General features: G+C 27.8%; 53 protein-coding genes, 2 pseudogenes and 2 riboswitches (1 of these 57 only partly in view). Of the genes and pseudogenes, 9 read left to right on the top strand and 46 right to left on the bottom strand.

Features of this window, described 5'->3' with window-relative positions; genetic code table 11:
• Window positions 1–369 precede the first annotated feature (369 nt).
• Both IC218_RS21900 and trxA read right to left on the bottom strand, forming a co-directional pair.
• Window positions 370–495, bottom strand: coding sequence for a hypothetical protein (locus tag IC218_RS21900; protein ID WP_255606358.1), 126 nt, complete (start codon window positions 493–495; stop codon window positions 370–372).
• 129 nt (window positions 496–624) lie between these two features.
• Window positions 625–942: a thioredoxin gene (gene trxA / locus IC218_RS10650; protein WP_227824382.1), complete on the bottom strand. Its 318-nt coding sequence runs from the start codon at window positions 940–942 to the stop codon at window positions 625–627.
• A gap of 369 nt (window positions 943–1,311) precedes the next feature.
• Here trxA and IC218_RS10655 point away from each other — a divergent pair, with 369 nt between their 5' ends.
• A complete protein-coding gene (locus tag IC218_RS10655) occupies window positions 1,312–2,058 on the top strand; it encodes a TrmB family transcriptional regulator (protein WP_227824383.1) in 747 nt (248 codons plus the stop codon).
• Window positions 2,051–2,932: a PhzF family phenazine biosynthesis protein gene (locus IC218_RS10660; protein ID WP_227481982.1), complete on the top strand. Its 882-nt coding sequence runs from the start codon at window positions 2,051–2,053 to the stop codon at window positions 2,930–2,932. Before IC218_RS10655 ends, IC218_RS10660 begins: the two co-directional genes overlap by 8 nt.
• A gap of 204 nt (window positions 2,933–3,136) precedes the next feature.
• On the opposite strand, the gene IC218_RS10665 is transcribed toward IC218_RS10660, so the two are convergent.
• The 6 genes from IC218_RS10665 to pepI all read right to left on the bottom strand — a co-directional run bounded on the left by IC218_RS10665 (window position 3,137) and on the right by pepI (window position 12,265).
• Window positions 3,137–4,492 (bottom strand): peptide MFS transporter, encoded by a 1,356-nt coding sequence (locus IC218_RS10665; RefSeq protein ID WP_227824384.1) that lies wholly within the window; start codon window positions 4,490–4,492, stop codon window positions 3,137–3,139.
• Between the two features lie 2,404 nt (window positions 4,493–6,896).
• Window positions 6,897–7,394: a CarD family transcriptional regulator gene (locus IC218_RS10670; RefSeq protein WP_227433891.1), complete on the bottom strand. Its 498-nt coding sequence runs from the start codon at window positions 7,392–7,394 to the stop codon at window positions 6,897–6,899.
• A 232-nt stretch (window positions 7,395–7,626) separates the two neighbouring features.
• The gene (locus IC218_RS10675) at window positions 7,627–9,036 is read right to left on the bottom strand and encodes a VWA-like domain-containing protein (protein ID WP_227824385.1); all 1,410 of its coding nucleotides are present in this window, start codon (window positions 9,034–9,036) and stop codon (window positions 7,627–7,629) included.
• Window positions 9,037–9,039: 3 nt separating this feature from the next.
• Window positions 9,040–10,170, bottom strand: a complete 1,131-nt coding sequence (locus IC218_RS10680) for an AAA family ATPase (RefSeq protein ID WP_227824386.1) — start codon at window positions 10,168–10,170, stop codon at window positions 9,040–9,042.
• Between the two features lie 12 nt (window positions 10,171–10,182).
• Window positions 10,183–10,986, bottom strand: coding sequence for a hypothetical protein (locus IC218_RS10685; protein ID WP_227481979.1), 804 nt, complete (start codon window positions 10,984–10,986; stop codon window positions 10,183–10,185).
• A gap of 397 nt (window positions 10,987–11,383) precedes the next feature.
• Window positions 11,384–12,265 (bottom strand): proline iminopeptidase, encoded by an 882-nt coding sequence (gene pepI, locus IC218_RS10690; protein WP_227433887.1) that lies wholly within the window; start codon window positions 12,263–12,265, stop codon window positions 11,384–11,386.
• A 656-nt stretch (window positions 12,266–12,921) separates the two neighbouring features.
• Here pepI and IC218_RS10695 point away from each other — a divergent pair.
• A complete protein-coding gene (locus tag IC218_RS10695) occupies window positions 12,922–13,896 on the top strand; it encodes an aromatic acid exporter family protein (protein ID WP_227481978.1) in 975 nt (324 codons plus the stop codon).
• A gap of 129 nt (window positions 13,897–14,025) precedes the next feature.
• Here the strand turns inward: IC218_RS10695 and IC218_RS10700 are convergent, their stop codons facing one another.
• The 7 genes from IC218_RS10700 to IC218_RS10730 form a co-directional block, all read right to left on the bottom strand.
• Complete coding sequence (locus IC218_RS10700) at window positions 14,026–15,045, bottom strand: sensor histidine kinase (RefSeq protein WP_227824387.1); 1,020 nt, start codon at window positions 15,043–15,045, stop codon at window positions 14,026–14,028.
• Complete coding sequence (locus tag IC218_RS10705) at window positions 15,045–15,719, bottom strand: response regulator transcription factor (RefSeq protein WP_227433884.1); 675 nt, start codon at window positions 15,717–15,719, stop codon at window positions 15,045–15,047. The genes IC218_RS10700 and IC218_RS10705 overlap by 1 nt, the downstream gene beginning before the upstream one ends.
• Before the next feature lie 151 nt (window positions 15,720–15,870).
• Complete coding sequence (locus tag IC218_RS10710; RefSeq protein WP_227824388.1) at window positions 15,871–17,778, bottom strand: ABC transporter permease; 1,908 nt, start codon at window positions 17,776–17,778, stop codon at window positions 15,871–15,873.
• Entirely contained in the window at window positions 17,779–18,531 is a 753-nt protein-coding gene (locus IC218_RS10715; protein ID WP_227433882.1) for an ABC transporter ATP-binding protein, read from the bottom strand. It abuts the gene before it with no gap.
• 280 nt (window positions 18,532–18,811) lie between these two features.
• Entirely contained in the window at window positions 18,812–19,168 is a 357-nt protein-coding gene (locus IC218_RS10720; protein ID WP_227824389.1) for a DUF4180 domain-containing protein, read from the bottom strand.
• Window positions 19,169–19,188: 20 nt separating this feature from the next.
• Complete coding sequence (locus IC218_RS10725) at window positions 19,189–19,650, bottom strand: helix-turn-helix domain-containing protein (RefSeq protein ID WP_227481975.1); 462 nt, start codon at window positions 19,648–19,650, stop codon at window positions 19,189–19,191.
• 321 nt (window positions 19,651–19,971) lie between these two features.
• Window positions 19,972–21,171: a S41 family peptidase gene (locus tag IC218_RS10730; protein WP_227824390.1), complete on the bottom strand. Its 1,200-nt coding sequence runs from the start codon at window positions 21,169–21,171 to the stop codon at window positions 19,972–19,974.
• Window positions 21,172–21,776: 605 nt separating this feature from the next.
• Here IC218_RS10730 and IC218_RS10735 point away from each other — a divergent pair.
• The 3 genes from IC218_RS10735 to IC218_RS10745 all read left to right on the top strand — a co-directional run bounded on the left by IC218_RS10735 (window position 21,777) and on the right by IC218_RS10745 (window position 24,642).
• Window positions 21,777–22,550 (top strand): sulfite exporter TauE/SafE family protein, encoded by a 774-nt coding sequence (locus tag IC218_RS10735; RefSeq protein WP_227824391.1) that lies wholly within the window; start codon window positions 21,777–21,779, stop codon window positions 22,548–22,550.
• A gap of 14 nt (window positions 22,551–22,564) precedes the next feature.
• Window positions 22,565–22,825 carry a DUF1254 domain-containing protein gene (locus tag IC218_RS10740; protein WP_227433877.1) on the top strand — a complete coding sequence of 87 codons (261 nt, stop codon included), beginning with the start codon at window positions 22,565–22,567 and terminating at the stop codon, window positions 22,823–22,825.
• 86 nt (window positions 22,826–22,911) lie between these two features.
• The gene (locus IC218_RS10745; RefSeq protein ID WP_227824392.1) at window positions 22,912–24,642 is read left to right on the top strand and encodes an alkyl sulfatase dimerization domain-containing protein; all 1,731 of its coding nucleotides are present in this window, start codon (window positions 22,912–22,914) and stop codon (window positions 24,640–24,642) included.
• Window positions 24,643–24,825: 183 nt separating this feature from the next.
• Here the strand turns inward: IC218_RS10745 and IC218_RS10750 are convergent, their stop codons facing one another.
• The 4 genes and pseudogenes from IC218_RS10750 to IC218_RS10765 all read right to left on the bottom strand — a co-directional run bounded on the left by IC218_RS10750 (window position 24,826) and on the right by IC218_RS10765 (window position 26,957).
• Window positions 24,826–25,161, bottom strand: coding sequence for a hypothetical protein (locus IC218_RS10750; RefSeq protein ID WP_227433875.1), 336 nt, complete (start codon window positions 25,159–25,161; stop codon window positions 24,826–24,828).
• Window positions 25,145–25,345 (bottom strand): hypothetical protein, encoded by a 201-nt coding sequence (locus IC218_RS10755; protein WP_227433874.1) that lies wholly within the window; start codon window positions 25,343–25,345, stop codon window positions 25,145–25,147. The genes IC218_RS10750 and IC218_RS10755 overlap by 17 nt, the downstream gene beginning before the upstream one ends.
• An 8-nt stretch (window positions 25,346–25,353) precedes the next feature.
• A pseudogene (locus tag IC218_RS10760) lies at window positions 25,354–26,003 on the bottom strand (ABC transporter ATP-binding protein).
• 432 nt (window positions 26,004–26,435) lie between these two features.
• On the bottom strand, window positions 26,436–26,957 hold the full coding sequence (locus tag IC218_RS10765; protein WP_227824393.1) for a CD3072 family TudS-related putative desulfidase: 522 nt from the start codon (window positions 26,955–26,957) through the stop codon (window positions 26,436–26,438).
• Window positions 26,958–27,122: 165 nt separating this feature from the next.
• On the opposite strand from IC218_RS10765, the pseudogene IC218_RS22210 reads away from it, so the two are divergent.
• Window positions 27,123–27,688, top strand: a pseudogene (locus tag IC218_RS22210) (CD3073 family putative ECF transporter S component).
• Between the two features lie 204 nt (window positions 27,689–27,892).
• Here the strand turns inward: IC218_RS22210 and gatY are convergent.
• From gatY to IC218_RS10800, 5 genes are all read right to left on the bottom strand, one after another.
• Entirely contained in the window at window positions 27,893–28,762 is an 870-nt protein-coding gene (gene gatY / locus IC218_RS10780; RefSeq protein WP_227824395.1) for a tagatose-bisphosphate aldolase subunit GatY, read from the bottom strand.
• Between the two features lie 19 nt (window positions 28,763–28,781).
• Complete coding sequence (locus IC218_RS10785) at window positions 28,782–30,710, bottom strand: PTS fructose transporter subunit IIABC (protein WP_227824396.1); 1,929 nt, start codon at window positions 30,708–30,710, stop codon at window positions 28,782–28,784.
• Window positions 30,711–30,712: 2 nt separating this feature from the next.
• Complete coding sequence (locus IC218_RS10790; RefSeq protein ID WP_227824397.1) at window positions 30,713–31,633, bottom strand: 1-phosphofructokinase family hexose kinase; 921 nt, start codon at window positions 31,631–31,633, stop codon at window positions 30,713–30,715.
• A gap of 102 nt (window positions 31,634–31,735) precedes the next feature.
• Window positions 31,736–32,488, bottom strand: coding sequence for a MurR/RpiR family transcriptional regulator (locus tag IC218_RS10795; protein ID WP_227433867.1), 753 nt, complete (start codon window positions 32,486–32,488; stop codon window positions 31,736–31,738).
• A 337-nt stretch (window positions 32,489–32,825) separates the two neighbouring features.
• On the bottom strand, window positions 32,826–33,974 hold the full coding sequence (locus tag IC218_RS10800; protein ID WP_227824398.1) for a glycerate kinase: 1,149 nt from the start codon (window positions 33,972–33,974) through the stop codon (window positions 32,826–32,828).
• 179 nt (window positions 33,975–34,153) lie between these two features.
• On the opposite strand from IC218_RS10800, the gene IC218_RS10805 reads away from it, so the two are divergent.
• Window positions 34,154–34,909 (top strand): class I SAM-dependent methyltransferase, encoded by a 756-nt coding sequence (locus IC218_RS10805; RefSeq protein ID WP_227824399.1) that lies wholly within the window; start codon window positions 34,154–34,156, stop codon window positions 34,907–34,909.
• Window positions 34,910–35,127: 218 nt separating this feature from the next.
• Here IC218_RS10805 and IC218_RS10810 read toward each other — a convergent pair whose 3' ends face one another.
• From IC218_RS10810 to IC218_RS10910, 22 genes are all read right to left on the bottom strand, one after another.
• Window positions 35,128–36,447 (bottom strand): APC family permease, encoded by a 1,320-nt coding sequence (locus IC218_RS10810; protein WP_227433864.1) that lies wholly within the window; start codon window positions 36,445–36,447, stop codon window positions 35,128–35,130.
• A gap of 38 nt (window positions 36,448–36,485) precedes the next feature.
• Entirely contained in the window at window positions 36,486–37,238 is a 753-nt protein-coding gene (locus IC218_RS10815; RefSeq protein WP_255606356.1) for a gamma-glutamyl-gamma-aminobutyrate hydrolase family protein, read from the bottom strand.
• A 245-nt stretch (window positions 37,239–37,483) separates the two neighbouring features.
• Window positions 37,484–39,493: a sigma-54 interaction domain-containing protein gene (locus tag IC218_RS10820; protein ID WP_227433862.1), complete on the bottom strand. Its 2,010-nt coding sequence runs from the start codon at window positions 39,491–39,493 to the stop codon at window positions 37,484–37,486.
• 276 nt (window positions 39,494–39,769) lie between these two features.
• Window positions 39,770–40,957 carry a M20 family metallopeptidase gene (locus IC218_RS10825; RefSeq protein WP_227433861.1) on the bottom strand — a complete coding sequence of 396 codons (1,188 nt, stop codon included), beginning with the start codon at window positions 40,955–40,957 and terminating at the stop codon, window positions 39,770–39,772.
• Between the two features lie 13 nt (window positions 40,958–40,970).
• Window positions 40,971–42,362 (bottom strand): YfcC family protein, encoded by a 1,392-nt coding sequence (locus IC218_RS10830; RefSeq protein WP_227433860.1) that lies wholly within the window; start codon window positions 42,360–42,362, stop codon window positions 40,971–40,973.
• 148 nt (window positions 42,363–42,510) lie between these two features.
• A riboswitch (Lysine riboswitch) is annotated at window positions 42,511–42,690 on the bottom strand.
• A 119-nt stretch (window positions 42,691–42,809) separates the two neighbouring features.
• The gene (locus IC218_RS10835; protein ID WP_227824400.1) at window positions 42,810–43,631 is read right to left on the bottom strand and encodes a class I SAM-dependent methyltransferase; all 822 of its coding nucleotides are present in this window, start codon (window positions 43,629–43,631) and stop codon (window positions 42,810–42,812) included.
• Between the two features lie 111 nt (window positions 43,632–43,742).
• Window positions 43,743–44,507 (bottom strand): ABC transporter ATP-binding protein, encoded by a 765-nt coding sequence (locus IC218_RS10840; RefSeq protein WP_227824401.1) that lies wholly within the window; start codon window positions 44,505–44,507, stop codon window positions 43,743–43,745.
• Window positions 44,491–45,441 carry an ABC transporter ATP-binding protein gene (locus IC218_RS10845; protein WP_227824402.1) on the bottom strand — a complete coding sequence of 317 codons (951 nt, stop codon included), beginning with the start codon at window positions 45,439–45,441 and terminating at the stop codon, window positions 44,491–44,493. The genes IC218_RS10840 and IC218_RS10845 overlap by 17 nt, the downstream gene beginning before the upstream one ends.
• A gap of 14 nt (window positions 45,442–45,455) precedes the next feature.
• The gene (locus tag IC218_RS10850; protein ID WP_227433856.1) at window positions 45,456–46,292 is read right to left on the bottom strand and encodes an ABC transporter permease; all 837 of its coding nucleotides are present in this window, start codon (window positions 46,290–46,292) and stop codon (window positions 45,456–45,458) included.
• A 1-nt stretch (window position 46,293) separates the two neighbouring features.
• Window positions 46,294–47,241: an ABC transporter permease gene (locus IC218_RS22215; RefSeq protein WP_227824403.1), complete on the bottom strand. Its 948-nt coding sequence runs from the start codon at window positions 47,239–47,241 to the stop codon at window positions 46,294–46,296.
• Window positions 47,241–48,821 (bottom strand): ABC transporter substrate-binding protein, encoded by a 1,581-nt coding sequence (locus IC218_RS10860; protein ID WP_227481949.1) that lies wholly within the window; start codon window positions 48,819–48,821, stop codon window positions 47,241–47,243. Before IC218_RS10860 ends, IC218_RS22215 begins: the two co-directional genes overlap by 1 nt.
• 161 nt (window positions 48,822–48,982) lie before the next feature.
• Window positions 48,983–49,120, bottom strand: a riboswitch (cobalamin riboswitch).
• Between the two features lie 88 nt (window positions 49,121–49,208).
• Window positions 49,209–49,907: a methyltransferase gene (locus tag IC218_RS10865; RefSeq protein WP_227433853.1), complete on the bottom strand. Its 699-nt coding sequence runs from the start codon at window positions 49,905–49,907 to the stop codon at window positions 49,209–49,211.
• Between the two features lie 2 nt (window positions 49,908–49,909).
• Window positions 49,910–50,683 (bottom strand): Rossmann-like domain-containing protein, encoded by a 774-nt coding sequence (locus IC218_RS10870; protein WP_227481948.1) that lies wholly within the window; start codon window positions 50,681–50,683, stop codon window positions 49,910–49,912.
• Complete coding sequence (locus IC218_RS10875; RefSeq protein ID WP_227824404.1) at window positions 50,661–51,716, bottom strand: ATP-binding cassette domain-containing protein; 1,056 nt, start codon at window positions 51,714–51,716, stop codon at window positions 50,661–50,663. Before IC218_RS10875 ends, IC218_RS10870 begins: the two co-directional genes overlap by 23 nt.
• On the bottom strand, window positions 51,706–52,401 hold the full coding sequence (locus tag IC218_RS10880; RefSeq protein WP_227433850.1) for a GTP-binding protein: 696 nt from the start codon (window positions 52,399–52,401) through the stop codon (window positions 51,706–51,708). The genes IC218_RS10875 and IC218_RS10880 overlap by 11 nt, the downstream gene beginning before the upstream one ends.
• Before the next feature lie 118 nt (window positions 52,402–52,519).
• Window positions 52,520–53,608, bottom strand: a complete 1,089-nt coding sequence (locus IC218_RS10885) for an ABC transporter substrate-binding protein (RefSeq protein ID WP_227824405.1) — start codon at window positions 53,606–53,608, stop codon at window positions 52,520–52,522.
• Between the two features lie 19 nt (window positions 53,609–53,627).
• Window positions 53,628–54,407, bottom strand: a complete 780-nt coding sequence (locus IC218_RS10890; protein ID WP_227433848.1) for an ABC transporter ATP-binding protein — start codon at window positions 54,405–54,407, stop codon at window positions 53,628–53,630.
• A 1-nt stretch (window position 54,408) separates the two neighbouring features.
• The gene (locus IC218_RS10895; RefSeq protein WP_413927141.1) at window positions 54,409–55,419 is read right to left on the bottom strand and encodes a FecCD family ABC transporter permease; all 1,011 of its coding nucleotides are present in this window, start codon (window positions 55,417–55,419) and stop codon (window positions 54,409–54,411) included.
• Window positions 55,420–55,423: 4 nt separating this feature from the next.
• Window positions 55,424–56,158: an enolase N-terminal-like fold-containing protein gene (locus IC218_RS10900; RefSeq protein ID WP_227481945.1), complete on the bottom strand. Its 735-nt coding sequence runs from the start codon at window positions 56,156–56,158 to the stop codon at window positions 55,424–55,426.
• A 280-nt stretch (window positions 56,159–56,438) separates the two neighbouring features.
• Window positions 56,439–56,666, bottom strand: coding sequence for a PTS transporter subunit EIIB (locus IC218_RS22220; protein WP_227824610.1), 228 nt, complete (start codon window positions 56,664–56,666; stop codon window positions 56,439–56,441).
• 87 nt (window positions 56,667–56,753) lie between these two features.
• Window positions 56,754–56,885 (bottom strand): hypothetical protein, encoded by a 132-nt coding sequence (locus tag IC218_RS21915; protein ID WP_255613126.1) that lies wholly within the window; start codon window positions 56,883–56,885, stop codon window positions 56,754–56,756.
• A 62-nt stretch (window positions 56,886–56,947) separates the two neighbouring features.
• On the bottom strand, window positions 56,948–57,085 hold the full coding sequence (locus tag IC218_RS10910) for a hypothetical protein (RefSeq protein WP_227824406.1): 138 nt from the start codon (window positions 57,083–57,085) through the stop codon (window positions 56,948–56,950).
• Window positions 57,086–57,229: 144 nt separating this feature from the next.
• Here IC218_RS10910 and IC218_RS10915 point away from each other — a divergent pair, with 144 nt between their 5' ends.
• Window positions 57,230–57,671, top strand: the 5' end (the start) of a protein-coding gene (locus tag IC218_RS10915) for a hypothetical protein (RefSeq protein ID WP_227481943.1). The gene runs 884 nt beyond the window's last position; 442 of the gene's 1,326 nt are visible here — the first part of the coding sequence; it begins with the start codon at window positions 57,230–57,232; the stop codon falls past the right edge of the window.

The raw sequence follows: 57,671 nt of genomic DNA on the forward strand, positions 1-57,671 counted from the left end.
CTAAAAAGACAATTTTATTGCACAATTAAAAAGGGTATGTCTTACAATATTCTTAAATTATAAATGAGATACCCTTTTTATTTACATATAGACTATTCAACACTTTACAAAAAAAGTGGACTCATCTGATAAAGTCCACTTTTTTCCGTAGTCAAATCTTTATTTTGAAATAATTTCTTTTGGTGTTAGGAGTGTATTAAATAAATAATACCTGTAATTTCTATTTTATTAACTTTAAATACTTCTTTCAATATTGTATAAAACAACAATAAATACTTATAATAATTTCAAATATATGTAAAAATTTATTAACTATATTATAAATATAAACTTATAGTTATAACCACTAGTACTACTATTTACTTTTACTTAATAAGTATCAACAAGTACAGATTTTTTTATTTTCTGTTTATCTAAATGTGAAATTGCACTAGATACAGCAGTTTGACCTTGTCCTGCTGGTCCGCTTCCTATTATTGCAATGTCGTATCTCATAATCTCACCTATTTTCTAGTAACCTTTCTTTTTTCTTTTATATAAATATAATATCAATAGCCAATATCACTGACAATTAGGCACTTATTTGTAACTACATAAATAAATCTTATAAATAATCGAAATTAGTTATATATATGATTCAATTTTATTTTTCAAATTATCTTTAGGTATAAACCCTATTAATCTATCTATAGGTTTACCATCTTTAAATATTATTACAGTTGGTACTGTAGAAATTTCAAACTTTTGGGCTAATTCCATACTTTGGTCTATATCTACTTTTAAGAAATTTGCTTTTTCAGACATTTCGTTTCCTAAAGCCTCGTATACTGGTGATAACATTTTACAAGGTCCACACCATGTAGCAAAGAAATCCACCACTACTAATCCATCTTTGTTATTTACTTCATTTATAAATTCATTGTTATTTATTATTTTTGCCATAATATATATCTCCTTTATTATTTTATTGTTTTCTTGATATTAATATACTACGACTTATATACTAGTTCAATTAGTCACTTTTTTGTAACCATCTATTTTTAACACTCTTAAGATTATCATCATAATCAAACATTAATTAAACTTATTTATGAAAATTCAATAGTTACTTATGTAGTAATTATAGAAATCTGTAAACTTTATATATATGTTAACTAAATTTGAGCTTCATTTCAAAAATACACTAAAAAACTTTTCTAATTTATAACTTAATTTTTTGCTTTGTATGATTGACAATTATATATATAGATTATAAAATAATATTAGTACCTACTAAGGTAGTTATTATACTTTTGTTAAAGGAGTTTATATATGGATACTATAGTTAACGAACTACAAAACATAGGATTTACCAAATATGAATCACAAATCTACATATCATTACTAAAGGAAAACCCTCTAACTGGTTATGAAATAAGTAAATTATCAGGTGTACCACAATCAAAAGTCTACGAAAATATAACAAAATTACTTAACAATAATATAATTATCAATATTGAAACTGACCCTATAAAATATGTACCTATAAACCCTAATGAATTACTAAAAAGTAAAAAAGAAGAATTCAATAATTCTATGGACAAACTAGAAAACAACTTACAGGTATTAAATAAAGGAAAAAGTATAGAATATGTTTTAAACATAAAAAGTTCTAAAAATATATTAAAAAAAGCAATCGAAATGATAAATAACGCCAAACAAGAAATTATAATTTCTTGTTCTCATGAAGAAATTCTTGACCTAAAAGATGAGCTTTTAACTGCTTCTAAAAAAAATGTTAATGTTGAAATACTACTTTTGGAAGATAAAAAGATAGAAGGTCTAAGCAATATTCATATCCATGGAGGTAATGAAACTACACTTAAAAACAAAAAACTTTATAAAGGTATTCTTTTAATTGTAGATGATTCTGAAATATTAACAGGAAATTTATCTGAAGGTAATGAAGCTATTTCAATTTGGACAAAAAATTCTAATATTTTATATATTGGAAATCAATACATAAAACATGAAATTTATATTTCACAAAAAATAAAATGGGGTCTTAAAGATGAATAAAGTTAAAATCAAACAAGTTGATGCATTTACAACAATACCTTTTGGAGGAAATCCTGCTGGTGTAGTCACAGATGCGTCCAATATTTCTGATGAAATCAAACAGAATATAGCAAAGGAAATGAATTTATCAGAAACTGCATTTGTTTCAGAATCTGATGTAGCAGATTTCAAGGTTCAATTTTTCACACCTGGCTTAGAAGTTGACTTGTGTGGTCATGCTACAATAGGAACATTCCATGCTCTTTTAGAAGAAAGAAAACTTAATACTAATAAGAATATCTTTTATCAAGAGACAAAAGCTGGTGTACTATCTGTAGAACTTAAGAAAATAGATAATGAAAACATATTTATGATGGAACAAAATCCTCCTAAATTCGAAAATCTAAATAGCTATAAAAAAGAGATTGCACAAATGATAGGTGTAAAAGAAGATAGACTTCTTGAATATCCAATTATGAAAGTAAATACAGGAATTTGGTGGCTTGTTTTTGGATTAAAGTCTCTAGATGATTTAGAAAATATTTCTCCAGACTTAAATAAAATAAAAGAATTTAGTGCTGATAATAATCTAATTGGAATAACTCCATTTTGTATAGAAACTATAGATAAAAATTGTGACTATCATTTAAGATCTATAGCTCCATATGTTGGAGTCACAGAAGACCCTGTATGTGGAACTGGCAATGCTTGTGTATCATCTTATATAGTACAACACAATATTTTAGATAAAACTGACTTTATTGGTGAAGAAGGAAACTTTATAAATAGACCTGGAAAGGTATATGTAAATATATCTAAAGAAAACAATGATATCACTTCTGTAAAAATTGGAGGAAGTGCCTATACTATTTTAAGTGGAGAAATTGTGTATTAATTCTTTATCTGATTTAACAATAAATAAAAATACTAGTCTTAATTGACTAGTATTTTTATTTATATATTTTATTTAATAAACTTATTTCACCATATATCGTGTTAAAAAGTAATACTTTATGATTATTACCAATTAGCTTTATATCAATCTAATACAATATAACCATACTAAATTAATCTCGTTAGTATAATAGTTGTTTATTGATTAGTTATCTTCCTCAACAAGTTTACTTAATGTCTTGTCAAATAAGAATAATAATATAGCTGCAACAAATAGTATCACTGGAATTATAGTATATACTTTAATCATATCAAATTTAAGAGTAAATGCATATATATATCCATATCCTTGACCAGCTATAAAAGTAGCAACTGTCCAAACTCCCATAAGAACACCTAGAAGTTTTTTAGGAGCATACTTACTTACGAAAGAGTTCCCAAGTGGTGAGAATAACATTTCTCCAAAACTTAGAAGTATACCAAACATAATTATCCATATTATACTAGCTTTAGCAGTTTCAGGAGCTCCAACACCTCTTGTAACTTCTGCTCCAACAAGCATTAAGAATGCAAGACCTAAGAATATTAATCCAAGACCTGTCTTTTTAAATAAACTTATATCACCTTGTGGTCTACTAGCAAGTTTAAACCATAATGCTCCAAGAACTGGACCTAGTACAATACATACAAGTGCATTTAATGAGTCAAACCAAGCAAGAGGAACTTCAAACCCTCCAATAGTCATGTTTACAAAGGCTGCACCATAATCATAAACTGCAAGATAAGTTAGATACCAGAATACCCAGAAAATTACAGAGAAGAATGAGATAAGTATAATAGCCCAAATTCTCTTCTTATCTCTACTTGTAAGAGGAGTCTTGTCTTTTTCTTCAATCTTTTCAGCTACTACCCCTTCTTTAAATGGTCTCTTTCCTGCATTTCCAAGGAATCTCCATCCATATGTGAACCATATTGCACCAATTACACAAAGAACAGCTGCTATGAAGAAACATTGAGAGAAACCAAGTACTCCATTTTTTGCAAATGTCTTAAGATAAAGTATACCAACTGCTGTTGTTCCAATAAAAGAACCTATATTAACAAAAGAATATTGTACTGAGAATGCTGTATCAAGTTCTTCTTGATTATCAAAAAGTTGTCCATTTACTGCTGATACATTTCCTTTAAAGAATGCAGTACCAATTGAAACTAGAATTATCATTGCATTTACCATAGAAACTGTAGTTGCAATAGAACCAAGATAGTATCCTACCCCCATGATAAGCATACCTATAGGTATAGTATATCTAGCTCCTATCCATCTATCTGATATAAATCCCCCAATTATTGGTGCAAAATATGTGAATGCAACAAGATTAGCTTGCATTATAGCTGCTTGTCCTTTATCTATTCCAAGCCCACCATGAATTACAGCTGTTGTAAGGAATATATAAATTAAAAACTTTGAAGAATAATATGCTGCTCTTTCAAACGAGAAAGTTGTTGAGCATATATAAAATCCCATAGGGAATTTACCCTTTTTATTTACTGTTGTGCTCATAAGTTTAAATCCTTTCTTAATTGTATTTTTATATTTTCTACGTTTTATCCAGACTCTTTCTTTCAATGAAAGATATGGTGATATTGTTTTGTAAAACAATTCGTAATAATTATTAAGATAATTGCGTTTTTATTTGTAGAATCTAGATGTTTTCATGGAATAAAGATTAACATCTTTATTGTCAATAAATTCAAAATAATATAGCTATAAATTTAAATTATATAAATGCATTATTTTCAGGTATATTTATAACCTGTTATCTTTATAAATTGACACCACAAAAAACCAAACTATAAATTATTAGTTCATTAATTATTATTTAGCTTAAATACAATATTGCCATAACACAATGGATAATTTTATATCTAACTTCTAAATTCATCACTCTAGTAATTTTTTCTAATTTAACTACTACTAATTAAATGTGAAACTCTTTACTATATGCAATTCTTATTTTTTTACTTGATAGTATTTTACAAACTAAATTCCTCCTTTTGTGGCAAACGGTGTAATCACCTTACTATTGCCTTTTTAAAGGAGTTTTGAATAAAGCAACATGTATTTATACAAATAAATACTGTCTTTATTTTTTTGAAAAATTTCTAAATACTTCATTCAATTACTTGTCAACTTAAATAAATAAACTACTATCTCTTCACAGATTAAATTTATTTCTTATTAAACATACACATTAATTCTGTGAACCTAAATATAAAAACTGTTGTTTTAAAGTGATTACCTAGATATTCGCTTTGACATTATTAATTGAGGTGATACTATTATAATTTATTAACCATAAAATACCTCAATTTGAAAACTTTTTCACGAATATTTATTTTTCACCTCCCTTTATTTATTTCACCATGTAAATCGTACCATAAACACATACTTATATGCAACAAAAAAATAAGAAAAAAATCGAATAATCGACAGTAAATAATTAGAATAAATCAAATTATACTTGTCAAGTATATTATATAATTTTTTTGTTTGGAAATATAAGTTAAACTAAGCCTCAAAATAGTTTTTTAGATATGAAATTTTGTTGTTCTATGTATTCATATTATTTATTAGATAGGTTTTTGATATGCAACTTATATTATTTAGACTATACTTCACCAAATAACATTTATTATTTAAGAAATATTATCAATGATAAAATTAAAAAAAAGGATATTCTAATCAATTTTAATTAACTATTTTTAACTTTTAAATGATTGTTATTTTTTTGATTAATTTAATAAATTTCATTAATTTTTAGAATAGTAGAGATACTTCACCTTTAAGATATAACTTTATTTCTTAAACTTATAAATTCTAAATTTACACCTAATCATAATTATTCTAAATACACAATCAATGAAATTGTTAAATAAATACAATAAAAGTAGTAAATACTTTTTTAATAAATTTAAATTCTTTAAAATCCATTATTTTTTATCTGTTAACTTAATATCTACTTAATTAAAATAAAAAAGTTTGATTAAAAACAAACTATAGTAATTATTATATATTACTATTTTAGAAATACTCTAAATTTTGTATATCTATAATTTTTCAAGTTACACTATAAATATACAGCAAATATATCAATTCAAATTATAAAGATATATTTAGTCTTATTTTGTCGATTATATTTATAATGTACTCTTCTAAGCTAGAAGCATTTATCTAATCTATGTTTTCATTTATAAAAAATAATTATTTCTTAAATAAATAGCTAAATTGTAGTATTTATAATAAATATAGCTTATGTTTATATTAGTATAATTCCAAATAATTTAATGTTAATATTTAAAAACATCTTCGTAATATACTTAATTCTAGCAATAATATAAAAATAATAATCTGGATAAATTTAAGTTAAAGTTTGTTTATATGAAGCTAAAAATAAGATTTTTTACATAGAAATTAAAACTATGTGTAACTTAAATGAGCCTATTTTACTTTAATAAAATATAAATTTTTACGATGTAGGTAAAATTAAATAAGGTGACTTCTATTTAATATAGTAGTCACCTTATCAATTAACACTAGAATATATTTTATATTGTCATATATTTTAAATGATAATACTCTTATAATATTATTAATTTTACTTCAGATTTTCAACATGCTTATTAAACTTACCATTCAATCATCCCCTTGATTAAAAAGTATTTTCAATAATAATTTAATTTTTTAAGAATTGTATATTATAAACATCATTTTAACAATTCCTATAATATTATATATTCAATTTTTAGTAAAACAATGCGAATAAATAATATTCTGAAATAATTAAAAATAGCAATAAAATATTCATAAATACTTATTGTAAAATTATATTTAAATATTATTTTCTTTTTCTTTATAGTTTTAACTATGCTATACTTTTTAAGTAGGAGATAATATAAAAAATACTTTATTGCGGTATATGACTTGATATATATGAAGTAACTTCATCAGGAGAAATATTCAAAACAGTTGCAAACTCTTCGTTTAATAATCTTTCTGCTTCTTTCATCATATTATCGTCTGCTTGATGTGATTTTTTACCAAGAGATTTTATATGTTCTTTATTACAGTATATACTTCTTATTAATTTAAGTAACTCTTCACACTTACCACTTCTAAGCATCACTTTAAATTGCTCACTTCTCATTTTTTCATTATCTATCCATGATGTATCCATATTAGGTATATCATTTATTAGCGAAGCCACAGTAACTTCAGAAAGTATCTTTCTCATTGGAACTTTCTTATTATCAACAGGTATTTTTATTATTGTATTATTAGAATAAAGGGGACTTAATACATAATATTCTTTTTGTACACCATTTGTAATTTTTTCGTTTGTTATGTCCAAAACTTTACAAACACCTGTCATTCCGTACATTATATAATCATCAATCTTAAACACAAAACCTCACCATCCTTAACAAAAAATAGTTTTGACAACTGAATTTACATCATCAAAACTATCTACTATATACTAATTGTACCATATTTTGAGAGTTTAAGCTAAGTAAAACTTTTATTGTTTAAATAATAAAAAATACATTGACTATTAATCAATGTATTTTTCATTAATTTGGATAGTAAGTAAACCATAACAATCGAACAAATCATAACAATCATACCCATTATAATATTTATAAAATTGGTGCTTGACTATTCATTGAGTATCCATCATTTCTAATATCGTTTATCTCTAATATATCATCTTTTGTTTCAACTTTACTAAGTTTTTTAACTGCTCCATAATGCTCTCTCAGTGAAAGTTTATCTCCATTTCCAGAAATAACCCATAAAACTTTATAACCTCTAGGTATTACTTGTAGCTTATTTTCACCTTTACCATCAGTAAAGTAAACTAATAAGTTAATCTTTTTATTATTAGCATATTCGAAAACTGGAGTAAATTTTGTGCCTCCACCTATTTTAACTCTATCTTTTATATCTTTTATATTTTTTGCTTTATATACACGTCTAATTTCACTGTCACACTCTATAATAGTAATTTCATGATTATAATTTTTAACTATATTAAGAACTTCTTTAATTGCTTGTTTAAATTCTTCATCACTAATACTTCCACTTATATCAATAGCAACGGCTATTTCTGCTTTATGACTTCTAAGTTCTCCTCTTAAATCTAATCGATTAGGCTGTCTTCTATTTCTCCTTGTTATAGTCTTCTTTTTATTGTTTTCAACAGTTCCCATTAACCTACTAAGATATAAATTCCATGGTAATTCGCCTTTACTATTTTTAAGAGCTGCTATCATGTTTTCTAAGTGTGTTGGAATTTTACCTTTTTGAGAACTATCAATAAATTTCTCTGTAAATTCTCTAAGAGTTCTTTCATCTATATCATCGGATTCTTCCCATATATCATGAGTTTTTTCTGGTCTATAATCAGTTTCTATAGTTCCATACTTGTCGCTATCATCTTCTTCACCATCTTCATCTTCTTCTAACAAATCTAATTCAGTTTGAATCTTTTCTACATAATACTCAAAAGGTTCATATGGCTCTAGCTTTAGAGAGTATTTTAGATTTACCCATTCTAAAGTAGTAGCATATGGTGGTAAATTATTCAAATATTTATTTACTACTATATCCATTGCCATATTAATGGCTAATGTACTATACTTTCCTTTTAATTCTTTTGCTCTTACCAAATGCATAGATACTATATGATAAATTTCATGCTTTATTGTACTTTCCATCTGTTCTATATTGAGAGTTAAAAAAATTATTGGATTAAAGTATATGACGTATTTAGCTCCTTTAAAATTCACACCTGTAGGACTACTTATATCAAATCTTATCTCCCTTGACATCTGAAACAAAAAATAGCCATAAAAATTATCTTTTTCTTCCATAAGGCTTAAGCTAACTTTATCTACAAGACTAAAAAATTCATCTTTAAAATCTTTTGGTATATCTACCTCAAATTTCTCATTAGCACGATTTGCCTTTAACATAGAGTGAGTATTTATAATTTCACTAGCTTTAATATAGAGTTCTTTTGCCTGCTTATCAAAATAATTTTCCATATATTATCCCCTTATTAAACGATATGACTCAAAGTAAGATTTTACAAACTCTTCATTTTCTATAGCTTTTTTATACACTTCAATATAGCTATTTCTAATATCCTTCATAATTCCTATCATTAAATCTATAGGATATATTTTTAAGAACTCAATAAATCTATCAATATAATATTTTGATTCATACTCATCATTTTTCATATTTAATTCTAAGTTTTTTAGAATATTTATCGCTGATAAATAAAGTCTTGTATGACTTTCATTTTTTACTCTTTCTACAAGATGTTCATCAATAGTATCACCTAAAAAAACATCTTCATAAGATATCAATGGACTAGAATCTGATTCAATAAAACTTATAAACTCTTCTGCTATAACCTTACCTACATTCCCCTTTATAACATTTAGAAATACTGTTCTAGGAATTTCTTTCTTTTTGTCCTTATAAACTTTATAAATTTTAGAAACTCTCTCATAACTTCTCGGAGTTGCTCTTACATCATCTTCATTTGTTTTATGCAGATATTCTGGGAAAGTTGAAATAAACTCTATAATCTTTTTTTCAATTCCTTCATCTATTGCCCATTTCAACCATTGTGTATGGTCACTCTCCATATTTAACCAAACAAATCTATTTTCTTGAGCTGAATCCATATCTACAACTTGATAATCGAAATCTGAACCATATTTACTTGATGGATTCATTGCTGCTAAAATCTTTACATCATCATGTAACTTATATCCATTAATCTCTCTATTTAAAATTAGATTCATAAGTTCTTGTTGTACAGTATGCTCACAACGATTTATCTCATCTATAAATAAAAGAACTGTTTTTCCTTTAGATATTTCTTCATCAATTTCTCTTAATTTATTATGAACAGCATATACTGTAGTTTTCTTTTCTGTCTTATATCCATTAGAATTAATTCCTACATAAGATTCTATAGTTGGAAGACCTCCTATTTCACCCTCTTTAAGTAGATTTCCATCAATTACAATCAAACTCCAATTATTGTCTTTAGCAAGTTTTTTTGCTAGAGCTGTTTTTCCTATCCCACTTTCACCAACTATTAGAGGTACTTCTCCAGTGGATAATATTAAGTCAACGCTTTTTAATGTATCTATAAAATTCATTTTTTCTCTCTCCTACATAATTTTCAATTTTTCGTCTACAGCTATTTTTTTTGCTGTTTTACTTCCATATTTGTAAATAAACATCATTTTGTCTATTGCTATATAGTCACTGTTTCTATCTATAATATTACAATTTAAAAAATCTCTAATATACTTTTCTTCAACATCTTCTTTTGATAGTACTTCTTTTAATACTTCTTCTAATTCCTCTTTAGATATTTTCTTTACAATATACTTAATCACTAAAATATTTACTTTTAGGAATTCTAATATTTTATTCTTATCTAAATTAGTTATAAAGTTAATAGCTGCCTCATTATTCTTAATAGCTATAAGTTCTGTATTATAACTAGGAAAATCTATATATCTTAATGCATCATAACTTATTTTTACTGCTTCTTCTTGTACACTTTCATAAGGTTGTTTTATAAACTTTATCGAATCATAATTTTTTCTTACTGCTAATAATTGTAACTCTTCACTTGGATTTTTAGAATATTTAATAGCCCACCCTGCTTGATTTATAGCTAATTTAATCACTTTATCAGTTGGATTTTTTATATAGTCTAATATACTCCATCCATCATTTACTGCTTTTATCATCATATCTTCTGTTGGGTCATTTATAAATTTAATTGCTCTAATATTGTTATCAATTGCTAATTCTTGCATCTCTTTAGTTGGATTATTTATATATTCTAGTACAAGTCCATTTTCTTTGATAGCTAATAGTTTCATCTCATCAGTTGGATTATTTATAGTTGCTATAATATTAGGATTATTTTTTATCATTTCAATAACTTTTGACTTTTCCATAATATGCCTTTCCTTCTATAGTTATTTTTATTTATATATTAATATAATAATCTATTCCTATTTATATAATTGTTTCTTATTATAATAAATATACTTTTTAAGCAAGTTTAAACAGAATAATTATACCAATTTTAAAAAAAATTTCTAAAATGTCATAAAACTAAGTGTTTTTAAATTCTGTTATTATATGTTAATTATAGTAGTTTTTTAATGATTTGTATGATTTATTGAGGTTTTAAGACTTTTTTTCTCTTTAAATACTTTTAAACTTTTTACAATTGTTCATATTATTCTTATTCAAAATTTATCACATATAAAAAATAATCTACTTTATAATAAAATAATAAAAAAAGAGATTAAACAATCAGTTTAATCTCTTTTATAAATTTATATAAGCTTAATCATTTTCATTTAACCATTTAGTTAGAACTTCTATATATTTATCATTTTCTTCAACAAATGGCATATGTCTTGAATATTCAAATAGTTCCCATTTACTATTAGGTATCCTATCATACATAGTCTTTGCAATATATGGTGAACACAAATCTATCGCTCCACTAGTTACTAAACAAGGTTCCTTTATTTCATGTAATCTATCTGTAAACTCATATCCAGAAAGAGTACCTGTAGGAGAAAATTCATTATATCCCCATCCTACAATATATGCTTCAGAACCAGACTTTTTAGGTCTTCTTAAACATTCAGGAGAATCTTCAGTTACTTCCCCTGCACAATACATCTCCATAAACTTCTCTAATGCATCATTATATTCTTTACTAGAGTAATCTCCAGTATTTACTGCATCAAGTAACGCTTTTTGGTCAGCTTCACTCATATATGATATTCTTCTTTTTTGTTCTTTTTCCCAAAGTTTTGCAGAAGAAAGAGTAGATGAAAGAATGTACGACTTGATACCCTTTGGTTTATATTCAATAGCATACCAAATAGCCTGCATACCTCCCCAAGACTGACCTAATAGATGTATTTCATCAAGCCCTAGATGTTTTCTTAGTTCTATAAGTTCTTTTATCCAAGTGTCTGCATTAAATAACTCAGGATGCCCTTCTACAAATGAATTACCACAACCAATTTGGTCATACATTATAACTTGTCTTCCACTTTCAGCTATCTTGTCCAATACTTCAAAATAGTTATGTGTAGAACCTGGACCTCCGTGAAGTAGTACTAATGGTTTCTTTCCTTCTGTAGCTTCTCCCACTATACGGTAATAGGTTTTAAAACCTTCAAAAGGCATGTATCCTTCAGTGATTTTCATGTTTATCTCCTCCAATTTGTCATTATGAACAATAATTAAGTTCATTAATAAGGCTATTTAAAACTTCTTATACATATTTAATTATGTATTTTTATCTTTATACTTACTTTTATAAATAGTATAACATAAAAGTTAAAAATCACCATACCAAACCAATTATAAAATCATATTAATTATATAATTTTATTTTTTATTAATAATAGTATATACATTTTTGACTATTTTCATTTGCTACAACTATTTTTATTTGTTATTATGATATGAAATAAAAAAAATATCATCATGATGTATACCAGTTTTCTTGCATTTCTAATATTCTTATGAACATACTATACTTATAATCAACATAATAATATTTTAAAGTCAGTTGTACTTGTCAGTATGAGCTTTATAGCGCTATTTATTGGTATTATTAGCAAATCATCAAAAGCAACAATTATTACATCATTTTTGTTAATATTTTTAACTCAAGCAAATGTAGGAGATTTTACACTGGCAAATAATGTATACAAAAAACTTTCATAAAATAAAAATATACTGATTGTATTTAGCTAAATAGGGCAATAAAATAATTAAGTATAATTAATTACATTTCAAACCCTATTAGTTTTATGTTAAAATTATCTTTATTATAGTTGTTTACAGGAGGTTTATATTTGAATAATATTAATTCACTTAAAGTAATAAAATTATCTCTTGGATGCTCTCTTGCTATATCTATTGCTTGGCTGTTAAAATTAGAATACTCTATGGTAGCTGGAGTTATAGTACTACTTACAGTAAAAGACACTAAAAAAGAAACGCTTAAGGGTTCTATTGGAAAGGTTTATGGTTTTCTTTTATGTACTATTTTTTCCTATTTATGTTTTAATATTTTAGGATATAATTTGACTTCATTTTCAATATTTATATTCATAATTATACCACTTTGTTTTTTATTAAAAATTCAAGATGTTATTGCCATGTGTGTAGTAATTGCATCCCATTACTTCCTACAAGGAGAAACATCTATTAAATGGATTTTAAATGAAGCTGGAATATTTGCAATAGGTACTGGAATAGGTGTCATAATAAATATGTATATTCCAACAAATATACATAAAATCTATGAAGTCCAAAAAAAGTTACAAGAAGAAGTGAGTATTGTGCTTATAGATATTGCCAATATTATTGTAAATCCTAAAAAAGAAAATAGGTTCAGTAGAGATTTATATACCTTAAATTCACTTATTGATAGTAGTATTTCTGAAACTTATGATAATATTAATAATACTTTATTAAGTGATACTAAATTTTTCTTAGAACATATGGATATTATAAAAAGCCAACGGGATATCTTAGAAGACTTGTATAGTTATATATCTCAACTAGACTCTACTCCACCACAAGCTCATATTCTATCTGCTTTCATACATAAGATAGGTTATACTGAATTTGAAGCCGAAACAGGAAATCTTCTTCTTGAAGAATTGGGCAGGTTAATGCTTAGTATGCAAAATCAACCTCTACCTGTTGATAGAACAGAATTTGAAAATAGAGCTATTTTATTTTTCTGCTTAACTAAATTAAAACAGTTTTTAATTAACCGTATACGTGCTCAAGTTCTTAGAGATAATAATTTTTATAAATAGTATTATGAATCAAAAACAGGTAGATAATCTCCCTGCTTTTTGATTCGTAATACTATTTCAAATTATATTCTACAGTAAAAATACTACTATATTTTTTAGATTTAAAGTAGATACACTCAATCTATTCATTTAATTATTTAGATTTAAATAATCAGATATATTATAAAAATGAATATTAAAAATTGTATAAACACCATTTTCTGAGTATACATCAATCTTATGACCTAAGTTATCTATCATCTTTTTTGCAAAGTATAATCCCATTCCAGTAGACTTATACAATCTATTTCTTCCATTTGTTCCTGTAAATCCTCTATTAAAAACTCTACATATATCCTCTTCATTTATACCTATACCATAATCCTTTATAGATAACACTACTCCGTTTTCTAATGGCTTTGCATTAAATTCAATTTTACCAACTTCTTTTGAGTATTTTATAGCATTATTAATAATTTGGTCTAAAATATAGGCTATACATTTAGAATCAGTGTAAACGATGTAATTTAAATTGTTTAAACTAACTTCAATATTGTTTTTTATGAGTAAAAACGAGTTATTCTTTATAGAGGATTTTATTAATTTTTCTAAATTAACTTTATTCATAAATATGTCCTCAAACATACTATTACTTCTACTACTATATAAAATAGAATTTACTAAAAAGTTTATTTTTGCAATTTGATTCTTGACATCTATACTATCTTCTATATTATTTAATCTATCTGTAATTATACTCAAAGATGATATTGGAATCTTTATTTCATGAACCCATTTAGCTATGTATTCATCTAATTCTTTTAGAGATTGTTTGTAATTTTTTGTATCATCATTATTCTTTGATTTCAAATTTTCAATAATCTCTCTCATGATATTTGCTTCAAAGGATTGTCCACTAATCAAGTAGTTGTCTATATCATCATTATTTTCTAGACACTTACATAAATCTTTATAGCTATTTTTAAAGTTTATATAATCTACAACAAAAAATACTATTATTATGAGTAAAGCTAGAAAATCTAAGTATACTAACTCTGCATATTGATTATCAAATATATTTATAGCAAATAAGTAAATATTTATTATACTAATGATAATAAAAAAAAGCACAATATACTTGAATCTGTCTTTTAAATATTTTACTATCATTATATTATATATCCTATTCCCTTTTTAGTTTTTATAAAATCATCAACACCTAACTCTTTAACCTTACTTCTCAATCTATTTATATTTACAGTAAGAGCATTATCTGTAACAAATTCATCATTATCCCATAAAGTCATCATTAGACTTTCTCTTGATACAACTTTATTTTTATTTTTTAATAATAAGTTTAAAATTTTTATTTCGTTTTTAGTCAATTCTATATCTTTTTCCTTGTACTTGTGTTTTATAATTCCTTTTCCTACATCAAACATTAAATCTTTGTAGTATAGAATACTATTAGAGTCGCTATAATTATAAGCTCTTCTTATTATCCCATTTATTTTGGTAACTAAGATATCTATAGAAAATGGTTTTGTAATATAATCATCTCCTCCATTATTTATTCCCATTATTAAATCCATATCAGAATCTCTTGATGAAAGGAATATGATTGGAACATTTGAAACACCCCTTATTTTCTCGCACCAGTAAAATCCATTATACAGTGGTAAATTAACATCCAAAAGTACTACATCTGGTTTTTTATCTATAAATTCTTCTAAAATCAGTTCAAAATTATCAATTACTTCTACTTTAAATCCCCATCGTTCTAACGCCAAAGCAATTTCTTTTGATAAATCAATATCATCTTCTATTAATAAAATTTTATACATTTATGCAATCTCCATTATTTTAATATTTTATTATAATATAAATTATCTCTATCATATTATATTTTGTATACATTTATTAGTCAAACGGCTCAAACCTAATTAATAAGAGACTCTTATTGTAAGAGTCTCTTTGTTTTAATAAATTTGTTGATTAATTTTCGTATATTACCTTCTTAAACTTATTAATAGATACTGCTCCATATATTATGAAGATTATTAAGCATATTACTAAGCTTAATATATATATACTAAATAAATCAGCCATTAGTAAACTGCCTGCTAGTCTTAATGCAAAGTAACTTGATATTGTTGCACTTAACATTGGTAAAGTGTAAAATATAGCTACTTCTTTAAAGACAGCTTTATTTATTTCTTTTTCTGTAGTTCCTATCTTCAATAAAGTTTTATATTTATCTCTATCTTCATAAGCATCACTATATATTTTCATGTATATTATGCTTCCAGCCACAAGCGTAAATACTAAAAATAAAAATACAAGCACTACATATGCAAATTTCATCCATTGACTTTCGTTTTGAGCTTTATATCCATTTCTCATGTAGCCACTTTTCATACTTAAATTTTTTTCAATATTATCGAACATCTTTTGGCTATTTTCTTCCTCAGATACTTTCGCTCCATAAAAATATATTTGTTCTCCTTTGTCTTTTAACTTAGAGTAGATGTTATCATTTACTACTATAATGCTGTCATTAATCCCTGTTCCCAATACTGGTACTTTCATTTCCCCTTTTGTAATATTATATACTTGTCCATCAATGTTCACACTAGTTTCTTTTTTAGCTAATGTTAATATCGTTTGAGGACTTTTTAACTGCATTACATTATTTCCTTCAACTAATTTTTCGCCATACTCTTTTAATTCCTTCTCATTTCCATTTACTTTGAGAATATTGTAAAAATCACTGTATTTCATTATTATATTTAATTTATCATAATCATCTTTGCTATCTGGATTTTCTAAAGCTATTAGTTCTGGATTTACTGAATATCTTATACTATTAGTATCTTTTATTATATCTTCTATTTGTGTTCTATCTACTTCATTTTTATCTGTTGAAACTATACTAACAGTATATACATTCCTCTGTTCTTGAGCATTTTGTTGTATATGTTTTATGGCAACTGATGTACCAAGGGTTGATATTGTAGTCGTTATAATTATAGCTATTATAGAGTAAGTTTTATAGTTTTTATTTAATCTATAATTTATATTGTTTATAGAAATTATATTATTTCCATTGAATAATACCTTTTTATTTTTCATTATCATATGAAATACAACAGGCATAACTGATTTAAATAAACCATAAGTACCTATTATTATTATCACTATAACTGGTATTACACTAGCTATGTTTCCAGAGCGTATATCCATAGAAAGATAATAACCATATCCTAATACTAAAATTGATATTATGGCTAATATGTATAATCCTATTCCTACTTTTGGTATTTTGTCTTGCTTCTTAGATGTGTTAATTAGGTTTATTACACTACTCCTACATATTGTTACAAAACCTTTTATAGTCATTATCATAAATATAGAAATAAATATCAAACTGGCATACATTATAGCTTTGATACTAAACCCATTGGATACATTTATATCAAATCCTGATAATTTTATTATTACTACCTGGAAAAATCTAGATGTTATTATCCCTATAAGTATTCCTGTGATACAAGAGCTTATTCCTATAAGCATATTTTCTACAAAATATATTTTTCCTATAGTATATAAATCCAACCCCATAAAAGATAGTATACCTATTTCTTTTGACCTATTTTTAAAGAATATATTTGTCGCATACCATATAAAGAAAAATAAAAATACTGACAATATTATTATTACAGATATTAACACTGATAATGTGAATTTCTGATTTTCCCCTTGCAATACATTTATGGCATCACCATATCTTAGTAATTCAAAATTAGTCAGTACAACTACTGAAAAGACCATAGATATAAAAAATGCCAGATAAGTTCTTATATTACTTTTAAAATTATTATAAGCAATTCCAAGTACACTCACTTACATTTCACCTCCCATAGAGGCCAACATATCCATAATCTTTCCATAAAATTCTTTTCTACTACTTCCTTTGTTCAATTTACACTTTATAGTTCCATCATTTATCATATATACTTCATTTGAATAACTTGCTGTTAGAGGGTCATGTGTAATCATTATAATAGTAGCATTATTCTCTTTATTTATTCTTTCTAATGAGTTTAAAAGTTCATAAGCTGATTTAGAATCTAAAGCACCTGTTGGCTCATCAGCAAATACTACTGCTGGATTTGTAATTAGTGACCTCGCTGCTGCACCTCTTTGCTTTTGTCCTCCTGATAATTGGTATGGATATTTATCTAAATGATTTTCTAATCCAAATTTTTTGGCTATCGAAAATACCTTACCTTCAATTTCTTTACTTTTCTTTTTCCCTAATGCCAGAGGAAGTGCTATATTATTCATGAGTGTCATATTATCTAATAAGTTATAGTCTTGAAATATAAATCCTATTTTCTCTCTTCTTAATTTTGATAGTTCATTATTTTTTACTTTAGATATGTTAATTCCATCGAGTATTATTTCTCCTGAGGTTTGTTTGTCAAGTGTAGACATTAGATTAAGTAATGTTGTTTTTCCTGCACCTGATGGCCCCATTATTGCTATAAAATCACCTTCATTAACTGTAAGAGATATACTTTTTAGTACATTTGTCTTAAATCCTTTTATACCATAATCTTTTGATATATTCTTTATTTTTAATATTTCTTTCATAATTAATAACCTCCACTTGTTCATTTCTTAGTATATCTTTATTTTAAAGGTTTTGTACGGTTAAATCCTTATGTAAATATTACATTTTATCTACCAGTATTACACTTTTGTAACATAGAAAGGTTATTAATAAATATGTTTCTTAAGTTTGTATTTATATTAATTTCTTAATTCTGAAAATATCATTTACTTATTAAATAATCATCATATATATGTATTTTATTTTTATATTCAATACTTCTAAATGCCTTACTTATATTATTTATTTTATTAATCTCCGTCATTTTAGATTTAAAATATAATTTTTAGCATCCTCAAAATTATCAAATAGTCTAAAATTATTTGATTTATTTAACTCTAACATTAGTTCTGAAAATCTTTTATTTATCCTATTTTTATCATCAACAATTGCAGCAACTTGTATCCTATAATTTATAAATTTTTGTATTGTAATACCTGCCAAACCTGTCTTTAAATTAAAAAAATCATCTGTAAGTGAATTCTTACTCAACATCAAATAATCTGTACCATGTTCCATACACAGTGATATAATATCCATGATTTCTTCTTCATTACTAAATTTGCTATCTACAAAAATATATTTTTTATCCTTTTGTTCTCTTATATCGTAATTCATTTTAATTCCTCATTTCTACTTTAAATATTTTCTATTAATAAAGATATAGAGCTTAACATTTCCTCAATAAACTTTATATCTCCCCATAACATAACCCTAAGCCTATTTTCATTTTCAGCATACTTCAAATTAATGGTAGAACCACTTGATATTGAAGTTGGATTATTTGTAAGTGCCAAAAGCAAATTTGATAAACGTGAATATTCATTATTAGATATATTATTTATCTCAACTACTGTAGATACATTAACTTTTGGGATGCTCGCTAAGTTTTCAGATGCATTTAACCTAAATTCTATACCCTTATCTTCATTTTCACTCTTTACATCCATAAAACTATTTAAATCCTCTTGTGATACTCTCCACTGCTTACCGACTTTATTAGCTTTTAATTTCCCATCTTTTATAAACTTTCTTATTGTTTTATGATGCATTTCTAAAATATTCGCAACTTGGTCTATTGTATAAAACTTTTCCTCCATAACTACACTTACCTTTCATTTGATAATAATAATATATTAGTTTAAGAATATAAAAAAGTCAAATTTATTTTGTATTTTATTGCTATTTATTATATTTTATTGCTTTTTAATGCTCTATTGAAATTATTATAATCTTTGTATAGAGGTTCCAATCAAATTTTAAAAGGACAAATAAATCTTATAAAAAACTTCAAAACTTACATAAAAAAGTAACTCAAAATCATTTAAAATCATTTTGAGTTACTTTTTTACAATTTTTCTATAATTTTTAATGCTAAAGATAAATCTCTAAAATAATATCCAGCAACATTTAATTGTTATTTAATAATTGATATTTTCAAGCTTTAATACCTTTTTTATACTGTTATCATCTTTAAAATTTGTTGTTCTTTTACAGTCTTTTACTTTAAACTCAGGAATAGTTTTAAATTCTTCATCGCATATTCCGTCTTTGTTTAAATACATACAACTTGACATTCTAACTATTAAACCACTATTTTTTAACTCAAACAACACAGGGTCTATTCCTCCACCATCACCTCCAGTAGTTTCTCCTACTAAAGTTGCAAACTTAGTCTCTTTACAAAACATAGAAAACGACTCTGATGATGAATATACTTTTTCATCTACAAGTAAGTATATATTACCTTTAAATTCCAAATCATTATTAGTATTTATGGTATAAGAAGTTTTTTCAAAATCACTAAAATTTTTTAAAGTTTCCTTTGGTGCATTTTTCTTTACACCTACTGGTAGGTTTTCTATAGGCTCTAACTTTATATTTCTTGCATTGGTGTATTTTTTAACTATTTTATTATTATTTCTATAGAGTCTATAACCCTCTATTTTTATATTATTTTTTATAAGTTTAGATACAATTCCTTTCCAATACCTATCACTTCCGCCTGAATTTCCTCTTATATCAATAATTAGAGTTTGATATTTTTCTAAAGTATTAACATAATCTCCTATCATTTTTAAATCCTTATCCATTGACCCATTTTGTGGTGACATTGATGGTAAATACATGTATCCAACCTTACCTTTAATTATATCTTCTAAAATCAGTTCTTTTTTTACAAAAATATCATTTGGTATTTTTATTTTAGTATTTATAGAATTATATCTATCTACAACTTTTTTGTCATTAATAAAGTCATACCAATTATTATTAGAGTATGATTTTTTAAAAAGTTCATATCTGTTTTTGTTATCTATTAATTCAGTATGTTTATTGTTTAATTCTGATAATATAGAGGATACTTCTTCTATAAACTCTTCATCACTTTCAGTCTTTTTAATTCTTTTTATATATTTGTCCTTATTTTCTAACCAGTCAATATGATTAAGTCTCTTATTTACATCCAAGTAAGGATACCCTGTTTTTATAACATTATATACATATTTAAAGTCATCTATCTTTTCTTCCTCAGATAGTTGCTTCTTTTGGGAATAAGTATAATTACTTAGTAAAATTATAGATATACAAATAATTCCTAAAAACAATATTTTCTTTTTCATACAATTTTCATCAACTCTCCAAGTTTATATTTTAATAGCCTATATTATTATAACTATTCTACACTAATACTTATATCTTATTATAATTTATATTTACACAAATATACTTAAAATTCGTCTTCTTATGATTCTATAAAAAGCCTCTAAATATATAAATATACTTGAATATGGCTACTCTAAAGTAAAATTACTATTTAAATAATTTTCTTTTATATCTAAGTGCATATATTATTTTACAAAACTATCATAAATATTATAATTAATTTTTAACTGCAACCATACATACTGTAATCTTATTTGATATAGAATTTTCTATATTTTCTTTTAACAAGTCAATTATTTTTTATACAACCATTACTATTTTTAAGTTTAATTTATTACTAATGATAATATTAAGTTTTTATATCCTATTTTTTATATAATCCTTTTTTATTTTCTACTATTAATATTACATAGTTTTATATTTCATTATAGATAATAGTATTTGTAAAAATATATGAATTATTTCAAATTTAACCCTTATTAAAAATAAATTATTTTACTGTTTTAGGGCATACTTACTATTAATAAAATTAGCATAAAACTTTAGGATAGGAGAAACACATATGATATTTTTCATCGTAGGATTTATTGCATCTATTGTAGGAGCAATTTCTGGACTTGGTGGAGGAGTTATTATAAAACCAGTGTTAGATGCAGTAACTACACTAGATGCTTCAGTTATAAGTTTTTTATCAACTTGTGCCGTATTTACTATGTCTTGTTCAGCTGTTATTAAACATATTAGATATAAAACTAAATTTGAAAAACCAACAACTATATTGCTTGGAAGTGGAGCAATTTTAGGAGGTTTAATTGGTACTGAAATATTTGAATTTATAGTTGAATTTATTAACAAAGATAAACTTGTAAAAATAATTCAGAATGGACTTCTTTTTACTTTATTAATATCTATATTAATATACATAAATCTACCTAATAAAAAACAATTCCATATAAAGAATCGTATATTTATAATTTTACTTGGATATACTTTAGGAATGATTTCATCTTTTTTAGGAATAGGTGGTGGTCCTATAAACATAACAGCCCTGACGTTGTTTTTCTCGATGGATTTAAAGAACGCATCTGTTAACTCAATAATACTGATACTATTCTCTCAAGCTTCAAAAATAATAACTCTATTAATTTCAAACTCTATTCCTTTAGGTCTTGATATATCAATGTTATTATGCATAATACTTGCTGCAGTTTTAGGTGGGTTGTTAGGTACTGCTATTAATAAAAAAATAAGTAAGGCAAAATTAATCATTGCTTATAATGCTGTTATGTTGTTTGTAATAATAACATGTTCATGGAACATAGTAAGGTTATTTTAAAGGAGGAATTCTCAATGAATAAGAATGATTTACTTAAAATAGTTAAAAATACTTATATATATGGATATCCAATAGTAGGTATGTATGAATTGCTATATACACAGATTATGAATCCCCAAACTAAATTAACAAATTTTAATGAATTTGCTCATACTGCCACTGTAGCATCACCACAAACATCGTTTATACCAGCACCAAACAATGATACTACATACTCAACAGCTTGGCTTGACTTACGTAAAGAACCTGTAATAATAGAAGTACCTAACACTTGATAGATGCTATTTGTGGTAAATGGTTACCTCCTGTTGTTACTAGAGTAAACTAATAAAATTTTTAATATTTAAAAGGAGTTATGTCTATGAGTAATTTCGCTTATACTGAAAAATCGAAGTTTGTTAATCCTAGATTGACAGAACATTCTAAAACAATGGAACAAAAAATTTATAAAACAGGTGAAAATGTATATAGTGCTGTTGGATTTGGATTATCTTATCCAGTTATGATTGAAGGAACTGATGGCATTATAATCATAGACCCAGCTGAAACTATAGAAATGATGGAAGAAATAATGAAGGGCTTTCGTAAAATCACTGATAAACCAGTCAAAGCAGTCATAGTTTCTCATAATCATGGTGACCATTGGGGCGGTATGAGTGTCTGTGTAAGTCAAGAACAAAGCCAAAATAAAGAAGTTTTAGTTATTGTCGATGAAACATTTATAAAACATTTCTCTCAAGCTAGTGGGGAACTACTAGATATTAGAATGGGAAGAGCTGTTTGGATGTATGGTTCTATACTTCCCAAAGGAGAACATGGCTATGTTAACTTAGGTTGTGGACCTGTTTTATCTAAAGGTTCTAATAAATTTATTACACCAAACACATTTGTATCTGTTGAAAATGGATTGAAAATTACTATATCAGGTGTTGATTTAGAGTTATTCCACTGTGAGGCTGAAACTGAAGATGCTGTATGTGTATTTTTACCTAAAGAAAAGATAATGTTTGTTGGAGATGCTGTTCAAGGCGAAATATTTCCTAACATATATACTGTTAGAGGTACTGTTCGCGATGCTAAGAAATGGTATGCAGGAATTGATAAAATTCGTAATTATCAACCACATTATTTAGTTGGAACTCATATGAGACCACTACATGGTAAAGATGAATGTACTTCTCTTCTAACAGACTATAGAGATGCTATACAGTATACTCATGACCAAACAGTTAGACTTATAAATATGGGATATACTCCTGATTATGCAATAAATGAATTAGGACAACTTCCCCCGCATCTATTTCAAAGAGAACGTTTAGGTGAATTTTATGGAACTTTTAAACAAGGCATTAAAGGTGTTTATGACCAATATATAGGCTGGTTTAATGGTGAAGCAAGTAAATTAAATCCTATTTATCCTAAAGATGCAGCTAAAAAATATATAAAAATTATGGGTGGTCGTGAAGTAATATTAACTGAAGCTAAAAAGGCTATCGATGAAAAAGATTATGAATGGGCTGCAGAAATATTAAATTATCCTATCCGTATAAATAATAACGATATGGAAGCTAGAAGCCTTAAGGCATCTGCTGTTCGTATGCTTGGATATCAAACAGAGAATGCCACTTGGCGTAATTGGTATCTAACTAGTGCAATGGCATTAGATGGAACTTTTGAACAGATAGTAAAACAAGGTGGAGTCAATGCAGGATTCCCTCCTTTTTCAAATTCATTTATAGGTCTAACATCTAAAGCTATGTTTGAATCTTTCAAAGTTAAGCTAAATGGTCCTAAAAGTTCTGCTGTTCATATAACACTACTAGCATGTGTAACTGATACTAATGAAGTATTTAATTTAGAGTTACGTAGAGGAATTATTGAAATACATGGTCAAGATAGTGATATAGAAGCTGATATTTCAATTGATGCTTCCAAAGAAATATGGGCAAAGCTAATAACAAAAGAAGTTAACATTATTGAAACTATTGAAAATGGTCTAGCAAAATGTAATGAACCACAAAAAGCCCAAGATTATTTGGACTTATTTGATGAATTTACTCCATTTGTAGATATGCCATTCTGGTTACAATAATTTTAAAGTGCCTATTTTGGATTTATTATTCAAATATAGGCACTTTGTTGTAATTTAAATTAATTTTTTAGTATCTTTGGCCTCTTACTTTGCATCTTTAGTCTTCCACTTTAAAATAAAAGCTAGAGAATACTCCCTAGTTTTTATTTAATCAGTTAAGATTCATAACTATACAACTACTTGTTAAAATTTACTTAAATTTCCTTTACATTCTATTAATACCTTGTTTAATATATCGTTATCTTCAACTTCTAAAACCTCAATAAAACTTGGCATTATCTTTTTTCCATTTTCAATATGGATATTCTGTTCTATTGCATCTTTATTTTTCTTCCAATATTTTGATTTTTTATTTATATTCTCGATACTATTCATCGTGATAAAGTATTTATTTCTATGAGCATTTACTTTTTTAACACCATTTATATTTTCTATCTCTTTTAAAGTTTTTTTATCATAACTTACTGTATTTTGTAATATAGTGGTTTTAATACTGATATTATTATGGTGATGGTTCAAAGTATATAACATCCTTTGTACCTAACTCTTTTTTAGATTGATTTATCATTAAATTTCTAACATCTTCACTTATTATATTCATTACTAAAAATAATGCAGTTGAAATTACAATACTTATAACTATTAATAATGTATTTTTCTTATCTCCTATCATATATTTTCTTGCTAGTTTTTTTAGGTCCATAGCTACATCTACTCTCTTATAACTCCATCTTCTATTTTTATCACTTTGTTTGCATACTTAGCAATATTCATGTTGTGAGTTATCATTATTATTGTCTGATTGTATTTTTTCTGAGATTTTTTTAGCAAATTTAAAACCTCAGATTCACTTTTAGTGTCTAGATTACCAGTAGGTTCATCTGCTAATATTATTGATGGTTTGTTTATAAGTGCTCTTGCTATTGCTACTCTTTGTTGCTGTCCACCAGATAGTTGATGTGGTAGATGTTCTTTTCTATCATTTATACTTAGTAATAGCATTAATTCATCAACATAATTATCATTTTTATTGTTGGTAATTTTATGTTTTCCTCAACTGTTAAAGCAGGAATTAGATTGTATGATTGAAATATTAAACCTATTTTTTCTCTCCGTAAAATAGATTGTTGTTTTTCATTAAGAGATGAGATATTTATATCTTCTATAATTACATGTCCACTTGTTGAAGTTTCAAGACCAGCCATTATATGTAATAATGTACTCTTTCCACTTCCACTCTTGCCTATTATTGCAACAAATTCACCTTTGTTTATTTTTATATTTATATTATTTAATGCCTTAACTTCTGTTTCATCTTTTCCATATATTTTAGTTAGGTTTTTTATTTGTAAAATACCCATTTTACCCTCCTTAGAATATAACTGTTTTATTTTTTATAGTTTTAATCATATACATGTACATTCCATATGACTTTAAGATAATTATATAAATCAACATTTATATAATTACTCCAACAAATATACTATTTTTTTAATTGAGTTATCTTAAATACAAAATAGCATTAAGGCATTCTACGTTCAATATTTATAGCACAAGTGGGTATTTGGGAGACACAACTGGGGTTAAACTTATGTATTTTTCAATTTTTAGGTTACTATATAAATTCATAAAAAGGGTGATTATTCTCCTTCTTCAGAATAATCACCCTTTTATATAAAAGCTTCTATTACAAATATTTATATGAAGTTTTTGAATCTGAATTTATATTATTATAGCTATCTAATATTCTTTTAGATAAGATAGTAAGCTTTTATAATATATCCTTAATATATTTACTTATCTTCTCTAAGTTCGTCAAATCCAACTATAGGTATTTCTAAATTATATTCATTAAGTAATTTTTCTAACTCATCTATAAAAATACCTTTCTCTTCTACCATTTGGATATCATTTATTTTATTCATCAAATCCTTGCAACCACTTAATTCACCAAACCAATTTTTAGAACTACAGGTCTTGTTATATCCACAACTTGGGCTACCATCTACGGCAATGATACTTTTTATATTATAATTATTTTTTAAATATTCATCAAACTGTCTTATATAAGGTATTAGCATTTGTCTACATTGTTCTCTAAAAAACAAATTGTCAAACTGTTCTTTTACATGTCCCCACCCATTTATTCCATACAAAATCATCTCTGGACATGGTAATTGAATTATTCCATATCCATTATTTATTAAATCTATTGTTATACTTTGTGCACCTTTAAACTCTGATAGACCCTCTACTTTAGAGTTACAATTTAATATACAATGGCAAACTACTACAATCTCTCTGTTTCTTTTCATAATATTCTCCTTAAGTATTCTCACTTTTAATAATACTACATATTTTGATAATTATATTATTCATTTGCTCTATATTTATAGTATTCTATATAGAAATATACAATTAGTAATCTTTTATAATCTATACTATGATAAATATATACACTTTTTTAGGAGGTATTATAATTGAATACTAAGAAAATAACATTTTCTTCAATGTGTATAGTTATTAACATTGTTTTAGGTATAGCTATATCTATGATAAATATACCATTATTATTTTTAGATACGGTTGGTACTGTGCTTGGATCTGTAGTATTAGGGCCTTTTTGGGGTGCTCTTATTGGTGGCTGTACAAACTTGGTTTTAGGAGTTATATCAGGCCCTACGAATATACCTTTTGCCCTTGTAAATATTGTTCTTGGTCTTATCGTTGGTTATATTTCTAAGAAAAAAGTTTTGGTTATAAGGAGGCTATTATTACAGGACTAATTCTATCTGTTGTTTGTCCTTTAATTGGTACTCCTATTTCAGTTTTATTGTTTGGTGGTTTAAGTGGAAGTGGTGCTGATTTATTAGTCGGTTTTTTAGTTCAGTCTGGTCAGAAGATATTTACTGCTGCATTCTTTCCAAGAATACTTAGCAATATAGTAGACAAGCCTTTATCTTGCATTATGGTGGTATATTTTATATGTAAAATGCCTAAAGGTTTTATAAGCCAATATAGTAGAAATACATCTAGCTCGTCTTAATAAGTAATTTATCACATCTGACTTATTAATCTTTATAATGAAGTCATCTACTCGTTTTGTATAATATTTTTATTAATTTTTAATATTAACAACTTAATTAGGTAGTATTTAGATTGTTTTGACTATCCAGTTTATTAATCAAAAAATAAAATAAGGGTTCTATGATAGAACCCTTACATTAATCCTACTTATTATTTTCTTTTATTAATACTCCACTTCCCCTACTGCTTTTCCTACACATCCACAAACTTCCATTCTACTCTTAACAAATTCTTTAACCGAATCTAGACCTTTTTTACCATATTTCTTAGGGTCAATTACCTCTGGGTCAGAATTAAGCACATCCTTAACCCCATTACTATAAGCAATCCTTAACTCTGTTGCATAATTAACCTTGCAAATCCCTCTTTTTATAGATTCTTTAATAATCTCATCTGGTATCCCTGACCCACCATGTAATACTAATGGAACTGATACAACCTCTCTAATTTCAGATAATCTATCCAAATCAAGCTTTGGCTCTCCTTTATATAACCCATGTGCTGTGCCTATTGCTACTGCTAAAGATGATACCCCTGTTCTCTCTACAAATTCTTTTGCTTGTAGTGGGTCTGTATATGCTCCACCATCACCACCATCTAAATCGTCTTCCTTACCTCCAACTTTACCTAATTCAGCTTCAACAGGTATATCTGAAGGTGTACATGCATCTACAACAGCTTTAGATATTGATATATTATCTTCGTAACTTTCATGAGAACCATCAATCATAATAGAAGTATATCCAACTCTAAGTGCCTGCATTGCTAGTCCAAAACTTGAACCATGGTCTAAGTGCATAGCCACAGGAATACTTGCCTTTTCTGATGCAACCTTTACATTTGCTAAATAATAATCCAATCCTGCATACTTTATTGTTGAAGGTGTTGTCTGTAGTATTACAGGTGATTTAAGTTCTTCAGCAGCTTCTATTACTGCCATAACCATCTCCATATTTTCAACATTAAATGCTCCTACTGCATAATGCCCTTCTTGTGCATCTAATAATATTTGTTTAGTTGTCACTAATGCCATAATTCATCCTCCTATATATTTATAATGATTTAATTTCTTCATTATTTAATTTTGATACTATTTCTATGCTTGTCTTACTATTTATTAACTCATTTAAAAATTCTTCGTCCATTAGTTTTGCAGATAGTTGAGACAATGTCTTTAAATGTAAATTATCACCATTGTCTGTAGCTGCTATCATAAATATAAGATGTACTGGGCTTCCATCCTCTGATTCAAAATCAAACCCTTCTTTTGATACACCAACTGCTACTCGTGGTACTTTTACTGCATCTGTTTTTGCGTGTGGTATCGCTATGCCCATACCAAAACCTGTAGATGATATTTCTTCTCTCTTATGAATTTCTTCTTTAAATTTATTTTTATCTAGAAGAACACCTGATTTATCAAGTATTTCAACCATTTCATCAATTACATCTGTTTTATTTTTTCCTTTAACATCTAAAACTACTGTTTCTTCGTTATACAAAGAGATGTTATTAGATACGTTTTCCGATTTTGTAATTTCATTTTTATATTCATTTTTATATTCATTTTTAATTTCATCTGTATTTTCTATAGTATTATTGTTATTTACTACCTTAGGTGTAACTATCATATAAAGTATTGCTCCTACTAATGAACCTGCAAGTATACATCCTACCCATAAAAGTGGCTTATTTACTAGTCCTAAGACTAAAAATCCTCCATGTGGAGCTGGTACTTCTATTTTCATTATGTAAGTTAAAATCGCTGATATTGATGACCCAATCATAAGTACTGGCAACACTTTCAGTGGATTCTTTGCCGCGAAAGGTATCGCTCCTTCAGTTATATGAGTACTACCTAGTATATAATTAATTAATCCTGCCGCTCTGTCTTCTTCTGTAAATCTATTTTTAAATAAAGTAGATGCTATAGCTATTACTAATGGTGGTGTTATACAAGCTGCAGATACACCTGCCATAAATAAGTAGTTTCCTTGACCTAGAAGCATAGTTCCAGTCACATATGCTGCTTTATTTACTGGACCTCCCATATCAAATGCTGACATACATCCTATTACTAATCCTAGGATTATAGGACTTGAGTTCTGTAACCCTGAAAGGAAATTCATCATAGCATTGTTAAGAGCTGAACATGGTCCCCCAAGTAACAACATAGATATACCAACAACACCCACACTGACTATAGGAATTATAAAAATAGATTTAAGTCCTTCTAACTGTCTTGGTAATTTTCTCAATAAGTACACAAATAATTTAACTGCATAACCTGCCAAAAATCCCGATATAATTCCACCTAAGAACCCTGAACCTGTGTCAAACGATATCATTCCTCCAACAAGCCCTGCCAACATACCAGGTCTACCTGATACAGATTGAGCTATAAACGCCGCTAATACAGGAACCATCAAATTCATAGAATATCCACCAACAGATTTTAATGTAGCTGCTATCTGATTATACTGTTCTGAATTTGGGTCAAATGAGTAAATCCCCCACAGAAATGATATAGCAGTTAGCACTCCACCTGCTACTACTAAAGGTAGCATATGAGATACTCCATTCATTAAGTCTTTATATAGTTTTTGACCAAACGACAAATTCCCTTCTTCTGTAAATTTGCTACTTGATGTATTTCCCTTTCTAACTGCTACTTTACCATCAATACACTTTTGTATAAGCTCACTAGCTTTGTGTATACCTTCTTTTACAGGCACCTCTATTACTGGTTTTCCATTAAATCTATCCATATCAACGTTTTTATCACAAGCAACTATTATTGCATCTGCCATTTCGATATCTTTTGCTGTTAATTTATTCTCTACTCCTATGGCTCCATTTGTTTCAACTTTTATATCACATCCTAATTCTTTAGCTGATTTTTTTAATGCTTCTTCTGCCATAAATGTATGTGCAATTCCAGTTGGACAACCTGTTACCCCAAGGATTATTTTTCTCCCCATTTTTATACCACCTTTCTGACTTTTATATTTTTTATGTACTCTTCTACATTCGCCAAACTACCGATACCATTACTTTCAGCCACACTTGCACCCGTTGCAGCAGACCTTTTCAATGCTTCTTCAATATCTTCTGGATTTTCCAACCATATACTTAAAAAAGCAGCTAATGCAGAATCACCAGCACATGCAGAGCTAACAACTGTAACTGGTTGAGCACTAGCATAATAAATTGCTTCTCCATTGTAAAAATAAGAACCTTTTTCTCCTAAAGTTAGTAATATATTTTGAGCTCCTTTCAAATGTAGTAACTTAAGCACATCCTTAATATCCTCTTCATCTCTTACAATAATTCCAAATATATCTTTGATTTCTTCATCATTTGGTTTTATCAAGTATGGATTATAATCTAATAACTCCTTTAATTTCGGTGAACTTATATCAAGTATTGTTTTTATATTTTTATTTTTACAAATCTCAAATATATCTTCATAGTAACTATCATCAATACCAGGTGGTAAACTTCCACTTATTGACAAGTAATTTATATCTTCTAATGACTCTATCTTCTCTATCATTTCTAGCTTTTGCTTTGCATTTACATATGACCCAGAGTTTACAAATTTAAACTCATCATTTCCATCATTTAAAAATATATTTATACGAGTAGTATCTTCTACCCAGGTAGGTAGTACATCAAACCCTTTCTTTTCACTTTCTTCAACTATATATTTTCCTGAGAATCCTCCAAAAAAACCTAATATCTTGGACTCTATACCATAATAACCTAGTACAAATGTCACATTTAAACCTTTTCCATTAGGAGAATATGTAGCATTTGATGTACGATTTACTAATTTACTTTTTATACCGTTAGTAGATATGTTCATATCTATTGCTGGATTCGTGGTTAATGTATATATCATTGTCTTCCCCCTTGCTTCTGCTGTGTATGTTTTCATTATAATAAAAAAGTCTATGAAAATCTTTTCATAAAAAGAAAATAGATTTTCATAGACTTTTTCAATTTAATTTTCAGAATTATTATATTTGACCATATAATCTATAATTATCCTAGATATAATGTACAATGGTAACCTAGATGACACTTCATACTCAGAGATTGAGATATGATAATGTTTATATCCTACAATATATAAATCAGAATAGTTTATAAGTTTTGCATTTTCACTACAACAACATGTTATAACTTTGGCTCCACTTAAATTGGCATTTTGTGCTGATTCTACAAGTTCTTTAGTGTTTCCATTCAACGAAAATATGATTATAAGTTCATCTTCTTTCATTGATTTAGATTTTATTTTCATTATATTAGGGTCATTTATAAAAAACACATTAAAATCAAGTAATTGTAACTTAAGGCTAAACTCTTTTGCTACATATTCAGTAAGACCTCTTGCTAAGACGTATATCTTACTAGATTCATTTATAGTTTTTATTATATTAATTAGTGTAGTTAAGGATATTTGTTCTATAACTCGTTGTGCTTCTATAAAAGACTTGTTTATTATATCCCCCATATTGTGTATATCATTATTTTCATCTTTTACTGTCAACCTGTATCTAAGTTCATTAAATCCATTTAGGCCACATTTTCTAATTGCTCTTGAAACAGTTGCTGGAGACGAATATGTTTCATGAGCAATCTCTACTATGGACAATTCTGATAATATTGACTCATTTTGATTTATAAATTTAATTATTTCAAGTTCCGTTTTTGTTAGATTTTCAGAATTACTTTTGTTTAGCTCAATTATCATATTTTTTCTCTCCTTGTATATAAGTTTTTTGTCTAAATTTATCAAGTAATATAATAATATATTTCCTCTTAACTACTTATTTTTATACACAATCATGATTTAGTCAATGTCTATAAGTATAAATTTATAATATTATAATTTTGTACTTTAATTTATTCTGTAATTACTATGTTATTTTGCAATAAAAAAGTAATTACTTAATCACTAAGATTGAGTAATTACAAATTTTTTAGCCTACAAGTAGCTTATTATGAATATTTAAAATTATTTTCAATATGGATTAATATATCCTCTAAAGGACTTATTTCAATATCAAACCCTAGCTATGTCAGTCTTTTTATTTAGTACCTTTTAATACCTTTATAAGATTAAATATTTGTACTGTTGTGGCAGTCATATTATTACTTGCCGTTTCCTTATCCATTGCTTCTTCTATGGTCATAGCCCTATTTACTATAGAAAAATAAGCATCTATCCCTTCTTCATTACACTTAACTGCATCTTCTGTCGTTGCTCCAGCCAAACCTATTACTTTTGCCCCATATTTTTTAGCCATCTTTGCAACTCCTATTGGTGCTTTGCCCATAGCTGTTTGATTATCCAATTTACCTTCTCCAGTTATTACAAAGTCTGCACATTTTAACTCGTTCTCTATTTTAATTTCTTCTAATATTATTTTTACTCCAGATTCTAATTTTGAATTTAAAAACGCTAAAAATGCAAAACCTAATCCACCTGCTGCTCCAGTACCTTCTATATTGGCTATGTCTTTATCTAAATCACTTTTAACTATCTTAGCAAAATTTCTAAGGCCATTATCTAACTCTTCAATTATTTTTGGTGTTGCACCTTTTTGAGGTCCATATATGTACGCTGCTCCATTTTTACCAAACAGTGGATTATTCACATCACAAGCTATTTTAAAGCTACATTTATCTAATTCTTTTAACCTATTATCTATTTTTATATGTCTTATTTCATTTAAAACTTTTCCACCTAACCCTACTAAGTTGTTGTTTTCATCATAAAACTCAAATCCTAAAGCTTGAAGCATACCTACCCCAGCATCATTAGTAGCACTTCCACCTATTCCAACTATAAAGTTTCTATAGCCTTTATTTATTGCTTCTTTTATTATTTCTCCAACACCGTAAGTTGTGGTGCTTAAAGGATTTCTAAGTTCAGTTGGAACTAATGTTAATCCTGATGCTTGAGCCATTTCTATTATTGCTGTATTTGTACTTTTTAATAATCCATATGTCGAATTTACTTTCGTAATTATTGGTCCAGTGACTTCTATAGTTTCTTTTTCACCATTCATACCTTGTACTAAAGCGTCTACTGTTCCTTCCCCACCATCTGCAAGTGGCAATATCTTTACTTTTGCATCTTTTTCAACTTTTAATATCCCCTTTTTTATTGCATTTGCTGCCTCAATTGAAGATAAACTGCCTTTCAAAGAATCTATAGAAATTAATATTTTCATATTTATCTACTCCTTATTTTAAAAATAAAAATTTATAAGTTTTAATTTACATTCTATTTTATACTCTACTCCTTTCTTTGTACATACAGTTTCTTGTTTACATCCAGCTCTTACTAGAAATATGCTATACTTTATCATAATTAGCAAGTTGTCAAATCGTAATTTAGGAGGATAAAACTATGGAATCTAAATATACAGAAATAAACTCAAAGACCTTTGATAAATGGAATAAAGAAGGCTGGGAATGGGGACAACCTATCAGTCATGAAGTTTTTGAACGAGCCAAAGCTGGAGATTGGTTCGTTGTACTGACACCCACTAAACCCGTTCCGAAAAATTGGTTCTGTGATATGAAAAATACAAAAATACTAGGATTAGCGTCTGGAGGCGGACAACAAATGCCAATTTTCACTGCATTGGGAGCTCAATGTACAGTTTTAGATTATTCAACTTCACAATTATTAAGTGAAAAAAAGGTTGCAGAAAGGGAAAAGTATTCTATTGAACTTGTACAAGCTGACATGGCAAAGCCACTACCTTTTAAAGATGAAAGTTTTGGCTTAATATTTCATCCAGTTTCTAATTGTTATGTAGAAGATGTATTACCAATTTGGAAAGAGTGTTATCGTATACTAAAAAAAGGTGGTATACTTTTATCTGGACTTGATAATGGCATCAATTTTGTATTTAATGAAGAAGGAACAGAATTCCAATATAGGCTTCCATTTAATCCTTTAAAAAATAAAAATATATATGATGAATCAATCCAAAATGATTGGGGAATTCAATTTTCTCATACAATTGAAGAACAAATAGGTGGACAACTACAAGCAGAATTTATTTTAACAGATATTTATCAAGATACAAATGGTTCTGGTAATCTTCATGAATTTAATATTCCATCATTTTACGCAACTAGAGCAGTAAAAAAATAAAACTATTTATACAAAAAGCAGTATAACACCAAAATGCTATACCGCTTATCATAAATTTAAAAGAATCCTTATAAAATATCTATAAATATAGCCCTTTGTGAATTTCAATACTAGAGATAAAATTCCAAAAACTACACACGATTATATTTATACATCCAATTTATAGATAGAAAATTTATTACAATCTTTATAATTTTATTCTCTAATAATTATAAGAATTACTTGACTTCAATATCATTATATTTTTTTGAATATACATTAGTCATATAGAAATATATAGGAACTACAATTACCATACCACCTAGTCCCCAAACTATCTTCATTGGTTCATCAATACCTGCTTTTATCAATAATACTATACTTATAGCTACTGCAAATATTGGTATAATCGCTCCTCCAGGTATCCTAAAGTTTATGTCTTTACCAGCATACTTCTTCCTTAATATTAATACAGCTAGACAGGTAGGAATATATTGAATAAATCTAGATACAACACTTATTTGAGATAGTGTTGTAAATGACCCTGACCATGCTATTAATAAAGTTCCTATAACAGAAACTATAATTGCTATATATGGAGCTCCATTTTTATTAGTTTTTCTTATAGACTTAGGCATTAATCCTTGCTCGACCAAAGCAGCCGCAGACCTTGGTGTAAATATAGATGATGCAATATTTATTCCTCCAACAGATACTATAGTCCCTATTGTAATTATATATCCACCTATAGGACCTAACATTTTAATAGCGGCATCTGCAACAGGAGTCGCTGACCCTCTTAATCCATCTCCCAATACACCTATACTTATCCCCAATATAAGCATATATATTACTGATACTACAAACATTACCATTACTAATGCCTTAGGTACATTTTTCTTAGGATTTTCCATATCTTTTGCTGCAACAGCTAAAGATTCAAACCCCGTAAAAGCATAAAATAAAGTTATTGATACTGCTACAAAAGCTGATGATGTACTTTGACCTTTTTGTATTATTATAAATGGCGTAAAATTAGAGCCTTTTATAAAAAATAAACCTACAGCTATAAATAAAACTATTGGTAATAATTTTCCTATAGTCATTATATTGTTTAAATGCTTAGATTGCTTCATTCCCATAAAATTTATAAGCCCAAGCCCTCCAACTAATATACCAATTATTATATTTTTAATAAGTGGCTCTGCTGCTTGAGGCCATATAGATGATAGTGTGACTGCAAAAAAGTTTGCCATAGTTGCCCAAGCAATCATACTAACTATCCACTTCATAAATCCAACTTCAAACCCAATAAAATCTCCAAAGGCCTCTTTTGCATAAAGATACGGCCCTCCATCAGTATCAAACCAACTCCCTGCTTCAGCAAAACATAAAGCAATAGAGACAGCTAAAAACATACAAAAAACTAATACTAAGATACTCGCTGGACCTATACTTGTATATGCATCTCCAGGTAAGCCAAATATACCTGACCCTATTATTGCATTAATCCCTAATAATACAATACTCCAGAAACCTAACTTAACACTTTTTTTCATTGTTATTCCTCCAAACTCAACTTAAAATATAGTTATAATTATTTTTCTTTAGATGCTTCTTTAACTATCGCCATAAATATTTTTTTCATATTATCACAATCCTTAGTCATCATTTCTGGATGCCATTGTATGCCTATTACAAACTCATTCCCATCCTTTTCTATAGCTTCAATTAAACCATCTTTAGCAGTAGCTGAAACAATATATCCTGGAGCTACCTTATTGACAACTAAATGATGGAAACTATTAACTAGGATTTCTTGTTCTCCTAATATTTCATACAACTTTGTACCCTCTTTTATCTGTGCTGTATGTGTAGGTATATTAGATAAATGTTGCTGATTATGTTTTATGTAAGCTCCTTCAATTAAAGATAAATCTTGATATAAACTCCCTCCCTCAGCTACATTTATAATTTGTTCACCTCTACATATACCTAACACTGGTTTTTTCATATCTAAAGCATACTTTAATAACTTCATATCAAAAACATCTCTTTTAGGTGATATTGCACCTAGCTTATTATGAGGTTCCTCCTTCCATATAAGAGGATTTACATCTTGTCCTCCTGATAGTATAAGTCCATCTATATTTGATACTTGTTCCTTTATAATCTCATCATCATATACAATTGGTACAATATATGGTATAGCTTTACACATAGCTACTGACTGTATATAGTCATTATTTACATAAGCCCTTTCATAACCAGGAAACATCCCCCCTTCATCAATTAATAAGTTTCCTGATATTCCTATTACTGGATATTTCTTTTTAATCACTTTCTTCACCCCTTAAATTATTTATGAACAATAAAAAATGCTACTTCTCTCTTAAAGAGCAAGTAGCATACCAATATTTTAATTGTTTAAAAATTCTAATTTATTTTTAAAATACTTTTTCTAAGGAATCAGTTATATAAATCACTCTATTGATTTATATTTTATTTTAATCCTATTTAATTCGACTTTTTGAATAGTGTTAATTCTAATTAATAGGCAAAATAGGCATTCATACTTTCCTTTTTATTAACCTATTAAATACTATTTAATATATTTTTTCCTCTTCTATTTAACTCACTTCCCTTTCTACCTGATTCACATATTATCAAATCTAGTTCTTTAAGTATATTAAGTATTCCCCTTACCTCACCTTCTGTTATACTATAACCTAATTCATTTATTGAATTAACAATACCATTTCTACCTATGTTTTTATTAAGGTTATTGGCATTTTTTAAGCATTCCATTACTAATCTTACTTTTTCTATAGATGTTCTATCTTTTAATGTACTTATTTCTTTACTATAGTCTTCAGTTATATTTAGTAAATTATGAGGTAAGTCATTAATTAAAATAACATGTTCAGAACTCATAATGTTAATATACATAGCTGTATTTTTTAATTCTCTTATATTCCCTGGCCATTCATATGAATTAATAATGTCTTTAACATCTTGACTAATTTCCCTCTTCCTTTTCATAAAATGCTTTAGCATAACTTCTATATCTTCTTTTCTCTCTCTTAAAGGTGGTATGTTTATAGGCAATACATTTATCCTATAATATAAATCAGCTCTGAACCTATCTTTTTTTATCATTTCTAATAAATTTTTATTTGTAGCTGCAATTACTCTTACATCAGTGTCTATTACATTTTCCCCCCCAACTCTCATGACTTGATTTTCTTGTAATACTCTAAGTAATTTGCTTTGTAAATATATGGGCATGTCTCCTATTTCATCTAAAAATATAGTTCCATTATTAGCTTGCTCAAATAAACCTTTTTTCCCTCCTCTTAAAGCACCTGTAAAAGCACCTTCTTCATATCCAAAAAGTTCACTTTCAAGTAGGTTTTCTGGCATAGCTGCACAGTTTATCGCTATAAATGGCTGACTATGCCTTGGTGATGCATTATGAATAGACTGAGCCATAAGTTCTTTTCCTGTTCCACTTTCTCCAGTTATAAGAACTGTATAATCAGATTCCGCTATTTTCATACCTAGCTCTTTAGTTCTTTCCATTTTTACTGATACTGTTTTTATGTCATCAAAGGTATACCTAGCAACTTGTCCCTTTTCTCTAAGCTTCTTTGATAGGTTTTGTTCCAATTTCCTTATGTAAGTTATTTCTTGAATACAAAAATAATATCCAGTCACCCTTCCAAAACTTTCTATATTATACTTATTTACATTTAAATATTTATTATTAAACTTTATAACTTCATCATGTGCCTTACTTAATCTAAAAATCTTTTTAATATTTTCATTCTCTAATTCATCTATATTTTTTCCTATAATATCATTTTTAATATCTAGTATATCACTCAAGCTATTATTACAAATAATTACATTTTCCTTCTCTGATATCATTGCCATACCTAGGTTTGATAAGTTTATTATAGAATTCAATTCATCTGCTTTTATAGTAAGTTCTTTATATTTAGTATTTATTCCTGAATATAAACTAATCACTTCATCTGTATACTTAATTAGCCTCTCAGTAATTTCCTTATCATCCAGTTTGAGTTTTGCTATTATTTGAATAAATGTTGAACTATCAATATACCTATGCCCTAAATCAATAACTTCTTCAATATATTTTGGAACTAAATCTGCTTCTCCTGGTGTTACAGCTATCTTAATATTTCTATATTCTTCATTAGGATTATATGGTATGAAATTTAAGTGATTTATTCCTATATTGTATAAATTAGATATTGTTTCTAATACAGTGTGCTTATTATCATTTACTACTAATACATCTATTCCTTCTGGTAATGAAAATAACTTGTATATATCCTTTTGCTTTATAGTTCTATTTATAATTATTATCTTTGAGACATCTTTTACATATTTTTTTATTTTCAATACTCTATCATCTATCATTACTAATATTATGTCATCTTTTATCGATTCTTCTTCTGTTATTCTATTTAAATAATAGTTTTTTATTATTACTTTATCTTTAAATATCAGCTTTAGGTTTTTATTTAAAAAACACTCTAATTTAGATAATCCATCAGTTACTACTGCTATTGTTTTCATTATAAATCTATCCTTTCTTTTGTTTATATTATATAAAATTTTAATAGTTCTAATATAGTTCAAAATCTTTTAACTTATATAAAGCAAAAGTTATGCCAAATTGATAGATTTCTTATTTTTTATTTAACCTTAAACTAGAAATATTATTATATGATTAAGATTAGATAAATAATATAACTTTAGCTATAGAATCTACAAAAACATGACTCCTATCAAAAAATAAAAAGGTATTACCAACTTTCTGGTAATACCTTTTTATCTTATTTTTAATTTAAATTAATTCAAATGATTTTTCTTAATCTCATCAAGTAGCCCATCTTCTAGGTAAATTTCTAATGCACATCCTACCATTGCCTTTACTGCTTTGTGAAGTTTATCATAAGCTTCCTCAGAATTTGCATAATTTAGAAACTCTTTTTCATGAACATATACCATTGGATTTATGTCTAGAGCTATTTCCGTATACATAGTAGGACAAACTTGGCTTACGTTTCCTATGTCTGTAGAACCTACTGGACCTTCTTTTCCTTCTAATATATCTGTTATACCTGCCTCAATTAGATTATTCTTTGTTATATTCTGAAGCACCTTATTATTTATTATATTGTCAAAAGAATTTTCAAAGTATCTATAAGAAAGTTTAGCTCCTGTCATTAACTCTGCACCTTTTGCACAGTTTATAACCTTTTTAGTTACTTCATCTAAATAACTTCTTTCAGCAGCTCTTACGAAAAATTCACAGGCAGCTTTTTCTGGAACTATGTTTGGAGCTTCTCCTCCATTTGAAACTATCCCATGTATTCTAACATCTGATTTTACATGCTGTCTTAGTGCATTTATTCCTGCAAAAGTAAGTTGTACTGCATCTAATGCATTAACACCCATATGAGGATGGCTAGCTGCATGTGCTGATACCCCTTCAAAACTAAACTCTATTGAATCTATTGCCAAAGCCTTGCAGTTTATGTTATTAAAAGCTTCTATATGCATCTGATAACTTACATCAACATCATCAAAAGCTCCTGCCTTAACTAAATCACACTTTCCTCCTGTTGTTTCTTCAGCTGGTGTTCCTATTAGTACAATTTTTCCTTTAAAATTTTCTTTTAACTTACTTAGTACTATACAAGCTCCTAATGTAGATGCAGCAATCCAGTTATGCCCACAAGCATGACCTGGTTCTTTATTTTCTCCATATCCAGGCAATGCGTCATACTCAGCTAAAAATGCTATAGTTGGACCATCATTATCCCCTAGTTCTGCTCTAAAAGCAGTATCCATATTACAGTATGGATAAGTTGTATCAAATCCATATTCCTTCATTTTATCTACCAAGTACTTTGATGATATATATTCTTCTTCTCCTAGTTCTGGATTGTTAAATATAAAATCACATACTTCTTCAATTTCTTTTCCCAGTTCATTCTCTATCTCATAAGCTCTTTTCTTTATACTTTCAATCATAATATACCTCCTATTAGAATCCAACAAATAATCCTATTGTTAAAAACACCATTACAGTAATTGTTAATACTACCATTAAAGGCATTACAAATCTAACCCACTTTGACCAAGGAATATTAGCTACTGCTAGTGCTCCCATTAAAACACCTGATGTAGGTGTTATTAAGTTAGTTACACCTATACCAAATTGATAAGCTGTAACTATCATTTGTCTAGATACATCTACTAAATCTCCAAGTGGAGCAAGTACAGGTATTGTAAGTGATGCAAGTCCTGATGCAGATGGTATAAAAAATGCTATTAAACCTTCTATTAAGAAAGTTAAATTTATAAATATAGTCTTTGGAAGTCCATTTAATAAATTTGCGGCAGAATTTAAAATTGTATCTATTATAAATCCATTTTCTGCTATTATTACTATTCCACGTGCAAATGCTATACATAGCCCTGCTGTCATTAAATCTCCTGCTCCACTTATAAATGAATTAACTATGTCATCTTGTTTAAGCCCTGATGCTATTCCTGATATTATACCTATAGCTGTAAATATCATTGCAATTTCAGTTATGTACCATCCTAGCTTTAAAACTCCATATATCATAATTGCCATACCTATTGTGAAAATTGCTATTACCATAGCTTCTCTTTTTGTAAATTCTTTTATGTTTGTATCAGTATTAGCCATTGATTCTTGATTCAATGATATACCATGTACTAAAGACTTCTTAGGGTCTTTTTTAACTTTATTGGCATACATCATAACAAATCCTATAGATATAGCCATATATATTATAAACATAACAACTCTCAACTCTATCCCAGAACCTGGTGTTATTTGTGACAATGCTTGTGCTATTCCTACAGAGAAAGGATTAGTAGTAGCTGCTCCAAATCCAGCTGTTGCTCCTATAAATACTGTAGCCACTGCTGTTAATGAATCATATCCCATACTGGTCATGAGTGGAATAAATATCATATAAAAAGGTAGTGTTTCTTCACTCATTCCAAATGTTGTTCCACCTAATCCAAATAGAATCATTGATATAGGTATTATTAAGAATTGGAATCTCTTCATTTTATTTACAGTATGAGCTATAACAGCTTCTATAGCTCCTGTTTTGTTAACTATTCCAAAAGCTCCTCCAACTATCAAAACAAAACCAACTACTTCAGCTGCATCTATAAATCCATTTATAGGTGCTGTAAATACATCAGTAATTCCTTGTGGATTTGATGCTGCTTTTTCATAAGTTCCAGCTACAACAACCGACCTTCCATCTATATCTACCCTTTCAAAATTTCCACTTGGTACTATCCAAGTAAGAACTGCCATTACTACTATTAGTAAAAATATTATAGTAAGTGTCTGTGGCATAGTAAACTTTTTCTTTTTTAAACTGCTCATTTTTAATCTCCCCCACTTTTAAAATTAAAATATTTTATTATTGCTTTCCTTTTCTATCCTATTTTATATAGATGTAAAAAAGCTCAACATGGATACATGTTGAGCTGAATGCGCTAAATACAATATACCTACATCTTCCCTTTATCTTAGTTAAGATAGCTCTCCATCAAAATTCGGGATAATTTTGATGACAGTACTGTACTTATTAAATACAGCCCCAGCACTAGATTTGGACACTAGCACTTCGGCACTTACTCCTTTTATATTGCTTCATTGGCTTCCGACCTCTTCAATATTAATCTTAGTAAATGCGACCTCTACCTCAATCTTTTTATTAGATGAGGTAATTCTTATTAAATTTTATTTATTCTAAATAATTGTAGCATAATATGTCGAGATTGTAAATATTTTCAGAAGAGTTTATATGCTTCCATAATATTAACAAATCTAGCTTATACTATTCCAGTATATAATTACAACTTTAGTTTTATGTTTAAAAATATATTTGTTTTCTCTTTTTTCTATTATCTTGTCTATATACTTATCCAACATATCGCTAAAGTTAATCTTTTTATTTAATTCTGTTTCCATTTTAAAAAGTATATCCTCTACACTATCGAATTCAATTTCATTTTCTACATCAATAAACTTTATATCTGCACATATATTTAAAGAATGTAGTATATTTGGAATGTATATATAATCTGGACAAGTTCTATCTTTATCACCTAAATCCATATACAAATCATTAAATAATGGTTTTTGAATAGTTCTCACTATAATCACTTTTTCTTTAGCTAACTTATCCATCTTACTCAAAGCATCTTTAATATCCCAAATTCGATAAAGAGAATTCACAGATAAAATATAATCACTATGCCCAACATTAATCTCTTCCCATTTTCCTTGTATTGTATCTATATTAGTTATATTATGTTCCCTAATCTTTCCTTCAAGCACATTAAGCATATCTATTGAAAAATCATTAGCAATTATACCTTTACATTTCTTAGAAAGTGGAATAGTAAATTTTCCAGTACCTGCACCAATTTCTATAAGATTTTTTCCTTCATCTATTAACTTATCTACAAAATTAAATACTTCTTTTGAATAATCATAAAGCGTTGGCTTATCATCATATTTATGAGATAACTTTTTAAAAAACTTTCTTTCCGCTTCATCATCAAAAGCTCTTTCTCTTGCATATCCTTCTTTACTTTCAATATACTCATGCCATTTTTTCTCAAAATCTATATCTTTATAGTACATAATTACTTTTCCTTTCTAAAAATATTAGGGCGAGATTTGTAATTTTCTATACTCAAAAAACTACTCTTACTAATGTAATGATTGATTAATTAAACAATTGATTACTATATTTTAAAAATTAGTGAAATTCTCAACAAGCTCTTTGGTATAAGCATGCTTTGCACTTTTATACAATTCCTTAGCATCTATAATTTCAACTATCTTGCCATTTAACATGACTGCAACCTCATCACTAACTTCTTTTACTAAGTCTATATCATGAGATATAAATAAATAGGTTATATTAAACTGTTTTTGAGCTTTCTTCAAAACCTGTATAACTTGAGCTTGCACAGATACATCTAGCATTGATGTAGGTTCATCTAATATCATAAATTTAGGATTTAATAAAAGCACTCTAGCTAAAGCAACTCTTTGTATTTGTCCTCCACTTACTTGATGTGGGTATCTATTTAAAATTTCCTCACTAAGCCCAACAAAACTTAAATATTCCATTATGTATTCTCTTGCTTTATTCTTTTCGTAGAGTTTATGAATTTTTAATGGTTCCACAAGGCTGCCATATATAGTTTTTTTAGGGCTTAGGGCAGAATCTGGATGTTGAAATATTATCTGTATCTCTTTTCTTAAATCCCTCATTTGAGAAAAATCATAATTACTGATATCTCTACCATTAAAATAAATTTTACCTCTGTCACATTTAATAAGTCTTAAAATAAGCCTTGATAAAGTTGATTTTCCGCATCCACTTTCTCCTACAAGACCTAAGGTTTTTCCCTCTTTGATTTCAAAAGATACATCATCTACCGCCTTAACTATCTTTTTATTGATTATTCCGCTTTTAAACTCCTTATAAAGGTTACAAACTCTTATCATAAAGAAAACACCTCACTTTTGAACCATTAACATCAAATAGTCTTGGTTCATAATCAATACATGTTTTTTTTGCAACCTTGCATCTCGGAGAAAATCTACATCCTTTTGGTAAGTTTGTTAGACTTGGCGCTATCCCTTCAATGGGTATTAATTTTTTATTTGGCTGTGAATCAATTAAACCTCTCGTATAAGGATGTAGTGGATTATTAAAGATACTATTTTTTGTACCCTCTTCTATGATTTTACCTGCATACATAACTACAACTTCATCACAAAGTTTTTTAGCTAGCATTAAATCATGAGTTATAAGTATCATGCTAACGCCCATATTACTTCTTAAATCATAAAATACTTCATATACTTGCTTTCTTATTATTGCATCCAACCCTTTAGTTGGTTCATCTGCAATTACCCAGTTAGGTTTTAGTGCTGTCCCTATAGCTGCTAATGCTCTTTGACTCATACCTCCACTTAACTGAAATCCATACGAATTATAAACCAACTCACTATTTGAGAAAAAAAAATTTTTTAATATCTCCAAACTTTTACTCTTACAAGAATTCTTTTTTTCTTTTCCATGATAATAAAAAAGTTCATTCATATGACTTCCTATTTTCAATATTGGATTAAAAGAACTTGATGGATTTTGGGGTATTAACGCTATTTTTTTCCCTCTGATTTCTCTAATTTCATTTTCTTTAATTTTTAGCAAATCTTTTTCTTCATATAAGACACTGCCTGAAACAGTTGAGTTATTAGATACAAGGTTCAAAATCCCTAGTCCTAGTACCGATTTTCCACTTCCAGTTTCTCCAATAATTCCTGTAATTTTACCACTTTGAAAGGTTCTAGATATTCCATCTACAGCTCTTACTTTTCCTTCCTTAGTATTAAAATGAATTTTTAAATCTTTTATACTTATATCTCTATTCATAGTTTTTATTCCTTCTAAAGATATTGGCTTAAAGTGTTGCTTTTTTCATCAAACATATCCCTTAGTGCATCTCCAATTAAATTTATACTGCAACACAATAATAATATACTAAACCCAGGTGCTAATAATAGATTTGGATAGCTTCTAAAATGAGTCTTAGCATCATTTATCATAACACCCCAATCTGCTTGTGGGGGTTGTATTCCTAGACCTAAAAAACTTAACGATGCCATAGAAAGTACACTTTTTCCTACCCTTATTGCAAATAGTACTATAAAAGGAGCAAATATATTTGGAATTATATAGTGCAAAATTATATAAATATGACTAGCCCCTAGTGCTCTTGCACCTTCAACATATTTTTCTTCTTTTACCTTTAATACCTCTCCTCTAACTATTCTTGAGAAACCAGCCCAAGAAGTGAATACTATTGCAATTAATAAACTTTTTATACCTGGCCCAAGAACTCCAGCAAGAGCAATCATAAAGCTAAGACTTGGAAGACCTTGAAATATATTTACAATTGACTGTATTATCGTATCTACTATCCCACCACAATATCCTGCTATTATACCCACAAAACTACCAAATAGCATTGTTAATAAGGTTGCTAAAAAAGCTAAAGATATTGATACTCTGGCTCCATATAATATCCTACTTAGAATATCTCTGCCTAGAGTATCTGTACCAAGTATATGTTCTCTAGAAATTCCCATTAATCTATCATCCATTTGTACTTTATTAGGGTCATATGGAGCTAACTCTGGTGCAAATATTGCAACAAGTATCATAATTATTAGCACTAAAAAAGCTAGTTTATGTATAAATAACATTTCTTTAAATTTATCCATCTCATTTACCTCCCACCCTCATTTTAGGATTAAGAAATAGGTAACATATGTCTACAATTAAATTAAACACTATAAATATAATCCCTGTAAATAGCACATATCCTTGTACCACTGGATAATCTCTACTCATTATTCCTTGTATTACATAACTTCCCATACCTGGAATACTAAAAATAACCTCAACCACTGTGGAGCCTCCTAAAATAGCACCAAAATAGTTTCCCAGAACTGTTACAATGGGCATTAATGAATTTAAAAAAGCATACTTAAAAATAACTATTTTATTTGACAGACCCTTAGCTTTTGCCACTGTTATATAGTTTTGTCCTATACTTTCTATTAAAGTTGCTCTATTTAACCTTGCTACAGTTCCTATAGTCCCAGCTGCTAAAACAAATCCAGGCATTATTAAATGTTTAATCGTACCATACCCACTCGTAGGTAGCCATCTAAGATTCTCACAAAATATACTTAACATAATAATAGCTAACCAAAACCCTGGAATAGATATCATAAGTAAAGATACAAAAGTGCCAATCTTATCTATCGCTGAATCCTTTTTTAAAGCCATGATTATAGCTAATGGTATAGATAACACTATAACAAAAAACATAGCCATTAAAGATAAAGAGAAGGTTATTGGTAACCTTCTTAATATCTCTTCTGTGATAGATGTCTTTTTGATATAGGAAAGTCCTAAATCTCCAGTCATAGCTTTTTTAGTCCAATTAATATACTGAACTATAATATTATCATTTAACCCTAACTCTTCTCTAACTCTTTCTATTTCTTCATCTGTAGGAGCAGAAATACCATCCATGCTTAAATATTCAACTGCTGGGTCACCAGGTGCTATAACCCCTAATATAAATCCTAGAAAAGTTATTCCTATCAAAATAGGGATAGTCATCAATATCCTTCTAATTAAATATTTAAATGGTGTTTTCACTACTTACTCCACTCCATATTTGCTAATGTAGTCCCATATAATGTAGGTTTGTATCCAGTTATTTTTTTATTATAGGCAATTAAGTTAACATCTTCAAATAATGGTATAGCTGATGGATGTTCTGCTGATATATCTTGAAGCTCATCATATATTTTACTTCTTTTATCTAAATCCATTGTTTTTTCTAATTGACCTATTAATTCATCTGCTCTTTCATTTTTATAGCCCAATGAATAAGCTATATTACTTGACCCTGTGCTTCTCATATAACTATCAAATATAGAAAATGGTTCTGCATTTGGAAGCCCTTGAGTGTGAAGTGCTATGTCATAATTTCCTGTTTTTTGTGCTTCCTTAAAAGCAGCACCATCAAGTATAGTTATTTTAGAGTTTAATCCAACTTCACTTAATACAGATTGTATATACTCTGCTACAGTTTTGTATGGATAACGGTCTACACCATAAGATGGTATTATAAACTCTAACTCTTTTGTTTCCCCTTTTAACTCATTCTTTATAATTTTTTTTGCTTTTTCTGCATCATAAACAGGTTTAATTTCCTTAGCAAAAGGTGAACCTTGGTTCAATATATTCATAGTCGGAGTTCCATATCCTCCATAAAATTTATTTACTATAGTTTCTCTATCCACCAACAAGCTTAGTGCTTCTTTTATCTTAACATTATTAAATGGTGCCCTAGTACCGTTTGTAGATACAAATTGAGTTATTGTTGATGGAGATGTTTTAATCTCAAAGTTTTCATCCTTTATTAGCTCACTAGCTAACTCTGGAGTAATAGCCCCTAAATCCATAACACCCATAATTTCCTCTGATTTAAGTGCTGTGTAACGAGTTTGTGCATCTTTAATTACATTTACTCTTACATTTTTAACTTTACTTTTATCTCCATAATAGTCTTGATTTCTCTCTAACAAAACAAATTGTTCTTTTTCTCGTTCTTTTATCTTAAATGGACCAGTTCCTTGTGCATACTTAGTAAAGTCTCCAGTTTTTACATCAAAACACTCTGGACTATACATAGCACTTCCAAATCTAGCCATGTTGTATATTAAAGTTGATATTGGTTTACTGAAAGTAAGTTTAACTTCATAGTCAGAAACTTTATCCACACTTTGTAAATTAGGATATGTCTTTTCTATATCAAACGAATAAAAAGGTGAAGATTTCGTTTTCATATTCATATAACGTTCAAAATTTTTTACTACTGAATCTGCATTCAAATCTACACCATCATGGAATTTTACACCCTTCTTTATTGTAAATGTCCATTCTTTATAATCACCTGAATTTGACCATTTTTCTGCAAGTTCTGCCTTTGGTTTTCCATCATCACCCAACCCTATTAACGGTTCCCAAACATAGAGTATAGAACTTGTGTAATAAGCATCTTGTTCACCTGGTGCCAAATCTCTAGCTGCTGCTAAAACTACTTCCTTTTCATTATTCATCTTACTAACATCATTATTTTCCTCTGGCTTACTACACCCTGTTATCAATGATAACATCAGCATAATTGCTAAAATTATACTACTCAGCTTCCCTTTTGAAATCTTCCTCATAATACATTTCCCCCTTATTTAGAAATATGAGCATAAAAAAAGTTATAGCAAATAATGCTATAACATCCCATTTTAATATGTATACTTTAAATTCTAAATTCCATATACAAAACAATAAATCTAGTTGCTCCCCCCTAAATTTATTTACTAATATTTAATGTAGGTATCTGACTTACATTTCATTTTCTCAGCCTTTCTAAATAACATCTGTTGGCTATGTAGAATTTATCCATGCTTACAGTGATGGGTTCGTGTTGGATTTTCACCAACTTCCCTACTCTTTAAATACGTTTATTCAATTCTTAGTTTAATTGTATGCAATCTTATATAAATTGTCAACTTAAATCAAAATATAGCACTATATGCAAAATTAAAATTTACAATTATCTATCTATTAAAGTCTATTATAAAAACAGATATATTTTTTTCATATGGAAGGTAATAAGCTACTTTATCTCCTTTAACTATATTTTTCATAATATGATTGTATATAGTTTCATACTCTCCGCCTTCATCATAAGACTTAGCATACCTAACTATGTCATCTTCACAAGTAAATGTCTGTCCAAATTCAAGACTTAATGGTATTAATTCATATCTAAGTTTCTTTTCATCTAATAATACTTTTAAATTTTTTGAACTATGTCTTTCCACCACATCCATTCTTTTCTTAGATACTGGAATATGAGTTTTGGACTTATCATTAACAATTGCAATTAATCTATCACAATGCCCAGTAAAAAATTCTATATTCTCATATGAAAAAAAAGAAATTAGTATAGTATCAAATTTTGTATTTATATCTTTAAAATCTTTTACCATACATCTAATATTGCTTATATTATTGTCTTTTATTGATTTTTCTAAATAATTTATAGCATTTTGGTTTATATCAATACAAGTTATATCTTTCAGTTCTTTGCTTAAATACATATCTATTAAACCTAATCCACAACCTACATCACAAAAAGTTTGGCTATCTTTGATGTACGGAATTATTTCTTTAGCTAATATCTTGTGAAAACCAGTATATTCACTTGCATCAACAAAAGATTTTATTGTAGTATCATTCCAATTCATTCTCATATTTAAATTTCCCCACTGTCTTTTAAATTTACTTTCTGACCTGTACTGTAAAACATACTATTTCTCTCATTTCCACTTATTATGCTCATTACTTTATCATGTTCTTTAATTACAAATCCTGATAAATCATTTACTCCATACTTAAATAATATAGGTGCCATTGGAGTTGCTGGACCTACCAATACCACATAAGCATTTTTGCTTAATTCTAAATACCAAGGAAAAGTTTTTGTACTTAATGTGTAACAAGATATAACTACAAAGTCCTGTTCAGGTAAGATATATGGTGCTGAAGTCTCTGGATAATCACCATATATATCTTCACTTTCTATTATGGATAAATCACAAACAGGTGCAAATAGTTGTTCTAAATAGTGAAAATGACCTATAACCGCTACCTTTTTTCCCCTTATCATATTCTGGTATGAAATAAAAGGGTCATTAGTTCTATCTTCTATAAAATTGTTTTCATTTAACTTTATATTATTTTCTTTTGAAACTTTTACAGAATTATAATAAGAATTTATTGCAGCCAAGCCAATTCCTGATTCTGTGATATTCCAAGACTTAATACATCCAGCTATTTCATATAAAGATTTTCCTTTAAAAGATTTTACAAACTCTGGAGGACGTCCATCTTCACTATATACAAAACCTATACCACTACCTACACTACTTCTTACTAAAATATTATGTTGCCCAACAGCTATATCTTCAACTATTATCTCTTTAGGAATTCCTTCTATTAAATCATCATAAAGTTCCCACAAAGTCATTTACCTCCTCCTGTACAATACTTTCTATTTCTTTTCTATTTAAGACTTCACCTTTTCTAACCTTGTGCCTAATATCTAGTAAAATATTATCTAGGCTTTCTATGTATTTAATACTTTCTATTTCTTCATCTGTTGTAGATATTACCTTTGAAATTCCACCATTTTTAATAACTATTCTTTTATTAGCGTTTAAAGCTAATATAGGGTCATGTGTTGAAATCAAAATTATTTTTTCCTTTTTAGATAATAGTCTTAGAGCTTCCTTTCTATCTATACCTGCATTTTCAATTTCATCAATTAAAACTATTGGTGAAGAACTCATATATGCAGTATCCGATATCATAAGAGCCCTTGATTGACCTCCTGATAATTGGGTTATCTTTGTGGTTAATTCAAATTTTTCTCCAGCTAGTTTATTAGCACAATAAAAGCATTTTTTTACTATATCGTCTTGATTTTCACAGAAACGACTTTTAGAGTGCATTTGTAAAAATTCTTCTACTGTTAAATCCATTACAAAATTCATATTTTGTGAAAGTTGAGCTACTAGCTTTCCATCCATAACAAAACGAGTTTCATCACTTGGAATACTTTCATTTATTAATATTTGTCTGTTAGTAGGAGTGTCTCTCTGGGCTAAACATTCAATATCCTCTAACAGTCTACTTTTTCCTGAACCTGTAGGTCCAACAATACTTATAATTTCTCCAGCCTTTATTTTCAATGAGATAGCTTCTTTTTCTTTTAGCTTATTGTACCCACCATTAATAGTAATGCTTTCTATATTTAAACTCTTTTCATCTTGGTCAAATTCTTTTAAAAACTCCACCAATTTAATGTATAACTCTTCTTTTTCTATCCCAAAAGTTATATAAAATTCCTCATCTAAAGATTCTATTAGATTATTAAAAGTAATTGAATCATCTACATTACTTAGATTGTAATTTAAGAAAAAATCAAAGGCCATAGAGTAGTTTTCTTTTATCTCTTTTATAGACATGTTTAGTAAATTTTCATAATTATCATATTTCATAGTCAAACTCCATTTTCTTTATCATTCCCATTTGATAAGATTCTCCAATTCTAGTCTCTCCAGTACAGTAAGAACACACTGATGCTGGTGTTGTAAAACGTAATTGTTTTTCCCTAAGCGTGGTTATTTCTTTTATATCACTTAAATATTTCTTAAGTAAAAATACTCCTTGTCCTGTGATTCCATTTATAAATATTATCTTAGCTTTTGAGTTTACTTGACGTACATTAAAGGAAAATACCTCCCTTTCTGCTTGTGATACTATGTCTCCTTTTGTAATTACAACAATATCAGCATATTTTAGCATTGGTCCTATTTTTCTAGGTGTATTTATCCCTGATAAATTATCTATTACACAAACTGCTGGTATAGTTTTTATATAGGGTGAGCAACGATTACAAAGCCCTGCACTTTCAGTAATTAAAATATCTAAGTTTAATTTTTTAGACCAATAAAGTGCATCTTCAATATTACTTATAAAAAAATGGTCTGGACAAATTTTACCAGATAGTCCAATTTGAACAGGTATATTATTCTCTTCATATCTAATCTGGTCAAAAGATGTAAGACAGTCAAACTTTACTACTCCAACCTTATTTTCTTCTGCCTCCATAGCTTTAATTAGATGAAGAATAACAGATGTTTTTCCGGATGATGGTGGCCCTGCTACTGTAATTAGTTTCATATCAATTCCCCTTTTTACGAAAGAAAGTAGGTAAAATCCTACTTTCTTTTAATTTATGTCTATATATTATTTAATAACTTTATGTCTAAACATTATTTAGTAACTTTATATCTATATACTATTTAATAGCGTTTTTAGTTAATTTGCTATATTGTTCATCACTTAAATCAACATGATAAAATAACTTATAAAATTCTTTTGTTTTTTCTTTTAAATCATAATTAAAATGCTCTGGATAAAGTATTTCAGATAGCCAAATCATACCCATATATCTATTTACAGATGGAGGGAATCCCATCCAATTATATGGCGTACTTGGTGCTTCATAGTATTTACCACTAGATATAGCACTTATTTTTTGCCACTCAGCTTGACTTCCTACTTTACTATATATACTCTGTGGTGCAAACACTATTACATCTGGATTCCATAAATATAATTGTTCTAACGATACTTCATTTCCATTGCCTTTACTTGATGGGTCATTGAGCTTTGCAACATTATTTGCAAGTATATTAATAATCTCAGAGTGGAAAGACCCTTCTGCGATTACATTTGTTCCTGTGTCTCCTACGCAATAAGCAAGGTTTACTTTATTCTTATCACCTATTTTCTTCATCGTTTCTACAGTTGTATCATAAGTAGTTTTACAGTAATCAGCTAATACTTTTGCATTATTTTCTACATTTAAGATTTCTCCTAGCTTAGTGTAACATTCTGACATATTAGCAGTTGTAGCTTCTATAAATATAGTTGGTATACCTGTTTGTTCTTGTATAGAATCTAAATCTTCTTTCATGCTACCTTTCTTCTCACCTATATCGATAATTACTTGTGGTTCTGCTGCTGCAAGGGCTTCCATATTTAAATCTCCCTTACCATAAAATTGACCAAAAACAGGAAGACTAGTATACTTTTTATCCACATAGTCTTTTGAATCCTCTGTCCAATCTCCTGATAGTCCAACTAGCTTATCTGGTGCTACTGAAAATAGTACGATTTGTGCTAAACTTCCTGAAGGTGCTATTTTTTCAATATTTGCTGGAATCTCAACTTTTCTACCTACTGAATCAGTAAACATTATTGTTTTAGATGCATTTTTATCCTCTTTTTTTTCTTTAGCATCACCATTTGACGATGTACATCCAACTAAAGATGTTATTACTAAAGTTAGTACCAATAACAATGATAATAATTTCTTTTTCATTTTATCCCCCTTAAGTAAATTATATAGTTACACTTTTTGGTATGCAGACTCTAATTTTATCATCATATAAGCTGTTTAATTCTACATCTATGTTATATAATTTTTTAATTAGACCAGAATTAATTATGTACTTAGGCACACCAAAAGCTAATATTTCATGATTGTATAAAGCTAAAACCTTGTCTGCATACAAAAAGGCTTGGTCTGGATTATGTGTTGACTGAATTATTATATATCCATCCCTTGTTAATTCTTTTACTGTATTTAATACTCTAATTTGATTACCATAATCTAAATCAGAGGTTGGCTCGTCCATAATAAGTATCTTTGCATTTTGAGCTAAAGCTCTTGCAATAAGTACTAATTGTCTTTCTCCTCCACTTAAATTTATAAAATTCCTATCTTTTAAATAGGAAATTCCTATTTTGTCTAAAGATTCTTCAACTATTTCCATTTGTTTTTTAGTAGGTTTAGACATAGGTGAAATTTGTGATGTTGTTCCCATCAATACCATTTCAACAACAGAATAACTAAATACAGGATTATGAGACTGAGGGATATAAGCTATTTTTCTTGCTAGATTCTTAATTTTGTAATCCTTCAAGTTTTTTCCATCCAATAATATTTCACCTTTATATCCTTTTAATAACTGAAGTATACACTTAAACATAGTACTTTTCCCTGCACCATTAGGTCCTAATATACATAGTAACTGACTACCTTCAACATTAAAGGATATTTGATTAAGTACATTTTGATTTTTATAAAAATAACTGAGATCTTTAACTTCTAAAATCATATTAATCCCCTCTTTTCGTAATCAGATATATGAAAAATGGTACACCAATAAACGATGTTAATATACCTATAGGTATCTCACTAGTCCATAAATTTCTAGATACATTATCAACTAACAACAAAAACGATGCTCCAAACATAGCTGATGTTGGCAATAAATAAACAAAATTATTTCCAACTAATCTTCTAGATAAATGTGGTATTACAAGACCAACCCAACCTATCATTCCACTTACAGCAACACTTGCAGAAGTTAAAAGTGTAGCACATATAATAGTAATAAATCTTATACGCTTTGTATTTATCCCCATCGTTCTTGCCTCATCTTCTCCTACAGTCAATATGTTTATTTGCCAGCTAATAAGTATTAGAGGTACTATACCTATTAACATAGGAATAATTGCAAATTTTATGTCAGATATTTTAGCTCCTGATAAACTTCCCATTAACCAATATGTAATTGCAGGTAACTGGTCATTAGGGTCTGCTACAAGTTTTATAAAAGATGTACCTGAAGAAAATAATGAACTTACCATAATACCAGATAAAATTAAGCCTAACACTTTACTTCCCTTTGTTCTTTCACTTATAAAATAGACTAAAATTACAGTAATTAAACTAAAGATGAATGCACTAACTGTAACCTCTCTACCACTTTTATAAAGAAATAATGCTAAAGCAGCTCCAAATGCTGCTCCTGATGATGCCCCTAGTATATCTGGTGATGCCATAGGATTTAAAAAAATATATTGATATGATGCTCCTGCAGCTGCCAATGCCCCACCTACTAAACATGCAAGTACTATTCTTGGTAATCTAACATTTAAAAATATAGTTTCCATGCTATCTGTCCAAAACTTATCTATATTACATATTTTCGAAACTAAAATTCCAAATACTTGATGTGGTTCTACTGGATATTTTCCAAGTGCTAATGATACTAATATCAATGTAATCAATATTATAACTAAACAAAACATAATTAACTTATTACTTTTTGCACTCTTATTCACTTATTTAATCCCCTTTTGTCTCTACTATTTTCATTATGTTACCTGTCTTTTCAATATCCTCATAAGGTGCACTTATTTTTACTAAATTAAAACATTTATCTATATCATCTACAACAAATCCACCTATATTTTTTATACCTAATTTTTTGAAATCTGAAGATATAGGTGTCGATATATCACAAATTATGCTTTCTTTATTAAGTGAATCATTTGCTATTTTTATTAAATGTTTATTAATAATTAAGTCTCCTCCTAAATATGTACTATCATAGTTTTCTACTAAATATCCATATGCTGATATGTTGTAATCCTCTTCTACTATTTTTCTATTGAAAAAATCCACATCATATCTAAATTTAATTTTATTTTTATTTTGAAGATTTCCCTCTACTACTGCTATTTTTTTTGATGAATCATCAATCATGGAAATGAAATGATGATTAATTTTCTCTAGGCTTAATGTTTTATTGCAAATATTCTGATTATAATAAGAATTTATTGCTGCTAATCCTAAACTAGCTTCTATAAAATTCCAAGATTTAATTGACTTGCATAAATCTTTTAAAGACATATTTATTTTTATATCGTTTTCAAAAGGAAATCTTTTATCAGATAATAAATGACTAATACCTGCTCCATAATCTGTTATTACCATAGCAAACTCTGAGCCTATAATAAAATCTTTTACTCTTATGTTTTCTGGTATTTTATCTATTAAATTATTATAAAACTCCCACATTTTGTCACCCCCTTCAAAGTAATTATATTATGTTTTATTATATTTAGCTATATTTTTTTATATTTTTCTGTATTTTTAGTTATGTTTCATTATGTTTTACCATGTTTAATTATATTGCACTTCATTATTTTTTAATTTAACCGTTCTATTTTGAAATCATAAGTTTATTTAGTAGATGTGGCTATTATGCACAAGTTTTCCATAGATTCAAAATAACTATAATACTCTTGCAACTAAAAAAGCCATGCAAACTAATCTAATTTACATGGCTTTATACTCATCAATCTACACCTAACACAACTTTAATTTTAGATGCTATTGTAATAACTCTTGGCCCAAATATAACTTGAACTGAATTTTTCTTCCTAACAACTCCACTTGCACCTAGCTCATTTACCCAAAAACCATCCTCATAGAATCCATCTATTGGGTTTAGCTCTACTCTAGACCTAGTTGCACAGTTCGTAATACTTTTTATATTGTCACTTCCTGCTAAACCTTCTATTATAGAATGTACAAGTTCTGTATCTTTGTCTTCTACTGTATCTTCTACTGCACAATTATTTACTGCTTTAAAATTATCTACATCTTGTCTTTATCTATACTCTTTCTTACTGTAAAGCTTAACTTCTTCTGAGCTTCTTCCTGGTGTCTTTATATCAAACTTCTTAATTGCACATGTGAATATTACATAAGTAACTATAAAGAATATTGGTAAGTATCTCATTACAATAAATCCTAAATCATTTATTACTTTAATGAATATATTTATAAATAAGTCTTCATGTATTAATCCACAAGCCTTAAATCAGAAACATTTTCCATATTTGCAAAAGCTAACCCTAATTCTATAAATATCCCTGCTAGACCAAGTAATATAATAGGAATCATCATTGATTCAGAAAGTACTTGTAATTTATCCTTCATCTTGTATAGATTATAATTAGTTAGACAATAAATATTTGAGCATGATATTATTATATATAATAGTACAAAGAAATATAGTTTTGCCATGAATAGAAAAAGTAAAAGTTATATAAATAACTATAATAATTGAAAAGGAAGTAATCTATGAAAATAGCAATCATAACAACTGAATTTTTAAAAGAATTTGTAGCGAATTCTATAAAAAAATTAAATATTAATGCAGAAATTGAAATATATATTTATAAAGATTTTTCTCATGTTGGAGATTTATATCTAGAAATCGAAGATAAGTTTGATGGATTCGCAGTCAGTGGACCTATACCTAAGGAAGCTATTACAAAAAAAGTTGGTACTATAAAAAAACCTTTAGTTGATTTTGGTACTGATTTACAAAGTTATTACGATATGTTTCTAAAACTTATTTTTAAATACAATACATTAGATTTTTCTAGAGCATACTTTGACCTAATGGATTGGGCAGATAATCCAAAAGACATATCATATTATCTATCAAATGGTACATTTGGAGATTTAATGTGTAGTATTAATGAAAATGCCTCTAAGATGAGTTTATCTGATATAGCAG

This window comes from Clostridioides sp. ES-S-0005-03 (genome assembly GCF_020658455.1).
Classification (GTDB): Bacteria; Bacillota; Clostridia; order Peptostreptococcales; family Peptostreptococcaceae; genus Clostridioides.

Bases quoted from the DNA above. Each gene is read 5' to 3' on its own strand.
- IC218_RS21900 (WP_255606358.1), bottom strand. From the start codon at position 495: ATGAGATACGACATTGCAATAATAGGAAGCGGACCAGCAGGACAAGGT.
- trxA (WP_227824382.1), bottom strand. From the start codon at position 942: ATGGCAAAAATAATAAATAACAATGAATTTATAAATGAAGTAAATAAC.
- IC218_RS10655 (WP_227824383.1), top strand. From the start codon at position 1,312: ATGGATACTATAGTTAACGAACTACAAAACATAGGATTTACCAAATAT.
- IC218_RS10660 (WP_227481982.1), top strand. From the start codon at position 2,051: ATGAATAAAGTTAAAATCAAACAAGTTGATGCATTTACAACAATACCT.
- IC218_RS10665 (WP_227824384.1), bottom strand. From the start codon at position 4,492: ATGAGCACAACAGTAAATAAAAAGGGTAAATTCCCTATGGGATTTTAT.
- IC218_RS10675 (WP_227824385.1), bottom strand. From the start codon at position 9,036: ATGGAAAATTATTTTGATAAGCAGGCAAAAGAACTCTATATTAAAGCT.
- IC218_RS10680 (WP_227824386.1), bottom strand. From the start codon at position 10,170: ATGAATTTTATAGATACATTAAAAAGCGTTGACTTAATATTATCCACT.
- IC218_RS10685 (WP_227481979.1), bottom strand. From the start codon at position 10,986: ATGGAAAAGTCAAAAGTTATTGAAATGATAAAAAATAATCCTAATATT.
- pepI (WP_227433887.1), bottom strand. From the start codon at position 12,265: ATGAAAATCACTGAAGGATACATGCCTTTTGAAGGTTTTAAAACCTAT.
- IC218_RS10700 (WP_227824387.1), bottom strand. From the start codon at position 15,045: ATGATAGTAAAATATTTAAAAGACAGATTCAAGTATATTGTGCTTTTT.
- IC218_RS10705 (WP_227433884.1), bottom strand. From the start codon at position 15,719: ATGTATAAAATTTTATTAATAGAAGATGATATTGATTTATCAAAAGAA.
- IC218_RS10715 (WP_227433882.1), bottom strand. From the start codon at position 18,531: ATGAAAGAAATATTAAAAATAAAGAATATATCAAAAGATTATGGTATA.
- IC218_RS10720 (WP_227824389.1), bottom strand. From the start codon at position 19,168: ATGAATTACGATATAAGAGAACAAAAGGATAAAAAATATATTTTTGTA.
- IC218_RS10725 (WP_227481975.1), bottom strand. From the start codon at position 19,650: ATGGAGGAAAAGTTTTATACAATAGACCAAGTTGCGAATATTTTAGAA.
- IC218_RS10730 (WP_227824390.1), bottom strand. From the start codon at position 21,171: ATGAAAAAGAAAATATTGTTTTTAGGAATTATTTGTATATCTATAATT.
- IC218_RS10735 (WP_227824391.1), top strand. From the start codon at position 21,777: ATGATATTTTTCATCGTAGGATTTATTGCATCTATTGTAGGAGCAATT.
- IC218_RS10740 (WP_227433877.1), top strand. From the start codon at position 22,565: ATGAATAAGAATGATTTACTTAAAATAGTTAAAAATACTTATATATAT.
- IC218_RS10745 (WP_227824392.1), top strand. From the start codon at position 22,912: ATGAGTAATTTCGCTTATACTGAAAAATCGAAGTTTGTTAATCCTAGA.
- IC218_RS10755 (WP_227433874.1), bottom strand. From the start codon at position 25,345: ATGGACCTAAAAAAACTAGCAAGAAAATATATGATAGGAGATAAGAAA.
- IC218_RS10765 (WP_227824393.1), bottom strand. From the start codon at position 26,957: ATGAAAAGAAACAGAGAGATTGTAGTAGTTTGCCATTGTATATTAAAT.
- gatY (WP_227824395.1), bottom strand. From the start codon at position 28,762: ATGGCATTAGTGACAACTAAACAAATATTATTAGATGCACAAGAAGGG.
- IC218_RS10785 (WP_227824396.1), bottom strand. From the start codon at position 30,710: ATGGGGAGAAAAATAATCCTTGGGGTAACAGGTTGTCCAACTGGAATT.
- IC218_RS10790 (WP_227824397.1), bottom strand. From the start codon at position 31,633: ATGATATATACATTAACCACGAATCCAGCAATAGATATGAACATATCT.
- IC218_RS10795 (WP_227433867.1), bottom strand. From the start codon at position 32,488: ATGATAATTGAGCTAAACAAAAGTAATTCTGAAAATCTAACAAAAACG.
- IC218_RS10800 (WP_227824398.1), bottom strand. From the start codon at position 33,974: ATGAAAATATTAATTTCTATAGATTCTTTGAAAGGCAGTTTATCTTCA.
- IC218_RS10805 (WP_227824399.1), top strand. From the start codon at position 34,154: ATGGAATCTAAATATACAGAAATAAACTCAAAGACCTTTGATAAATGG.
- IC218_RS10810 (WP_227433864.1), bottom strand. From the start codon at position 36,447: ATGAAAAAAAGTGTTAAGTTAGGTTTCTGGAGTATTGTATTATTAGGG.
- IC218_RS10820 (WP_227433862.1), bottom strand. From the start codon at position 39,493: ATGAAAACAATAGCAGTAGTAACTGATGGATTATCTAAATTAGAGTGT.
- IC218_RS10825 (WP_227433861.1), bottom strand. From the start codon at position 40,957: ATGATTGAAAGTATAAAGAAAAGAGCTTATGAGATAGAGAATGAACTG.
- IC218_RS10830 (WP_227433860.1), bottom strand. From the start codon at position 42,362: ATGAGCAGTTTAAAAAAGAAAAAGTTTACTATGCCACAGACACTTACT.
- IC218_RS10835 (WP_227824400.1), bottom strand. From the start codon at position 43,631: ATGTACTATAAAGATATAGATTTTGAGAAAAAATGGCATGAGTATATT.
- IC218_RS10840 (WP_227824401.1), bottom strand. From the start codon at position 44,507: ATGATAAGAGTTTGTAACCTTTATAAGGAGTTTAAAAGCGGAATAATC.
- IC218_RS10845 (WP_227824402.1), bottom strand. From the start codon at position 45,441: ATGAATAGAGATATAAGTATAAAAGATTTAAAAATTCATTTTAATACT.
- IC218_RS10850 (WP_227433856.1), bottom strand. From the start codon at position 46,292: ATGGATAAATTTAAAGAAATGTTATTTATACATAAACTAGCTTTTTTA.
- IC218_RS10860 (WP_227481949.1), bottom strand. From the start codon at position 48,821: ATGAGGAAGATTTCAAAAGGGAAGCTGAGTAGTATAATTTTAGCAATT.
- IC218_RS10865 (WP_227433853.1), bottom strand. From the start codon at position 49,907: ATGAGAATGAATTGGAATGATACTACAATAAAATCTTTTGTTGATGCA.
- IC218_RS10870 (WP_227481948.1), bottom strand. From the start codon at position 50,683: ATGACTTTGTGGGAACTTTATGATGATTTAATAGAAGGAATTCCTAAA.
- IC218_RS10875 (WP_227824404.1), bottom strand. From the start codon at position 51,716: ATGAAATATGATAATTATGAAAATTTACTAAACATGTCTATAAAAGAG.
- IC218_RS10880 (WP_227433850.1), bottom strand. From the start codon at position 52,401: ATGAAACTAATTACAGTAGCAGGGCCACCATCATCCGGAAAAACATCT.
- IC218_RS10885 (WP_227824405.1), bottom strand. From the start codon at position 53,608: ATGAAAAAGAAATTATTATCATTGTTATTGGTACTAACTTTAGTAATA.
- IC218_RS10890 (WP_227433848.1), bottom strand. From the start codon at position 54,407: ATGATTTTAGAAGTTAAAGATCTCAGTTATTTTTATAAAAATCAAAAT.
- IC218_RS10900 (WP_227481945.1), bottom strand. From the start codon at position 56,158: ATGTGGGAGTTTTATAATAATTTAATAGATAAAATACCAGAAAACATA.
- IC218_RS21915 (WP_255613126.1), bottom strand. From the start codon at position 56,885: ATGAGATACTTACCAATATTCTTTATAGTTACTTATGTAATATTCACA.
- IC218_RS10910 (WP_227824406.1), bottom strand. From the start codon at position 57,085: ATGAAGGATAAATTACAAGTACTTTCTGAATCAATGATGATTCCTATT.